This window comes from Nostoc sp. (assembly GCF_036917675.1).
Classification (GTDB): Bacteria; Cyanobacteriota; Cyanobacteriia; order Cyanobacteriales; family Nostocaceae; genus Nostoc.
In genome coordinates this window covers 1-57,671 of record NZ_JBALCT010000048.1, presented here as the reverse complement: position 1 = coordinate 57,671, position 57,671 = coordinate 1, and the positions used below count along the sequence as shown (strand labels likewise).

General features: G+C 41.6%; 47 protein-coding genes and 5 pseudogenes (1 of these 52 running past the window's edge). 33 read left to right on the top strand and 19 right to left on the bottom strand.

All coding sequences use genetic code 11. The annotated features are described in order from the left end of the window. Positions 1 to 248, top strand: the end of a protein-coding gene (locus V7K31_RS16960) for an ATP-binding protein (RefSeq protein ID WP_335095521.1). 2,620 nt of this gene lie to the left of the window's left edge; only the last 248 of its 2,868 coding nucleotides appear in the window; its start codon lies beyond the left edge, outside the window; its stop codon occupies positions 246 to 248. A 12-nt stretch (positions 249 to 260) separates the two neighbouring features. On the opposite strand, the pseudogene V7K31_RS16955 reads toward V7K31_RS16960, so the two are convergent. Together V7K31_RS16955 and V7K31_RS16950 are read right to left on the bottom strand one after the other, a co-directional pair. After that, positions 261 to 398 (bottom strand): annotated as a pseudogene (locus tag V7K31_RS16955) (hydrogenase maturation protease); the annotation flags it as partial. Further along, positions 347 to 661, bottom strand: a complete 315-nt coding sequence (locus V7K31_RS16950) for an XdhC family protein (protein WP_335095519.1) — start codon at positions 659 to 661, stop codon at positions 347 to 349. The gene V7K31_RS16950 and the pseudogene V7K31_RS16955, both read right to left, overlap by 52 nt. 82 nt (positions 662 to 743) lie before the next feature. Between V7K31_RS16950 and V7K31_RS16945 the strand changes: the two genes are divergently transcribed. The 3 genes from V7K31_RS16945 (at position 744) to V7K31_RS16935 (ending at position 4,597) form a co-directional block, all read left to right on the top strand. After that, entirely contained in the window at positions 744 to 1,868 is a 1,125-nt protein-coding gene (locus V7K31_RS16945; RefSeq protein WP_335095518.1) for an AAA family ATPase, read from the top strand. Beyond that, the gene (locus tag V7K31_RS16940; RefSeq protein WP_335095517.1) at positions 1,865 to 2,356 is read left to right on the top strand and encodes a hypothetical protein; all 492 of its coding nucleotides are present in this window, start codon (positions 1,865 to 1,867) and stop codon (positions 2,354 to 2,356) included. Before V7K31_RS16945 ends, V7K31_RS16940 begins: the two co-directional genes overlap by 4 nt. Before the next feature lie 138 nt (positions 2,357 to 2,494). Beyond that, positions 2,495 to 4,597, top strand: coding sequence for a hydantoinase/oxoprolinase family protein (locus tag V7K31_RS16935; protein ID WP_335095515.1), 2,103 nt, complete (start codon positions 2,495 to 2,497; stop codon positions 4,595 to 4,597). Between the two features lie 75 nt (positions 4,598 to 4,672). Here V7K31_RS16935 and V7K31_RS16930 read toward each other — a convergent pair whose 3' ends face one another. Both V7K31_RS16930 and V7K31_RS16925 read right to left on the bottom strand, forming a co-directional pair. Beyond that, entirely contained in the window at positions 4,673 to 5,020 is a 348-nt protein-coding gene (locus V7K31_RS16930) for a hypothetical protein (RefSeq protein ID WP_335095514.1), read from the bottom strand. 63 nt (positions 5,021 to 5,083) lie between these two features. Further along, positions 5,084 to 6,568, bottom strand: a complete 1,485-nt coding sequence (locus V7K31_RS16925) for a CIA30 family protein (RefSeq protein ID WP_335095513.1) — start codon at positions 6,566 to 6,568, stop codon at positions 5,084 to 5,086. A 135-nt stretch (positions 6,569 to 6,703) separates the two neighbouring features. Between V7K31_RS16925 and V7K31_RS16920 the strand changes: the two genes are divergently transcribed. Beyond that, complete coding sequence (locus V7K31_RS16920; protein WP_335095512.1) at positions 6,704 to 7,213, top strand: HugZ family pyridoxamine 5'-phosphate oxidase; 510 nt, start codon at positions 6,704 to 6,706, stop codon at positions 7,211 to 7,213. Between the two features lie 152 nt (positions 7,214 to 7,365). Beyond that, positions 7,366 to 8,274 carry an alpha/beta fold hydrolase gene (locus V7K31_RS16915; RefSeq protein WP_335095511.1) on the top strand — a complete coding sequence of 303 codons (909 nt, stop codon included), beginning with the start codon at positions 7,366 to 7,368 and terminating at the stop codon, positions 8,272 to 8,274. A 46-nt stretch (positions 8,275 to 8,320) separates the two neighbouring features. Here V7K31_RS16915 and V7K31_RS16910 read toward each other — a convergent pair whose 3' ends face one another. Beyond that, a complete protein-coding gene (locus tag V7K31_RS16910; protein WP_335095510.1) occupies positions 8,321 to 8,443 on the bottom strand; it encodes a hypothetical protein in 123 nt (40 codons plus the stop codon). Between the two features lie 84 nt (positions 8,444 to 8,527). Between V7K31_RS16910 and V7K31_RS16905 the strand changes: the two genes are divergently transcribed. The 5 genes from V7K31_RS16905 (at position 8,528) to V7K31_RS16885 (ending at position 13,400) form a co-directional block, all read left to right on the top strand. Beyond that, entirely contained in the window at positions 8,528 to 8,854 is a 327-nt protein-coding gene (locus V7K31_RS16905) for a hypothetical protein (RefSeq protein ID WP_335095509.1), read from the top strand. Positions 8,855 to 9,020: 166 nt separating this feature from the next. Further along, complete coding sequence (efeU, locus tag V7K31_RS16900; protein ID WP_335095508.1) at positions 9,021 to 9,854, top strand: iron uptake transporter permease EfeU; 834 nt, start codon at positions 9,021 to 9,023, stop codon at positions 9,852 to 9,854. A 31-nt stretch (positions 9,855 to 9,885) separates the two neighbouring features. After that, positions 9,886 to 11,076: an iron uptake system protein EfeO gene (efeO, locus tag V7K31_RS16895; RefSeq protein WP_335095507.1), complete on the top strand. Its 1,191-nt coding sequence runs from the start codon at positions 9,886 to 9,888 to the stop codon at positions 11,074 to 11,076. Between the two features lie 32 nt (positions 11,077 to 11,108). Continuing rightward, positions 11,109 to 12,368 (top strand): iron uptake transporter deferrochelatase/peroxidase subunit, encoded by a 1,260-nt coding sequence (gene efeB, locus V7K31_RS16890; protein WP_335095506.1) that lies wholly within the window; start codon positions 11,109 to 11,111, stop codon positions 12,366 to 12,368. A 357-nt stretch (positions 12,369 to 12,725) separates the two neighbouring features. Further along, the gene (locus V7K31_RS16885) at positions 12,726 to 13,400 is read left to right on the top strand and encodes a VOC family protein (RefSeq protein WP_335095505.1); all 675 of its coding nucleotides are present in this window, start codon (positions 12,726 to 12,728) and stop codon (positions 13,398 to 13,400) included. Positions 13,401 to 13,562: 162 nt separating this feature from the next. On the opposite strand, the gene V7K31_RS16880 is transcribed toward V7K31_RS16885, so the two are convergent. Together V7K31_RS16880 and V7K31_RS16875 are read right to left on the bottom strand one after the other, a co-directional pair. Further along, positions 13,563 to 14,495: a glycosyltransferase family 2 protein gene (locus V7K31_RS16880; protein ID WP_335095504.1), complete on the bottom strand. Its 933-nt coding sequence runs from the start codon at positions 14,493 to 14,495 to the stop codon at positions 13,563 to 13,565. A gap of 301 nt (positions 14,496 to 14,796) precedes the next feature. Further along, entirely contained in the window at positions 14,797 to 15,021 is a 225-nt protein-coding gene (locus tag V7K31_RS16875) for a Uma2 family endonuclease (RefSeq protein WP_335095503.1), read from the bottom strand. Positions 15,022 to 15,336: 315 nt separating this feature from the next. On the opposite strand from V7K31_RS16875, the gene V7K31_RS16870 reads away from it, so the two are divergent. Then, on the top strand, positions 15,337 to 16,119 hold the full coding sequence (locus tag V7K31_RS16870; protein WP_335095502.1) for a methyltransferase domain-containing protein: 783 nt from the start codon (positions 15,337 to 15,339) through the stop codon (positions 16,117 to 16,119). A gap of 62 nt (positions 16,120 to 16,181) precedes the next feature. Next, positions 16,182 to 16,733, top strand: coding sequence for a hypothetical protein (locus V7K31_RS16865; RefSeq protein ID WP_335095501.1), 552 nt, complete (start codon positions 16,182 to 16,184; stop codon positions 16,731 to 16,733). A 109-nt stretch (positions 16,734 to 16,842) separates the two neighbouring features. Here V7K31_RS16865 and V7K31_RS16860 read toward each other — a convergent pair whose 3' ends face one another. After that, positions 16,843 to 18,021, bottom strand: coding sequence for an extracellular solute-binding protein (locus V7K31_RS16860; protein ID WP_335095500.1), 1,179 nt, complete (start codon positions 18,019 to 18,021; stop codon positions 16,843 to 16,845). A gap of 344 nt (positions 18,022 to 18,365) precedes the next feature. On the opposite strand from V7K31_RS16860, the gene V7K31_RS16855 reads away from it, so the two are divergent. Beyond that, positions 18,366 to 18,737, top strand: coding sequence for a hypothetical protein (locus tag V7K31_RS16855; RefSeq protein WP_335095499.1), 372 nt, complete (start codon positions 18,366 to 18,368; stop codon positions 18,735 to 18,737). Between the two features lie 344 nt (positions 18,738 to 19,081). Beyond that, on the top strand, positions 19,082 to 21,052 hold the full coding sequence (locus tag V7K31_RS16850; RefSeq protein WP_335095498.1) for a hypothetical protein: 1,971 nt from the start codon (positions 19,082 to 19,084) through the stop codon (positions 21,050 to 21,052). 134 nt (positions 21,053 to 21,186) lie between these two features. Here V7K31_RS16850 and V7K31_RS16845 read toward each other — a convergent pair whose 3' ends face one another. The 4 genes from V7K31_RS16845 to V7K31_RS16830 form a co-directional block, all read right to left on the bottom strand. Further along, a complete protein-coding gene (locus V7K31_RS16845; protein ID WP_335095497.1) occupies positions 21,187 to 21,774 on the bottom strand; it encodes a PEP-CTERM sorting domain-containing protein in 588 nt (195 codons plus the stop codon). Between the two features lie 112 nt (positions 21,775 to 21,886). Next, positions 21,887 to 22,201 carry an HNH endonuclease gene (locus V7K31_RS16840; RefSeq protein ID WP_335095496.1) on the bottom strand — a complete coding sequence of 105 codons (315 nt, stop codon included), beginning with the start codon at positions 22,199 to 22,201 and terminating at the stop codon, positions 21,887 to 21,889. A gap of 143 nt (positions 22,202 to 22,344) precedes the next feature. Then, positions 22,345 to 22,773 (bottom strand): (2Fe-2S) ferredoxin domain-containing protein, encoded by a 429-nt coding sequence (locus V7K31_RS16835; RefSeq protein ID WP_335095495.1) that lies wholly within the window; start codon positions 22,771 to 22,773, stop codon positions 22,345 to 22,347. 143 nt (positions 22,774 to 22,916) lie between these two features. After that, the gene (locus V7K31_RS16830; RefSeq protein ID WP_335095494.1) at positions 22,917 to 24,566 is read right to left on the bottom strand and encodes a mechanosensitive ion channel family protein; all 1,650 of its coding nucleotides are present in this window, start codon (positions 24,564 to 24,566) and stop codon (positions 22,917 to 22,919) included. A 390-nt stretch (positions 24,567 to 24,956) separates the two neighbouring features. On the opposite strand from V7K31_RS16830, the gene ahcY reads away from it, so the two are divergent. After that, positions 24,957 to 26,234: an adenosylhomocysteinase gene (ahcY, locus tag V7K31_RS16825; protein ID WP_335095493.1), complete on the top strand. Its 1,278-nt coding sequence runs from the start codon at positions 24,957 to 24,959 to the stop codon at positions 26,232 to 26,234. A 145-nt stretch (positions 26,235 to 26,379) separates the two neighbouring features. After that, positions 26,380 to 26,634 (top strand): annotated as a pseudogene (locus tag V7K31_RS16820) (GxxExxY protein); the annotation flags it as partial. Positions 26,635 to 26,855: 221 nt separating this feature from the next. Here the strand turns inward: V7K31_RS16820 and V7K31_RS16815 are convergent. Both V7K31_RS16815 and V7K31_RS16810 read right to left on the bottom strand, forming a co-directional pair. Then, complete coding sequence (locus tag V7K31_RS16815) at positions 26,856 to 27,278, bottom strand: HNH endonuclease (protein ID WP_335095492.1); 423 nt, start codon at positions 27,276 to 27,278, stop codon at positions 26,856 to 26,858. A gap of 13 nt (positions 27,279 to 27,291) precedes the next feature. Next, the gene (locus V7K31_RS16810; RefSeq protein WP_335095491.1) at positions 27,292 to 27,600 is read right to left on the bottom strand and encodes a hypothetical protein; all 309 of its coding nucleotides are present in this window, start codon (positions 27,598 to 27,600) and stop codon (positions 27,292 to 27,294) included. A gap of 98 nt (positions 27,601 to 27,698) precedes the next feature. Here V7K31_RS16810 and V7K31_RS16805 point away from each other — a divergent pair, with 98 nt between their 5' ends. The 4 genes from V7K31_RS16805 (at position 27,699) to V7K31_RS16790 (ending at position 32,666) form a co-directional block, all read left to right on the top strand. Continuing rightward, on the top strand, positions 27,699 to 27,938 hold the full coding sequence (locus tag V7K31_RS16805; RefSeq protein WP_335095490.1) for a type II toxin-antitoxin system Phd/YefM family antitoxin: 240 nt from the start codon (positions 27,699 to 27,701) through the stop codon (positions 27,936 to 27,938). A 289-nt stretch (positions 27,939 to 28,227) separates the two neighbouring features. Next, entirely contained in the window at positions 28,228 to 29,748 is a 1,521-nt protein-coding gene (locus V7K31_RS16800; RefSeq protein WP_335095488.1) for a YcjF family protein, read from the top strand. 92 nt (positions 29,749 to 29,840) lie between these two features. After that, a complete protein-coding gene (locus V7K31_RS16795) occupies positions 29,841 to 30,464 on the top strand; it encodes a Uma2 family endonuclease (protein WP_335095486.1) in 624 nt (207 codons plus the stop codon). Positions 30,465 to 30,866: 402 nt separating this feature from the next. Beyond that, the gene (locus V7K31_RS16790; RefSeq protein ID WP_335095484.1) at positions 30,867 to 32,666 is read left to right on the top strand and encodes a serine/threonine-protein kinase; all 1,800 of its coding nucleotides are present in this window, start codon (positions 30,867 to 30,869) and stop codon (positions 32,664 to 32,666) included. Positions 32,667 to 33,034: 368 nt separating this feature from the next. Here the strand turns inward: V7K31_RS16790 and V7K31_RS16785 are convergent, their stop codons facing one another. Continuing rightward, entirely contained in the window at positions 33,035 to 35,167 is a 2,133-nt protein-coding gene (locus V7K31_RS16785) for a tetratricopeptide repeat protein (RefSeq protein WP_335095482.1), read from the bottom strand. Between the two features lie 156 nt (positions 35,168 to 35,323). Here V7K31_RS16785 and V7K31_RS16780 point away from each other — a divergent pair, with 156 nt between their 5' ends. Both V7K31_RS16780 and V7K31_RS16775 read left to right on the top strand, forming a co-directional pair. Next, complete coding sequence (locus V7K31_RS16780) at positions 35,324 to 36,025, top strand: rhomboid family intramembrane serine protease (RefSeq protein WP_335095481.1); 702 nt, start codon at positions 35,324 to 35,326, stop codon at positions 36,023 to 36,025. A gap of 158 nt (positions 36,026 to 36,183) precedes the next feature. Beyond that, positions 36,184 to 38,838 (top strand): hybrid sensor histidine kinase/response regulator, encoded by a 2,655-nt coding sequence (locus V7K31_RS16775; RefSeq protein ID WP_335095479.1) that lies wholly within the window; start codon positions 36,184 to 36,186, stop codon positions 38,836 to 38,838. A gap of 83 nt (positions 38,839 to 38,921) precedes the next feature. On the opposite strand, the gene V7K31_RS16770 is transcribed toward V7K31_RS16775, so the two are convergent. After that, positions 38,922 to 39,086 (bottom strand): hypothetical protein, encoded by a 165-nt coding sequence (locus tag V7K31_RS16770; RefSeq protein ID WP_335095478.1) that lies wholly within the window; start codon positions 39,084 to 39,086, stop codon positions 38,922 to 38,924. A gap of 238 nt (positions 39,087 to 39,324) precedes the next feature. Here V7K31_RS16770 and V7K31_RS16765 point away from each other — a divergent pair, with 238 nt between their 5' ends. The 4 genes from V7K31_RS16765 to tmk all read left to right on the top strand — a co-directional run bounded on the left by V7K31_RS16765 (position 39,325) and on the right by tmk (position 45,298). Beyond that, a complete protein-coding gene (locus tag V7K31_RS16765; protein ID WP_335095476.1) occupies positions 39,325 to 41,757 on the top strand; it encodes a hybrid sensor histidine kinase/response regulator in 2,433 nt (810 codons plus the stop codon). Beyond that, positions 41,754 to 43,049 carry a sensor histidine kinase gene (locus V7K31_RS16760; RefSeq protein WP_335095474.1) on the top strand — a complete coding sequence of 432 codons (1,296 nt, stop codon included), beginning with the start codon at positions 41,754 to 41,756 and terminating at the stop codon, positions 43,047 to 43,049. Before V7K31_RS16765 ends, V7K31_RS16760 begins: the two co-directional genes overlap by 4 nt. A gap of 175 nt (positions 43,050 to 43,224) precedes the next feature. Beyond that, positions 43,225 to 44,559, top strand: coding sequence for a GTPase family protein (locus V7K31_RS16755; protein WP_335095473.1), 1,335 nt, complete (start codon positions 43,225 to 43,227; stop codon positions 44,557 to 44,559). A 58-nt stretch (positions 44,560 to 44,617) separates the two neighbouring features. Further along, entirely contained in the window at positions 44,618 to 45,298 is a 681-nt protein-coding gene (gene tmk, locus V7K31_RS16750; protein WP_335095472.1) for a dTMP kinase, read from the top strand. Between the two features lie 15 nt (positions 45,299 to 45,313). Here tmk and V7K31_RS16745 read toward each other — a convergent pair whose 3' ends face one another. Then, complete coding sequence (locus tag V7K31_RS16745; protein WP_442941300.1) at positions 45,314 to 45,754, bottom strand: GxxExxY protein; 441 nt, start codon at positions 45,752 to 45,754, stop codon at positions 45,314 to 45,316. Positions 45,755 to 45,816: 62 nt separating this feature from the next. Between V7K31_RS16745 and V7K31_RS16740 the strand changes: the two genes are divergently transcribed. Further along, positions 45,817 to 48,801, top strand: a complete 2,985-nt coding sequence (locus V7K31_RS16740) for a valine--tRNA ligase (RefSeq protein ID WP_335095468.1) — start codon at positions 45,817 to 45,819, stop codon at positions 48,799 to 48,801. A 164-nt stretch (positions 48,802 to 48,965) separates the two neighbouring features. Then, positions 48,966 to 49,400, top strand: coding sequence for a hypothetical protein (locus V7K31_RS16735; protein WP_335095467.1), 435 nt, complete (start codon positions 48,966 to 48,968; stop codon positions 49,398 to 49,400). 481 nt (positions 49,401 to 49,881) lie between these two features. Here V7K31_RS16735 and V7K31_RS16730 read toward each other — a convergent pair whose 3' ends face one another. Next, positions 49,882 to 51,894, bottom strand: a complete 2,013-nt coding sequence (locus V7K31_RS16730; RefSeq protein ID WP_335095465.1) for an ABC1 kinase family protein — start codon at positions 51,892 to 51,894, stop codon at positions 49,882 to 49,884. Positions 51,895 to 52,139: 245 nt separating this feature from the next. Between V7K31_RS16730 and recN the strand changes: the two genes are divergently transcribed. The 3 genes and pseudogenes from recN to V7K31_RS16715 form a co-directional block, all read left to right on the top strand. Then, complete coding sequence (recN, locus tag V7K31_RS16725; RefSeq protein WP_335095592.1) at positions 52,140 to 53,888, top strand: DNA repair protein RecN; 1,749 nt, start codon at positions 52,140 to 52,142, stop codon at positions 53,886 to 53,888. Between the two features lie 941 nt (positions 53,889 to 54,829). Next, positions 54,830 to 55,375 carry a hypothetical protein gene (locus V7K31_RS16720; RefSeq protein WP_335095464.1) on the top strand — a complete coding sequence of 182 codons (546 nt, stop codon included), beginning with the start codon at positions 54,830 to 54,832 and terminating at the stop codon, positions 55,373 to 55,375. Between the two features lie 426 nt (positions 55,376 to 55,801). Beyond that, positions 55,802 to 56,044: pseudogene (locus V7K31_RS16715) on the top strand (hypothetical protein); the annotation flags it as partial. Between the two features lie 96 nt (positions 56,045 to 56,140). Here V7K31_RS16715 and V7K31_RS16710 read toward each other — a convergent pair. After that, positions 56,141 to 56,708 (bottom strand): annotated as a pseudogene (locus V7K31_RS16710) (IS5 family transposase); the annotation flags it as partial. A gap of 331 nt (positions 56,709 to 57,039) precedes the next feature. On the opposite strand from V7K31_RS16710, the pseudogene V7K31_RS16705 reads away from it, so the two are divergent. Next, a pseudogene (locus tag V7K31_RS16705) lies at positions 57,040 to 57,579 on the top strand (AAA-like domain-containing protein); the annotation flags it as partial. Positions 57,580 to 57,671 lie beyond the last annotated feature (92 nt).

Below are 57,671 nucleotides of genomic sequence, written 5' to 3'. Positions count from 1 at the left end.
TCACCAGCGAAAAGCAAGTAGTTATTCGCATTGCTGATAATGGTTTAGGCATTCCAGAAAAGGTACAACAACAGTTGTTTGAACCATTCTTTACTACTAAACCAGTTGGGAAAGGTACGGGGTTAGGTTTATCTATTAGTTATCAGATTATCACTCAAAAACATCAGGGAAAATTACAATGTATTTCTGCTCCTGGACAAGGTACAGAATTTGTAATTGTAATTCCGCTAAACCAGCAGAATACGTAAATTGTCAACATCATCTAACGTAGTTAAATTTTTAACCAACCCTGGGGTGAGTTGGTGGACAGCAATAGATTTCACATTTGATAGATGCAACGCTTTAGCTATTCGTTGCCCAATGCCATCATCACTACGCAACTCATTACCATAAACAATTGCGGCGCTCGGACTTCTGGTGTTTGGCTAACGATGGGAAGTCCTACAGGTGCATAGAGGCGAGATAGCCAGCTTTCACTTTTGCCTGCTTGTCGCAATTGCTCGAAGATGGTAGCAATCTTGGCGCGACTTCCCATCACGCCGATGAAAGCAAAAGGGAGCGATACAACTCCCATTTCTTGAGGATAGCGTTTGTTATGAAAGTAAATGTAATCTAATATGTAGCTAATCCCTCTCTCGATCAGCAAAGCACCCAAATTCACAAGACGTTCCTGGCAATGCTTATTCACTACTTAGGGAGATCAAAAGGTTCTTTCACTTTCCACTCCTCGGAATCGTTTTCCTATGCTCCAAAGACTGTATATAAACAACTTCAGATGTCTAGAAAACTTTGAACTGAACATAAAGGGGATGCCATCTGCTCTCTTTATTGGAAAAAATGGTGCAGGTAAATCAACTATTGCCTCTGGATTAAAGGTACTTCAAAATATTAGTCGAGGCATCAATAGAATGCGCGAACTTGACTCTCTTAAGCTTATTGGCCCGAAAGATTTTACTCGGAGAAGATATGATGTACCGATCCGCATTGAAATAGAAGTATTACTTAAGGAGAAATTATATAAATATGTCCTGGCGTTTGACTTGCCAGAAAAATTTAAAGAACTGCGAGTTTTTGAAGAGCAACTGTTAGTTTCAGGAGAACCAATTTACTCTCGAAAAGAAGCTCAAGTCACTCTTCACACTAGCTCACAAAATCGTGAAGCTCAGTTTCTGGTAGATTGGCATCTTGTTGCCCTTCCAGTCATTCAGGAGCAATCAGAAACAGATCCGCTTCGTATTTTCAAGACTTGGCTTGCTCGCATGATCATTTTAGCCCCGATCCCAAGCTTGATGACTGGAGACTCCAACGGCGAAACTTTGGAGCCAAAGCCAGACGGTTCAAACTTTGGGGAGTGGATTTCTGGGTTACTCAGTCGCTATCCTGCCGCCTACACAGAGGTTGATAAATATCTCGGAGAAGTTATGCCTGACATTCAGGATTTTTTGAATGAACCAATCGGCAAAGACTCTAAAAGCATGATCGTTCGGTTTGAAGCAAATAATGCGACTCTGAGTGTTGACTTTGAAAGCTTATCTGACGGTGAGAAATGCTTTTTTCTTTGTGCTGTCGTCTTAGCTGCCAACAAGTTCTATGGACCACTTTTTTGCTTCTGGGATGAGCCTGACAACTATCTCTCCTTGTCAGAAGCTGGAGATTTTGTCACATCACTGCGACGCTCATTTAAGAATAGTGGTCAAATTTTCATGACTTCGCATAATGAGGAAGGAATCCGAAAGTTTTCAAATGAAAATACCTTTGTACTTGATCGAAAAAGCCACTTAGAGCCAACTTTAGTCAGATTGCTCAGTGATATGTCTGTTCAAGGTGATCTTGTAGATGCCTTGATTCGTGGCGATATAGAAATATGAGCAGCAATAAGGATAAACCGCACATTCTTGTGTTGCCCGAAGATGATGCTAATCGCCAGATTGCGAACGGATTTATTCTTGATATAAGTCTCAATAGCCACGCTATTCAAGTCCTACCAGCGGCTCGTGGTTGGAAAGACGTTGTGGAGAAATTCACGAATTCTTATGCCTCTACAATGCGACAATATCCACACAGAATGATTGCTTTGCTGATTGATTTTGATGGGAATGAAGATAGATTGAGTTATGTAAAGGATAAGATTCCAGATGAATTAGAAAATAGAGTATTTGTTCTTGGAGTGTTATCTGAACCAGAGAGGTTAAGAAAAGATATTAAGAGGAATTTTGAAAAGATCGGAGAAGCTCTTGCAAAAGATTGCTCCGATAACACGAATAACTTATGGGGACACGATCTTCTCAAACACAATCAAACTGAGTTAGCTCGGATGATTTTATCTGTCAAACCGTTTCTGTTTAATTTGAAATGATGTTAGTGAATGGCAGATACCTAACTTTCTGCTGCAACAGATGGAACTGAAATCTCGATAGTGATGTAAAGGGGATCTGCCGCCGTTGAGCTTCACCCTTACACGATAGGCTACGATCGCAATACAGGACACAGAGTAATGTTGAAAGTTTTTGCTGATAGGGGTGGTACATTCACAGATATTGTTGCTGTTACTGATAATCAGGACATTATAAACAAACTATCAAGATATCCTGAACGTTTTTTAATTGTGACTCTGCCTAATCAGCAATGGATTATAGTCTACAAACTACTTTCAGAAAATCCCGAACAATATCAAGATGCAGCCATCCAAGGTATACGGGATATCATGGGTATTTCCAGGAACGAACCGATTCCTACTGAAGCGATAGAAGTGGTAAAAATGGGGACAACAGTAGCAACAAATGCGCTGTTAGAACGCAAAGGCGATCGCGTCGTTCTTCTGATTACCAAAGGCTTTAAAGATGCGCTGCGAATTGGCTACCAAAACCGTCCTAACATCTTTGCCCGTCATATCGTTTTACCAACTATGCTTTATGAACAAGTAATTGAGATTGATGAACGTTATGATGCTCATGGAAATGAATTAATCCCGATAAATATTGAACAAGTTAAAAACGACTTGCAAGCAGTTTACAACACAGGAATTCAGAGTTGTGCTATTGTTTTTATGCACAGCGATCGCTATCCTTACCACGAACAACAAATAGCCAAAATTGCCCAAGAAATCGGCTTTACGCAGATATCTGTATCTCATCAAGTTAGTCCGTTAATGAAATTAGTTAGTCGAGGGGATACAACAGTAGTCGATGCTTATTTAACTCCGATTCTACGTCGCTATGTCAATCAAGTAGCGAGTCAGTTACCTGGAGTCAAATTAATGTTCATGAAATCTGACGGGGGTTTAGTTGCAGCCCAACAATTTCAAGGCAAAGATAGTATTTTGAGTGGCCCGGCTGGCGGTATTGTCGGCGCAGTTCAAACTAGTAAAAGGGCAGGTTTTGAGTTAGTTATTACCTTTGATATGGGAGGGACAAGTACAGATGTCGCCCACTTTAAAGGAGAGTATGAACGACAACTAGATTCGGAAATTGCTGGGGCGCGGATGCGAGTTCCTGTATTAGCAATTAATACCATTGCTGCTGGAGGCGGTTCAATTCTCTTTTTTGATGGTTCTAGTTATCGTGTCGGCCCTAAATCTGCTGGTTCAAATCCTGGCCCTGCTTGTTACCGACGCGGGGGGCCATTAACGGTTACTGATGCCAATGTGATGTTAGGCAAAATCCACCCCCAATATTTTCCCTCAATTTTTGGAATGGATGGCAATTTACCTTTAAATAAAGATACTGTCATTCAGCAATTTACACAATTAGCCGCAGACATTCAAACTGCTACATTAAATGATTCTACTCCCGAACAAGTAGCGGCTGGATTTATGGCGATCGCAGTGGAAAATATGGCGAACGCAATTAAAAAAATTAGCCTGCAACGGGGTTATGATGTCAGCCAATATGTGCTTTGTTGTTTTGGTGGCGCAGGTGGGCAAGTTGCTTGTTTAATTGCTGACACCTTGGGAATGAAAAAGATATTTCTACATCCTTATGCTGGTGTTCTTTCTGCTTATGGAATGGGATTAGCTGATGTCCGGGCAATTAGAGAAGGGGGAGTAGAACGGCCTCTGACTCAAGCATTAATTCCTAAATTACACCAGTTAATGGAATATTTAGAAACTCAAGCTAGAAGTGAAATAGATCAAGTGCTTAGTCAAGTAGAAATAGTCCAAAAAGTTAACTTAAAATATCAGGGAACTAACTCTACATTGACCGTTGATTTAACTGATGAAGTAGCAGTGATGCGGCAAGACTTTGAGGCTGAACATAAATCCCGTTATGGTTTCATTCAATTAGAGAAAAGCTTAATTGTTGAATCCGCCTCAGTAGAAGTTATTCAGAAGATGGAGACTCCGGAAGAACCTTTAATTATTCGTACTCGCCCTTTAGATAAACCTCCTACATCTATTGAGATTGTAAGAATGTTTAGTAATAATAGATGGCATAATACTCCTGTTTATCGGCGAGAAGATTTACAACCAGAAGATAGTATTAATGGGCCTGCGATCGTTGTCGAAAAAATTAGCACAATTGTAGTGGAACCTAACTGGGAAGCAAGATTAACTGAACGTAATCATTTAATTTTGCAACGTCTGGTATCTAAGGGTTGACCAGAGTTGTTTTGCTACCGCAAAAAAGTAGATGGTAGATTAAGATGCTGAAAAATAGACAGGTAATTTAAATATTCAGCGAGTTTCTAATTTAGAAACCCGCTCCTCTAATTTGTTAACTTGTTGCTTCAATTCAATCACCAAAGTTGCCAGCCGATCAAACATCGGATCTTGCTGTGATAAATTACCTCTCGAACCAGTTAACTGTCGTGGGGTAAGTGTTCTTCTTGGGGATGGAGACTGGCGGCCTTTACCCAGTTGAGACTCTATCTGGTTTAACCGCGACTCGACACGATTAAAGTCCGCTTCCAGGTTGTTGATGCGGGACTCCACTTGCTGCGATGAAGCAGTGTTTGCAAATAACCCACCCCAGATAATTGTTGCTAAAATCCCAGCAAGTATTAGCACTTGGATTTTTTTCATAGCAGTCTATTTAGACAGTATGTGTTGGTATGGCTACAGAGTATAAGTCTGTAGACACTTCACTTATTTATCCTGTTCTAAGTGAGAAAATAGCTTCTGCCAATCGATAGAGTTAAGAGTATTATCTCCCTGTTTTACCTCAAAGGTGACATTAGAAGCGATCGCTAATTTTAGGGCTTGCACGCAAAGTTCTGCCACATCCTCACGGCTGATTTTGCCCTTAATATTATCGCCTTGCTCGAATATTAATTCCTTACCCCCTGCTTCCTCAGTTAAAGCACAAGGTCTAATAATCGTATAAGGAATTCCGCTTTCTCTCAAACTATCTTCTCCCTTCAACTTCCAAGTTAAAATTCCTCCCAATTGGTCATTTAATTTCACTGCTGGCGGTTCTTCATCTAAATTAATGCCGGGGCGTCCGGGACGAGTCACACCTGCTGAACTGACGAGGATAAATTGTGGTAAATTTGTCCCGCCGTAAGCTTTAATTGATTCCAACTCCAAAGCAAAACCACCAGGGGAAAATTTGGGATTCAAAGCCCCATCATATTCAAATTTACTCAACATCAGTTGGAATGAACAAACTCTATTCTGTTCAATTGGCGGCGCATCTTTGACAAGTTTTGCCCGAAAGACGGGAACCAAATCTGCAAAGGGAATGTGAACATCTATCCAAGTATTAGCTACGGTATCGAAAGAATAGCTGTAGCCAACGCCATCCCATTTTGTATCTGTCCGTAGGAAGATTTTATAACGCTGGCCGTCACCTTTGACGCGCAATTTCACACCTTCATAACCAGATAAGTTGAAGGGTGGATCAAAATTCTTGGTTCTGATAGAAGCAAATCCGCCAGAGTTAGCGGTGGAGACATTACCAGCAAATAAAGCTGTATTTTCCCCTAATTGGATATTACTGGCACTCACGCCACCCATGACGACATCATCCAGCGCTCCCCAGTTATCCTTTAATTCTGCTGATGGCTTTGTGAAATCAAATATCGGTTTTTCCTTGGCTTGGGGTAAATATTTTGCGGCGGCTTGGACTAAGTTTTTAACACCTTGATATTCGACATTTTCTGGAGTATCGCCAACAATTTTTGGCTGGTATAATTTAACACCTTGATAATATTTGGCTCTATCTGCTGTGTCTCCCTCAACTGGTTGCACGCGCACTGCTGTGCAACAAACTACAGCTTGGATATCAGCCATAACTAAAGGAGTTAAAGTTTCTGGTTGAGTGATATCCGCAACCACTAAGTCTATATCATTACCAATAATTGACCGCGCTTTGTCAATGTCTCGAACTAGGGCGCGAACTTTATAACCCTGTTCGAGCGATCGCCTGACCACTCGTTTACCTACACCACCTGTTGCACCTGCTACTAATATTACACCCACGTTTCTTCCTCCATTGGGTCTATCTTGATTATCCTTAGGACGACCTTGGATTAACTGCTGTAGACAGTTAAGAAAAGGAATTACCTCAAAATAAGTCAGGGTTTCGATAAACCTGCCTAAGTCCCATTGAGAACGATTTTTGTCAGTCATATTTGCGTCCTCATAACTTTCTCCAGTCTAGCCCAATGTCTGTTTCTGGAAATCCTCCGGTACTCATAACTTGGATAATGCTGAATCACGTTAGGATACTTAATTAGGTGTTGGTAATCAAACGGTAATTTACTTATGAGTCAACTTGAGAACATTCAAGCTGAGTACGAAAAGTTTCCTGAAGAATTTGAGAGTGTAATCATTAGCACCGTGAGCGCACAAGCAATACCCAATGCTAGTTATGCTCCCTTTGTAATGGATGATTCCAAGAATATCTACATTTACGTCAGTGGTCTTTCGACTCATACGAAAAATATTTATGCCAATCCTCATGTTAGTGTCTTGTTTATCGAGGATGAAGCTAAGAGTAATCTAATTTTTGCCCGTCGTCGTCTGAGTTTTGATTGTACGGCAACTTTGATCGAGCGTGAAACTGATGAGTGGAATCAAATTGTTGAGCAATTTCAAGAGCGGTTTGGTGAAATTATCGAGGTTTTGCGCGGCTTGTCTGACTTTCGGATTTTCCAGCTAACTCCGAGTGAAGGTCGTTTTGTAGTTGGTTTTGGGGGAGCCTATCACATCAGTGGTGATAACCTTAATCAACTTGTTCAGATCACAGGAGATGCCGATAAAAAGGAAGGATGAATTATGAATTAGTTTGACTGTATGTAAATTAAATATGGAACAGCTTAGGAGACAAAAAGTTTACTTACTCCCAGATTTATCGGTAAGCTTTACTTTATACTTCGTAATTTTGCCTTCGGGTAAAGTGCCATTAAACTAAACTCTTTAATTTTATGCTTCAGTTTCAACCTCCTGGCTTTGGACATAAAATCATCCATACATCGTTGGGGGCAATGGTTTACTATACCCAAACGAATGCACCTTGGGCGAACGCCCAAGGCGTTGGCGGAGCGATCGCTGATACTGAAGATATACGCCCATTATTGTTTCTGCATAACTTTGGTGGTGGGGCGTCTGCATACGAATGGTCTAAAGTTTACCCGGCTTTTGCCTCTAATTACCAAATTTTAGCCCCCGATCTCATCGGCTGGGGAGAATCGGCTCATCCAGTCCGGGATTATAAAATTAGGGATTATCTCAGCACGATCGCAGAGTTTATCATCCAAACTTGTCGCCAGCCGGTGACGGTGGTAGCCTCGTCTCTAACAGCCGCTTTTGCTATCCGCCTAGCTATTGTTCAACCCAATTTATTCAAAGCACTATTTTTGGTGTCCCCCTCTGGATTTGATGATTTTGGAGAGGGTGCTGGACGCAGACTTCCGCTTTCGGCGATCAATACGCCTCTGTTGGACAATTTTATTTATATGCTTGGTGCTGAAAATGAAATTGCAGTCCGAAATTTTTTACAAAGTTTTCTGTTTGCGAAGTCACAACGACTATCCCAAGAGATGGTGGAGGCTTATTTAACCTCTGCACAACAGCCTAATGCCAAATTTGCCGCTTTAGCATTTTTGCGGGGCGATCTTTACTTTGATCTGAGTTTATATATTCAACAACTGACAATTCCCACGGTCATTTTTTGGGGAGAAAAGGCACAATTTACCAACATCAAACTAGGACGACGATTGGCAAATTTAAATCCCAGCGCAATTCAAGATTTTTATGCGATCGCAGATGCCGGAATTTTACCTCATTTGGAAATACCAGAAGTTTTTATTGGTCTATTGCAACAGTATCTTTAGAAGAGACGCGATTAATCGCGTCTGTACAGGAGTTAACTTTCACCTGTTACCTAGAAACCAACTGTGCGTTTAATGCTTTAGTGATGCGATCGCCAGAAGCTTCTAAGTGGGTTAGGGTGTAAATATCAAGGTTTTCACCCTCCGGGTTCGTAGTCGCTTCTGGTGACATACTCCTGCACTGATTGCAAGCAATACAGTGTAGGCGTATCTCTTCCAATCCGGCTACTGCTGTGCGTAGGCGTTGAGCTTTGTTTTGAGTCCACGAAATGCCCTACCGCAGACTATAAATTTCTTACCTTGTAAGAAAGCCAATTTCACTGTCCTGGATGAGATGCTGGCTTATTCGGGCTATCGGACAAACCCGGAGGTAATTCGCATTAATCAAGATGTGCCTACTTACTTCTATGCTGTGCAACGGAGTCGCTTACCAATAATCGCAATGCTACTGGACAGAGGCTTATCAGACACGAATAGGGGTGAAGCTAACCAAAATAACGCTACCAGAAATATGCATATAAACTCTCATATTTTGCTCGTTTCCTCCATGTCACAACAGCCTGAAACAACCAAATTTCGTTAATACACAGGATAGTTATTTTGTACAGTCCGTAAGTCCTAAATTCAACCGAAAATTTATTCTTCCAGGACTTTAGAGATTTTTTCACTCGCACTTATATACAAATGTTCTCAAGTAAGTTATTATTCTGATGATGATTTGATAGTAATTATAACTAATAAGGTTATCCATGCTTTTTCCCTTCTTGATCATGTTCCGAGAGGGCGTTGAAGCTGCACTTGTCGTGGGGATAATTGCCAGTTATCTTAAGCAAACTGGACGTACCCATTTGATGAAGTCAGTTTGGATTGGCATCGCACTAGCGACTTTTATTTGTCTAGCTGCTGGGATTATTTTGCAAATAACCAGTCAGGAGTTTCCGCAAAAAGAACAGGAGCTATTTGAAGCGGTAATTTCCATCGTCGCAGTTGGGGTTCTCACGTGGATGGTTTTCTGGATGCGCCGTGCGGCTCGTTCGATTAAAGGTGAGTTACAGTCTCAAATTGAAACTGCCATTCAGTCGGGGGATAAATGGGGTACAGCATTAGTGGGGATGGCATTCTTTGCAGTACTGCGGGAAGGTCTGGAAACAGTAGTGTTTTTGCTGGCCACGTTTCAGCAAAATTTGGGAATTCAAGCTCCCGTGGGGGCATTGTTTGGATATGCAGCCGCACTAGCCGTCGGTGTAGGCATCTATCAGGGTGGTATCCGCATCAACTTGAAGCGATTTTTTAAATGGACAGGAGCCTTCATTATCGTGGTTGCTGCTGGACTCTTAGCAAGTGGGGTGAGAGCTTTCCATGAAGCCGGAGTGTGGAATTCACTACAAACAGTGGTATTCGATGCTAGTGGTGTACTTCCCAAGAACGGGTTCCTCGGTTCACTTTTGACAGGATTTTTTGGCTATAACGATACCCCGACTGTCAGCGAGGCGATCGCCTATTTTGGCTATCTAATTCCTACCATGTCGCTGTTCTTCTTGGGGGATAACGCCAGACAGAAAAGTACAGCAAGGCATTCCTAGCTACTTCAATAATTTTTAGGAAAATACAAGAATGAAAAATGTTTTAAAGTACTCAACAATTATCTGTCTAATTGCCTTGACAGTAGCTGCCTGTGAATCCAACAAATCAAGCGATACTTCCGCGAATAATTCTCCAGAAGCTAAGGTAGCGAGCGATACCTCTACTAAAAATTCTACCGAAACTGCTTTGGCTGTGACAGATAAAGGTTGCGAACCAAATCAGCTGACACTAGCATCTGGGGAAAACAACTTTGTGCTTACCAACAAAAGCAGCCAACCTTTGGAGTGGGAGATTTTGTCTGGGGTGAAAGTCGTTGAGGAAAAGGAAAATATTGCTCCTGGCTTCGTTCAAAAACTCAAAACCAATCTAGAACCGGGTGAATATGACATGGCTTGCGGTTTACGCAGCAATCCCAAAGGGAAAATCACAGTCAAGGCAGCAGCTGGAAATTCTCAAGCCAAAGGGACTGTAGACCAAGGTCAATTAGTCGGTGCGATCGCAGAATACAAAGTCTACGTCACTAAAGAAACTAACCAACTGGTGGCAGACAACAAGACCTTCACAGATGCCGTGATTGCTGGCGACCTTGCCAAGGCTCAGAAACTCTATGCCTCCACTCATGTTCACTGGGAACGCGCCGAACCGATAGCTGAACTTTTCTCCGACCTCGATAAAACGATGGATTCCCGTGCTGATGACTTTGCCAAAAAAGAGGCTGATCCACAATTCACTGGATACCATCGCATTGAGAAAGCTTTATTCCAGGACAAAACTACAAAAGGCATGAAACCTTTTGCCGAAAAGCTACAGAAAGATGGACTAGAGCTACAAAAGCGCATTGCCACCTTGACCATTGAACCGAAAAATATGGTTGGCGGTGCTGCTGGCTTGATTGAAGAAGTGGCTGCTACCAAAATTTCTGGGGAAGAAGACCGTTACAGCCATACTGACCTCTGGGACTTCAGCGCTAATGTAGATGGTTCCCAAAAGATTGTGGAGTTATTGCGCCCCGTCATCCAAAAAGCCAACCCAGATTTATTAGGGCGTGTAGATGCAAATTTCACCAAAGTTAACCAAAAACTTGCTAAATACAAAACCCCTGATGGTGGTTTTGCTACCTACGATAAGGTGAGTGAAGCAGATAAAAAAGACATGAAAACAGCGATCGCTGCCCTTTCTGAAGATTTATCTCAGCTGCGCGGGACTCTGGGCGTTAACTAATTGATCAAGAATTCCTAGAGGGGTAGTAAATTATGTCTATTACAAAGCAACCAAGTTTACGCATTACTCCCCGCATCAGCCGTCGTGACTTGTTAATCGGCATGGCAGCAGCAGGTGGAGTAGCAGCTTTGACGACTTTGGGTTATCGGACTCTTCTCTTAACAACTCTTGACCCATCTGAAGAGGTTGTGCCGTTCTTTGGGCTTCACCAAGCAGGTATTCTTACCCCTACTCCTGCTTCGGGGTTGATGGTCGCATTTGATACAACTGCTACAAATAAAGCAGATTTAGTGCGATTGTTCAAAACTTTAACTGAGCGCATCCAGTTTCTCATGGCAGGGGGAACACCCAAGCCACGGGACCCCAAATTTCCACCCAGTGATTCGGGGATTATGGGACCTGCGATCGCTCCCAATAACCTGACAATCACTATAGCTGTGGGTAACTCACTGTTCGATAACCGCTTTGGACTCGGCAACTTGAAACCCAAGCGGTTAGATACTATGGCCAATTTTCACAATGACCAGCTTGACCCAGATTTATGTCATGGGGATATACTGTTACAATTCTGTGCGAATACTGAGGAATCAAATCTCCACGCTTTACGCGACATCATTAAGAACTTGCCTGATTTGATAACTTTGCGTTGGCAAATAGCCGGGTTTCTGCCGCCAAATACCCATAAAAAACAAGGCAAATCGACGGTGCGTAACCTGCTTGGTTTTAAAGATGGCACAGCAAATCTAAATGCAAGTGACGAAAAGTTGATGAACCGAATTGTCTGGGTACAGCCAAACAGTGGTGAACCCGCTTGGACAGTAGGAGGAAGCTATCAAGTGGTGCGGGTAATCCGCAACTTAGTCGAACGTTGGGATCGCACACCACTACAGGAGCAAGAGACAATTATTGGACGAAACAAGGAAATTGGCGCACCTTTGGGGATGAAGCACGAGAAAGATATTCCTAATTATGATCAAGACCCTAAAGGTAAACAAATTCCTTTAGATGCTCATATCCGCCTTGCTAATCCTCGCAAATCAGAGTCGAGTTTGATTCTGCGGCGTGGTTTCAATTATTCACGCGGGTTTGACAAATCTGGACAGTTAGATATGGGTTTATTGTTTGTCTGTTTTCAAGCTGATTTAGAAAAGGGATTTGTGACAGTGCAAAATCGCCTGAAAGGAGAACCTTTGGAGGAGTACATTCGCCCCATTGGTGGGGGATATTTCTTCGCTTTACCTGGTGTCAAGGCTGAAGGAGGTTATCTCGGCCAGTCATTACTAGAAGCTTAACTTTTAATTTTTTGGCGATGATTAACAGCTTGTAATAATAGAGATTCTGGAAAAGCGATCGTTTATCTTGCAGATTTACCACCAGTAAACTGCGCTAGTTCTTCCCGCCTAGTAGTTACCGCGATCGCACTTGACATTAGCTCAAAGCAATCTTAGCTATGATGGTAGATATAAGCTCTGTTTCTGAGCCTCAATGTTAAATACGAAGGAACATGGATTAAATAAAATGCAAAACGTCATCCTTTCTCACGATCCCTCTCCAATATATCGCAGAGGGATTGAGGGTGAGGTCAGCCAGGGACATAAATTGTATGTTATTTAATTCTTATTCCTAAATCATTTTTATAGGTGAGTATTATGAGCAATAACCTTCGAGCAGACGCTGCAAAAGATTTTAACTTAGCCGAGACTTCGATGAATAAGGAGTCGCCTTTTGTGGAAACTGACGGATTGCTCTTATATAAACAAGAGTGTAAGACTCCCGAATTCTTAAACTCATCCTTTTGCATACATCTATTTGGTGAACTAGTTGTCGTAGATCACTATGTACTGTTGTTTCCTGATCCAGAAACTCTCACAGACTACACAAAGACTCTGATCAACTATAATGCCAAAATCACGGAAGGGCCAGGAAAATGGCCTGATGATTTTTGTCCAGAGCAAAACCTATTGCCCGAAGATGCTAGCATGTACTTTCTCTCTGCCTTAATGCCGTCAGGCATGGTTTTGGTACTGCTTGCGCCTAATACGCCACATGAACAGATCGCTAGCTTATTTGAGGAGCAAGGTTTTAATACTGTCCATCACGTTGCCATTCTTGTTAATGATATCTATGCAGCAGCAGAGGTATGGCAGAAAAAGGGCTTTATTCCTCTGTCTATGACTCCTCAAGAAGATGGTTCCTTGTGCCAATGGTTTTTCCGCAACTGGGCAGGCCAGATTATAGAGCTAATCTGCCGCCGATGGATGGGGAAAGAGACTTTTACCTGCGAGAATATTGCTGGTTTACGCCTTTCAGAATTGGCAGCGTGAACTTGTCAGTATAATTCGTAATTCGTAATTCGTAATTATTTGGTCAGCTATGCTCCCTGCGACGGTGGTTAGCAGCTTGTAGTAATAGAGATTCGGCAAAAGCGATCGCATGACTCTCCCGGTACAAAACACCGGGAGTAGCCTAACACGCAACTTGGGTTATTATGCAGGCCATTTAGTGCTGTAAGCTTTAGTAAATGACTCGGTAATTTCCTTTGTTTTAGCTCGGAATGGAATATCTATCACAATATAAAATAACCATTTTGCAGCTAGATAAAATTGTCGCTCTTTGATAAATATAAATAGACGATTCGGTGTTTGTAGAACTTGATGATAAGGATGATCATCAAAAATTTTATTCAGATATACTTTTGTCACTAGTCGTTTTAGCATCAATAGAAACCCAAGAATTAACAAGGCATAGTACTGGAAAATAGATCCATATTTCAACTTCTCATAAAGGTAATTCAAATCTCCACCTAGTCCTCTCCAGGTTCTGTTTTCAGCAGGAGCATGGAAATGATTTGCTTTGATTGTTTCAGCCTTAATAATTTTGAAACCATGCTTTTGTATTCGTCGTGCTAACTCGTGTTCGTCGCAAGCACTGCTTCTAAAATATCGAAGATTTGTATCGAAGCGAAAACGATTAAAAATTTCTCGTCGTAATGACCAGAGGCTACCAGTGCCAAACGTTGGTGTTTCTTTTGCAGAACCACCTTGTTCGTAAATACATCCCCAAATAGTCATCACATCTGGATCTTCTGTGTAGATTTTGATTAATTCATTCAAGCAATCAGGAAATGGACTTACATCGTCGTCCATCAGGACAATAATCTCACCTTTGGTGTGAGCAACACCAAGATTTCTAGAAAAGCAAGCTCCTTTGTTCTGATTATTCCGTAGAACAAGAAGGTTTTTTATATTCTCGTCACCAGTCTTGAGAAAGCTTTGTGTATCGTCTGTTGAGGCATCATCAACTATTACTACCTCATAGTTTGGATAGTTGAGTTTAGCGATCGCTGGAAAACTGTAGCTACGTAAGCTTGAGGCTCTATTATATGTTGCAATTACAATAGATATAAGTGGCTGTTCCATATACTTTAATCTGTATATATTTTCTAATTTATTTAATTGAAGATTCTAAAAATTTAGATGAGAAAATCCCTAAAAGACTATAATAATTTTAAAAAATCTATACTTGTTACCGTATAATTACTGGAATCGTAAAAAATAAAAAAATTCCCATCTTTAGCTGAGTCTTTATTTACAGATAGCTAATTTTGGTGGACAATGTACACATAAGATTTGGAAACAGTATCCTTTTTTCATCACCTCCAGGTGAATTAAAACACTAGCGTGGAGATAGCGCAGACGCGCACTCGTGGGGAGAAGCAAGCTACGCGGAGCGTCTCGTAGAGAAGCGGCTTGTCGTTATTGGTTCTGCTGAAAGATTATTTTGATTTATCACAATCACATCAGGCGAATAACCTAATTCTCTGTTAGTAACTTTGACCAGTGCTTGTTTAGGTATGAGGTATGGGAGTTTTAATGGTTTGAACTCTAAAATTATTTCACCCGCTAAAAAACCATTAATCTCTTCATGATCTCCTACTGGTTGCATTTAAACAATTACCCCATCGTGTAGTTCATAGCGATCGCTATCTGGTTTCCAATTGAGGAATTCTTCAAAAGAGATTGTTTTTGGTAAGGCTTGAAACATCACACTTACTCCTGATGATGATTTAGAGTTTAGCCAATTACTTGGTATTACTCACTTGACCCTCAGTTCCCCGACTTATTTGAGAAGTCGGGGTTCTTTTCTCTCACGAATGATTTAGGATTGCTATAGATTCTCGACTTCTTAAATAACTTGAGAATCTAACGACTACAATAAAAAGGTTTTGTTATATTAAATTAAAAACCACCATAGTTATTTATGAATAATATTTCTACAAGCAATAATTGGGATACTGCCCTTTACGAAGATAAGCACGCCTTTGTTTGGCAGTATGGTGAGGACTTACTAAAATTTCTCAACCCTCAGCCAGGAGAATTGATTTTGGATCTTGGTTGTGGTACCGGACAACTCACAGAAAAAATTGCCCAAGCTGGGGCTGAAGTAATGGGAGTTGATCATGCATCCACGATGATCGAAAAGGCCAGAGAAAACTATCCCCATATCCGCTTTGATGTTGCTGATGCTAGAAACTTTCGAGTAGGCAAGCCACTAGATGCTGTGTTTTCCAACGCTGTATTACATTGGGTGAAAGAAGCAGATAGTGCGATCGCGATCGCTTCCATACACCAATCACTAAAACCAGGTGGGCGTTTTGTGGCAGAATTTGGTGGTAAGGGAAATGTGCAAGCGATCGTCAAAGCCTTATACAGCGCTTTAGAGTCCATTGGTATCCCTCAAGCACAAGTAGAGAATCCTTGGTATTACCCCAGTATTGGTGAATACGCCACCCTGTTAGAAGAGCAAGGCTTTGATGTCATCCATAGCACCTTGTTTGCTCGTCCAACTCCTTTAGCAGAAGGAGAAGCAGCTATGGAAAACTGGATTAAAATGTTCGCCAGCACTTTCTTAGCCAGACTTTCACCTGAGCAACAAATACAAATAATTCGCGCCGTGGAGCAGCAACTGAAAGCGACGCTGTATCAACAGGGAACTTGGACAGCAGACTATCGAAGAATTCGCATCGTTGCCATTAAACTTTAAATTGTGCGAATTTTGACTTCTGCATTAATTACAAATTACGAATTACGAATTACGAATAAGTTATGCATATACTCAAATTGTGCGTTCGCCCTTGGCGTTGGCACAGCCAACGCCAGACATCATTTTCATTACTATTAACCATTAGCCTCACCACTTTAGCCGTCCCGCCCTCACTAGCACAACCCCCCCCAATACCGTCGCCTTCTAGTGCGCCCCTGGAACTAGACTTATTAACCAAGCCAAAAGACTATGTAATCACAGCTAACACTATAAACCCAGAACGATTAACCGTTCCCAGTTTATGGTGGGCACAACAAAACTCTGAGAAAAAGCTATTGGATAATTGGATAGCATATCCAGCTTCTGACAAAGAACCTGCACGAGTAGACTTAATCGTGAATCAGCAAATTTGGAGCTTACTAGAGTATGTAGAGCGCTACGACTTCGTTAATCGCTTGGGTAGCGCTGCACGGAACTTTGGTTACAACGTCCGGGTATTTAATTATCAAAAAGAAGCCTTGGCAACCTATACTTGCAACTTTAATACAAGTCCAGCTTTATGCAATATCCAAACGACTATTAAGAACAAGATCGGGTTACTACGTTCACTTTAGTAAATAGTTAGGAATTAGGAGTACAGACGCGATTAATCGCGTCTGTACATGAGTTAGGAGTTAGGAATTATAAGAATTCTTTCCTCAATGCCCAATGCCCAATGCCCAATTAAACCTTAATTTTGGCGAATAAAGACTCGTATTGTTTTATTGTTGATGGTGGTAAGGGAAGCAAAAATTCACTTTTATCGAAAACTTCGCGTAGGCGTAGCCCGTCGTAGACATCGCTCTGCAAAATACTCCATAATGGTTCTTGGATATCAGAAGCGACAATATTTGTAGAAATTGGGGAATTAGTTTTGGTCAGCACTGAAATTTGTTTAGCTGTGCTTGGTTGCCAACAAAAATCAATCCATTGATCTGATAAAGTACCCTTAGTAACACCTGCGGGACGTACCCACAAGTCTGCCCAGATTGCTGTTCCTGACTGGGGGATAACTGCGGCAAGTTGTGGATAACGTCCCAGAGCTGGCAGTACATCGCTTGACCAACCAACGGCTAGCCAAGTGTCTCCCATAATTAGAGGTTCCAAGTAGTTATTGGAACTGTAGAACTTCACCTGTTGATTTAATGTCTGTAATTCCTTTTCCAAGTCTGGTACTTGGTCAAGATTCTCTGTATTGTAAGATTTTCCTAGCTTCTTTAAGACCAAACCAATAACTTCTCGTGGTTGATTGAGTAGGGAAATCTGCTGCTGCATTCCATCTCGCCACAAATCACTCCAATCTTTGGGTATCCATCCCAACTTTCGCAACTTGTCACGATTATAAACAATCACCGTGCTACCCCAACGGTAAGGCGCACCCCACACCTTCCCTTGAGTATCCAAGTTACCTTGGTCGTTGCGCGTTACCAGTTGTTTCCATCTTTCATCTAAAGCAGACCACTGCTTTAATTGTTTTCCCTGTACCTCTTGGAGTGGTTGAATTAATTTCTGCTCAATAGCTGCTTTTAACCAGTAATCTCCCAATGTCACTAGGTCTACGTCAGCCGCTTTTTGACCTTGCCTAAAGGGTATAAAGCGATTCCATCCCTGCTCATCAGTGGCTTTTGGTTTCTGCTGCCAATTTTGTAATTGCTGAAATAAATCCTGTATCTGCTCAACTGGAGCAAACTTTAACTGCACCTGTTGCTGCAAACTTTTGTGGAACTGATTAACTACTTGACCAGGTATAGAACCTTTTAATAACTGTACTTTTAGTTGCGTCTGGTTGTTTCCACCACAGCCAAAAAGCAGTTGTGAAAGTGCCAGTGTACTTGTACTTAGCAAAAAAGACCGTCGATCCATTGATTTTGGATTTGAGATTTTTGATTATACCTAATATTAAGCAGAGATTCACTAGCTGAAAAAGTGGAGTTGGAAAATTATCGGTATTTTTCTTGGCAATACGGTTAAATTTGAATATTTGACTCAAATTAGCAAGTTTTTCGGGAAATCACTACCTAAAGATTAACTTTTCTCCATAAATTGCCTTAGTGGTAGTTATGGTCAAGCTTTACTTATATTTATAATTAATAATTTAAATGTCACATTTCCACCAAAAATTATCAATACTTAAATAATCCCTAAGTATAATTAAGGTTGCGAGTAAATTGAATAACATAGAGAAAATTTGCGGATAAAGGTTTTAAATGCAGCTATTACAGCAACAGATCCTGACTTTAAGCGAAAAACTGGATGCCCTGTGCCAAGTAATTGAGCAGCTTGATGGTAAAGTCACTCAAGCTTTTTCAGAGTGTTCTTTAGCGAATACACAAGCAAAGGATAATTATCAGGGAAATGGCGCAGCTGGGGGCTACCAGTTCAAAGGACGTAACAGTTTAAATCCAGAAATGGCACACAAGGATGTATTGACAGATGGCATTTATCTAGACATGCATCGTCAAAGTGGAGATAACATAACACCAGAAATTCAAATACAACGACTGACAGCGCAATTAACAGCAGCATACAATCGGATTGCTGCTTTAGAAGAACAATTACTTAGAGAGAGAATTCATTAAATTTGACCTGAGTTCAACGAGTTAAAAAAATGGCTGAAGGTAGGGAAGGAAGGCAAGCCTTTAGGTTCAATGTCGAGCGATCGCTTTATCTCCATATATGTAAGTATAAGTAACTAATCTAGCCATCAAATTGATAAAAAACTTAAACACACTATTGCATATATTTACGTAAGAGTGTGATATATCTACGTATGGCTTTTAGTCAATACCTCACGATGAAACAAAAAAACAACAACCCTAAGACTCGTGTCTTTCGGGTATTGTATAGTTCAAAAACCAAGATTTTTTTATTAATCTGCGTTTTTATCATTAGTGTTTTTGGCATCTTGTTATCAAATTGGTTGATGACAAGCCAGAAAGCTTTCGCAAAAATTGACTTTTTGCAACCTGCTCCTACTCAACCGTTAGGCTATTACGACTATTTCGGCAAACTGCTGAGTCCACAAGAAGCATCACAACTAGTTGTAAATAAGGGACTCAATCCTAATGACCCTATTTCCTATCAACGGGTAGGGGCAGTTAAAATTACTAAAGAATTAATCGCCCAAGGTGAAGATATATTCCTCAACCGCAAGATTGGCGATACATTTGGTTTGCAAGGAGTATTCGGTTTTGGACTTGGCATTGCTAAAATTTTCCCAGAATTACAGACAGCAATAGTTAAGTTGCAAGGTCAGCCGACAACGAACTTACAAATTATTCTTGAGAAGGATATAGCGTTAGGTAGTCGAACTTTTCCCAAAGGAACTGTCGTCAATACAGGCTTAAAAATGGAAAAGGGAGGGACTCTTCCGATTGGGCTGGGAATCACATCTAAGATTGATATTAGCTGTGCTGTGTGCCATGTATCTCTTTCAAATAAGGGTGAACGTCTTTTAGGAGTACCTAATGGCGAAATTGCCACGCCCCTGCTGGTTGCTTTAGCACCAAATTCTTCTGCGGGGTTTTCGCGGTTAAAATTTAATCCCCTAAGCCCACAATACCGAGGCAATGGGAAAATTATTCTAGACAGTAAAGGTAATAAAGTAGAATTACCTGATCCTGAAAAGTTTGAAAAAGCTTTCGACGATGCAGTATTGGATGTGCCTTTTGGTAATTTTGAGAGTTCTTCAGATAGTATCAACGATACTACTCAAATTCCCAGTATGTTCACATTTAAGAATCATCCTTATTTCCTTGATGGACAGTTTGCTGTGGGGCCGTTTGCAGGACTCAGCGCTGTCAGCAACGGTGTTCATTCTTCAGAAGTAAATCTGTTTGCAGCCGCTCAACTCAGTGCAGAAACCCTTGGTATTGATCCAGAAGTTTATATTGGTACATTACTGCAAAATGCTGCCGTTAAGAGCCTACGTTTACCAGAAGGACCTCCGGTAAAACCCTCTCAGTGGTTGCGGGGAGCGATCGCACCGAATCCTATACAAGCAGAATTAGAAGACCAAATTCCTGCCCCAGGCACAGGAACTTACCCAAATCTACGACCCAGTTTGTTTACTTACAACGGTTTGGTTTTCAGCCCAAATACTGGAAAGCCCGGAGATATTGCTAGCGGCACTTTCTTATTTGCTGAAAACGCCATGTCTGCTTTCCAAAATAGCTTAGTACCACCTGCAAACCAGACTTCGGAAAACTGGCAAGCTTTGAATAGCTATTCTGTCAAGCGTGGCGCAAAAATATTTGAGAAAGCCAATTGTGCAACTTGCCATATTCCACCATTCTTCACTGACAACAAAATTCATCCAATTGATGAAATTCATACTAATCCCGCCCGCGCCCAGTCTCGCTTGGGGCTGAATAAATTGTTAGTACCACCCAAGCTGTACACTTTTAACACTCCAGTTCCCATACCTGCTAACGCTGAAGTACTCGATCTACCAACGCAGGGTGTTTCCGATACTCCCACAACTCTACCCAAAGGTATATTGCCCAAAGGCGGTTATAAAACTACTTCCTTGCGTGGTCTTTATTTAAGCGCACCATATTTACACGATGGTGGTGCAGCAGTACGAGCAGGAAGTCTGAAATTTGATTCAAATGGTGGTTTCACGGTTCTTAACAAGAGTGGCTTAGGTCTTTCTGGCACTCTCAGCGAAAGTATACCCGCCGATGCAGCTAGCAGCTTGCGTGCCTTGGTTGATCGTGATCTTCGTACCTTAGTTGTGAAAGCCAACAAAGCTAACCCTAGTTTAGTGCGTAGTAACCTTGATGGCACAGGTCATGATTTCTACGTAGATAGACAGGCTGGGTTTAATTCCAACCAGCAAGCAGACCTGATTAATTTCTTGCTGGCACTTGATGACAATCCTGGAAGTTTCTAATAAAAGCTACGGTTGATATCTTATGTTAATACCAAGTCGTCTAGTGATAGATCATGAAGGCGACTTGGTATTACTGTAAGAGTAAGATGGCAAGCGGATTCTAACGCAATCTAGATCGGAGATGCACTATGAACTTACAGATAAATGCCTTTATGAGGCTTCTTGTGAAAAGCTACTGCTTGCTTTCGCTTTGTCCACCAGCCAAAACCAAGAGCAAGCAATGAGCCACTTACTGTGTAGGGTTCGGGAACAGGACGTGGTATAACACTAAAGCTGCCATAATCTACATTGCTTGAAAGTTCTGAATAACCTTCATTCAAACTACTGTAGAAGAGGTTAACGTTCCCATTTCCGTCTTCTCCGCTTCCAGAAACCAGGTAAGAAAAACCGTTCTGGGTTAACAGGGGCGTACTTGCATTTAAGAAATTATCATTGATTCCGTATGTACCTGGTGAGAGCAACCCGGTGATTGTCTCGGTAATTCCTTGAGCTTTCCTTGTGCCACTGATTCCTGTGATTGTGTAATTGTTGTTTATGGGATCTAGATCGGTAGTAGTGAGGATGCCGCTAGCGGAAATCGCTGTATTATTTGCCTCATAACTGGGAAAAGAGTACTGAAAATCAAATAACTGTACTGCTTGTGCCGCAGAAGATGCACCGACAGCAGTGATACCTATAACAGCACTAGCGGTAGCAATACCAAGCTTTTTGACTAATTTCATCAGATAATTCTCCTAAAAAACAAGAAATTGACGTTCTGGTAGGGTCGAGAAAGGTTATTACTAACCTCTCCCTCCCATCCGAAACCGTGCTTGCGATTTTCACCGCACACGGCTACTCCGGTGTCCCCTTGTCATGTGGAGACTTCCTTTTCTTCCGACTTGATTTTGGTTTATTCCCTTGACGCAAACGTTCAAGTTCATATTCTTGAATTTTTATCAAGTCAGTTTTGGATTTAACATCGTGGCAGTGCCGATGCAATAGTTGTAGGTTTTTGTAATCATCCTTGCCTCCTGTGGCTCTGGGGATAATATAGTCTATTTCCATTACATCTTCATTTCTAAAAAGTAACCCGCAATGTGGGCATTTTCCCTTTTGTTGCTTTAACAACTTAGCCGTGCGACTTGGCATTTCAGGGTTTGCCCCCATTCTTGTACTCCAGTAAACTAGGTCGCCATCGTAGGGGCTTTTATCGTCTTGGCTCTTGCGTACTTAACGTGCTAAATTAATAGGATAATGCAAGAATTTAGGGAATAAAATATCCTAATCTTAGTGTTAGCAAACTTTTGAAGTTAGCCTTGATTCTGTTTGATATATGAGTAGAGAAGTTCGCGATCGCTCTGGGGATTTACAATTAAGCATGGACTATTACCGCCACTTCTATTACTTACAAGAACCACAGTAACGCCCATCCGTGGACAAACCCCTAAACAACTGGTGCTAACAACTCGAAATTCACCCCATAATCCCTCAAATTTCAGACGAGATTTCAACCAATTCTCTAAGTCTTCGGAAGCCGTTGAGCCTGATCGCTCGTTTGCACATTGTGAACACACAAGCAGCAAACCAGACTCCCATCGGGGAGAAACACTGGGAATAGATGTGTCTAATGGGCGAGAACTCAGGGGTGAACATTGGGGCGATGTCTGCTGAGAATTGGCTGAAAAGCTCTTGAGGATACGTCGGAGCAATGTCTTAATCCACCGGATCAGTTTCTTCATGGACGACCCTAGCTATTTCTCTGACAGAATAATATAAGTTTCTCCTTTAGTCTGTTCTATTTGGTCATCTAGTTCCAACAAAAATTAGATTGAGGAAGCAAAACCAAGTATAGCGAAGAGGACATGAACCTGAGAGAGCATTTCTAATTAGCTTTGCCATTACCCTGAAAATTTAAGGAGTGATCATCATTGACCCAAATTGCTTGTTGAGGCACAGAAATAGAAATTCCGGCTTGATCTAATGCAATTTTCAGGCGGCGGCGAAACTCCCGTGCGACATCCCATTGTTTGAGAGGCTGTGTTTTAATCCAGACCCGAATAATCAAACCGCGATCGCCAAATTGATCTATTCCCAAAACTTGCGGTGGTTCCAAAATTTGAGACTGCCATTGCATTTCTTGATTCATCTGGAAACCAATACTTTCAATCAACTTCAAAGCCTTTTCTGTATCGGCTTGGTAGGCGATGGGAATCGTTAAATCGGCTCGTGACCAACGACTAGAAAGATTGGCAACAACTTTAATTTCACTATTGGGAATCGTGATCAAGCGCCCTTCCGAATCCCGAAGTTGGGTCATCCGCAGATTTAGATTTTCTACTAAGCCTCCCACGTTTCCCACACTAATCACATCGCCTAAAGCATACTGGTCTTCTAGAATGATCAAAAAACCGTTAATCGCATCTTTAATTAAGTTTTGCGAGGCCAGAGACACCGCAACACCAACTAAACTGGCACCCGCTAGCAAGGGAACAATATCTATCCCCAATGACACCAGCGCTAGCAAGAAACCTACTCCTATGCAGATAATAGTAGCGATGCTTTTAGTCACGCCAGAAAATGTGGAAACTCGGAGTTGCAGCCTTTCAGAACTTTCTGGAGTCAATAAAGCACCACTGCTGATCAGAGTGGTAGTGAAGCGGTCAATTAGGGCGTAGGTAAAACGAATCGCCACATAGGTTCCCAGCAACACGACACCTAATCGCAAAGGAAATTGGGCGGCTGTGAGAATTCCTACCTGAAATGGTCGTGTATAGGGAAATAGACCTAAAATAAAGAAGCTTCCACCTCCCCAAATTCCGGCTTGAGTTAGCTGAAACAATCGTCTTTTGACTTCTTGGAGATGCTGCGTTTGCCGTTGATTCAGTTGTGTTGTAATTGGTTGAGCTGCTGCTACTGCTGATGAGATTGGGGAGTTTAGGGGACTTATGGGGGGTTGAGAGGCAACTAAATCCTTTTTGTCACGCCGCTCCCAGCTATATACCCCGCAACTCATGACAATCATTGCTAGGCCGATACCCGCAGCAATTTTACCTTGGTCGATTAGAAATTGAGTTTGTCTTTCTTGCTTTGCTTGTTGCAAGTCTTCTTGTAACTTTTGGGTGATTTGATTTGCCGATGTTGACATATCTACCTGTCGCAGTCCAGCATCTTCAGAAGTGATGGTCATCAGATATTGGCCGTTGACATAAATTACTGGTAGTTCGTTTACTTTCCGAACTTCTACCTTGACTGCTGTTTTTCCTGGTGCCTGAAAGTAATTTTGACCAATTTTGTGCAACTTATTTTGAATGTCTTCTGAACGCTCAGGAAAGTTGGTTTTTGATGCCGTTATCTGAAATAACGGACGACCATCTAAATAAATCCAGCCTGAAACAACTCGATTATTTGAATCATTACTCACACTGGTAGGAGCTTGCAGCTGCGGTAAAAAAGGAATCTGGGCTGTGGCTTTGGGCACAGATACAACGGCTATGGCCATTGAACTAGCGATCGCCAAAAATTGAAAGCGCACTCAAACACCTCCTTGAGTAAAATTTACTATTGACTACTTGTATAACTATCCTCCGCAATTGATTTTGGTAAATGTACCTATCTAAAGTTGAAGTTTTTCCTTTAGATGATAAAATTTTGATGTTTTTTTGGCTATCCTCTATCTTTAGACAGATGACAATGTACTTAGATCAAAAATTAAGGCTGATAAAAGTCTTACTCTTAGCAAAGATAAAACAAAAAGAAAGAACCTGGAGATGAAGTTGACATTATGCTGATCAAACGTCAAGCTAGTTTTGAGGACTATTGACTAGTAGTTTGCTAATTACCAGCAAAAATTGCCAGTAGTAGAATAACCTAGTAGAGTGCGTAAATTTTACGTAACTTTTTTAATTTTTTGAGGAAACTTTTGATGACCGCAACTTCTCCCCGATTAAAGCACGAGGTTAAAGACCTCGGCCTAGCTGCCTTGGGAAGACAGCGTATTGAATGGGCTGGACGCGAAATGCCAGTTTTGCGGCAAATCCGCGATCGCTTTGCTATCGAAAAACCCTTCGCTGGTTTACGCCTTGTCGCTTGCGCCCACATTACAACAGAAACAGCACATTTGGCGATCGCTCTGAAAGCCGGTGGTGCAGATGCGCTTTTAATTGCTAGCAATCCCTTGTCAACTCAAGATGACGTAGCTGCTAGCCTCGTCGTCGATCATGAAATTCCCGTCTTTGCTCAAAAAGGCGAAGATAACGCAACTTACAGCCGCCACGTCCAAATCGCCCTAGATCACCGCCCCAACATCATCATTGATGACGGTAGCGATGTGGTTGCGACATTAATCCAAGAGCGCCAACACCAAATTGCCGATTTGATTGGCACCACAGAAGAAACCACAACCGGAATTGTGCGCCTCCGCGCCATGTTCAGAGATGGCGTTCTCACCTTCCCCGCAGTGAACGTCAACGATGCTGATACCAAGCACTTCTTTGATAACCGCTATGGTACTGGACAATCGACCCTAGATGGCATTATCCGCGCCACAAATATTCTGCTGGCTGGTAAAAACATAGTTGTAGTTGGTTACGGCTGGTGTGGTAAAGGTACAGCCCTCCGCGCCCGTGGTATGGGTGGTAATGTGATTGTTACCGAAATTGACCCGATCAAGGCAATTGAAGCCGTGATGGATGGTTTCCGCGTCTTACCAATGGCAGAAGCTGCTAAAGTTGGCGACTTGTTTGTTACAGTTACTGGTAACAAGCACGTAATTCGCGCTGAACATTTCGATGTCATGAAAGACGGTGCGATCGTTTGTAATTCCGGTCACTTTGATATTGAACTTGACTTGAAATACTTGGCTTCTCAAGCTAAAGAAATCAAGGAAGTGCGTCCTTTCACCGAAGAGTACAAACTGCAAAGTGGTAAATCAGTTATCGTTCTCGGACAAGGACGTTTGATTAACCTAGCTGCGGCTGAAGGACACCCCAGTGCAGTAATGGATATGAGCTTTGCCAACCAAGCTTTAGCTGTTGAATACCTCGTGAAGAATAAAGGTAAGTTAGAACCTGGTTTGCACTCAATTCCCATTGATGTGGATCAAGAAATTGCTCGTTTGAAATTGGAAGCTATTGGAATTAAGATTGATAGCCTAACACCAGATCAAATTGAGTACATCAATTCTTGGACTACTGGAACTTGATGATTGATTAATTGATTTTTTAGGGGATAGGCTTTTAGGCTTATCCCTTTTTTTATTCGTTTTGTGTTATGGATTTATTTAACGAACCACGAAGGCGCGAAGAGCGCATTCGCGCAGCGTCTCGAAGAGAAGGAAGAAAAGAAATTCACAAAAATCTTTAATAGTAGATTTAATTGTATCCAACAAAAAAGAGCAAGTAATCATTGAGTTAAAAGGAAGCAAACAAGGATATCGTAGTGGTCTTTTACAACTAGAACACTATATGCGTGAAAGCAACATTCCGTGGGGGATTCTCTATATCAACCTTTATAAAAGTGGTGAGTTAGATATAACCCAGCATTTTTTACCAGAAATTAATGGTCGAATTCTAGCTTTAACACCTAGTGAATGGATAAGATAACATCATGCTGTATAAAATAGCTTCTTCAAGTGTTCGCTGAATTTATCAAAAATCAATACTGATACTAACACTCAGGGAATACAATTCGCGTCTACACAGACAAAAGTTGGATGGTGCACGGGTTCAAAAATCTTGTTTTTAGTCCACGCAAGTTGACTTCGTTTGTATAGCCGCGATTTTTCATCGCCAGGACTTTCCAAAAACCAAAAAAATCCTCATCATTAATCATTAGGAGGATGCCAATTTAAACTAATCCAAATTGCTCTAGCTTGTACAATATCTTCATTATTTAATCTTAAAGCTAAAACCGTTGCCCTTCCACTAGCAGTTATCCCAATAATATGAGTACCACCATTTGCCCACTGAAAATGATCTAACCATCTTCGTTGACGAGGATTATACAAAAATACAGACTCATTAGTTACAGGATCATTAGCAGTTATTTTTGCTCCTTTAAATTCATTACAGCGATAACAAGAAGCACATAAATTCTCTCGTTCATCACTTCCCCCTAATGAAGTGGGCAAAATGTGATCTATTACTAATGGCATACCTATTAAACGGCTAGATGTGCAGCAATATTCACATCTATATCCAGCTTCATTAATGACTTGTTGACGAATAGATTTAGGGATAGATGACACTACTATTACTTTACTAATTGCTCAAAATCTGGAAGGAATAGCCTTTCCACTGTAAAAGTGCATAAGCATAGGCTTTTTTCAACATTAAATAGTCAGCACTCACTCGGAGCGATCGCAACAATAATCTATCTGATTCACTTAATTGATGATTTTGATTTTTTTCTAAAAGTTCTAAATGTAGTTCTTGTTGATTTTCTGGAACTTGACTTTGACCAATAGTTAATAAATCCTCAATAGTTAATTTTTGCATAGCGATTAACTCTCCTTGTAATTCCAGGGGTGCATAATCAACAGCAGGAGGAGCATTTGTTTGGTTAGTCATAATTTTTGAAAGAATTACTTAATTTTTAGTATAGCTTATTATTTATTGTTGATAAATCTTAACTTGATCTACTAGAAATATTTATACATACAAATGTGATGTTAACCGTAACAATTGATGAAATCCAGCAAAAGCTAACTAGCTATCTTCACCAAGTAGCAGCAGGAGAAAGTATTATTATCATGCAAGCAGGTAAACCTATTGCAGAAATTAAACCAGTTTCACCCACTTCTCAACAAATCAGACCTTATGGCTTATGTGCTGGGGAGTTCATTGTTCCAGATAATTTTGATAGTCCCTTACCTGAAGAGATTTTGAATAGTTTTGAGGGTAAATGAAACTACTATTAGATACCCATATTTTCTGATGGTTTATTAGTGGTGATCAAAAATTACCAATTCATTACTCACTCTCAGCGATCGCAACAATAATCTATCTGATTCACTTACTTGATTTTTATCTAAAAGGCGATCGCTCCAACTCAGTTTTATAATTATGATGGACTCAAAGGCTTAAGTTTCAACCTCAGAAGTTCAAAAGCTCCTTCCTAGCACTCTGGTAAAAAATACTGAAACTATTAAGATTAGAAGCATCTACCTACTGAATACCCACTAATCTTTCCCAACCATGCCTCTGTCACGCATAGTAACGCTGATTGTTGGTCTGATCGTCATTTTGGGGCTAGCCCTATGGTTAATTGATTCCCTATCGCGCCTCTATTGGCAATTGTCCTATTCGCCGTTGCTAGGCAATTTGCTGCTGTTGCTGCTGATTGTCCTCATCGGAGCGTTGGTTGCCGCTTTCGTTTATTATGTATTGGTGATTCAATCTGGGGAAAAGCGAGCGCGCCGCAATCCGAAGCGAGTCACTGCGGCACAAATTCCTGCTGCTAAATCTGACGCTGCTTCTACAACTCTGTTGGCTGTGCGCCAACAGGTAGGGCAAATTCAAGATGAAGTAGCACGTCAGGCTTTATTAAGTAAATCGCGGGAGATTGAAGCGAACCTAGCGCGGCGTGAGATTCAAGTAGTGGTATTTGGTACCGGGAGTGCTGGCAAAACTTCCCTAGTTAATGCGATTATGGGACGCATGGTTGGTCAAGTGGATGCACCGATGGGTACAACCCAAGTAGGAGAAACTTATTGTCTGCGATTGAAGGGATTAGAACGCAAGATTTTAATTACAGATACGCCAGGGATTTTAGAAGCAGGGGTGGCGGGAACGGAACGGGAACAAATGGCGCGAGAACTGGCAACAGAAGCAGATTTACTGTTGTTTGTGGTGGATAATGACTTACGACGCTCAGAATATGAGCCACTGCGGGGGTTAGCAGAAATTGGTAAGCGATCGCTTTTGGTGCTTAACAAAACTGATTTATATACAGATGAAGATAAAGAAGCCATCCTCGCTAGATTGCGTCAACGGGTACGGGGATTTATTGCTACTAATGATGTGGTGGCGATCGCTGCTAATCCCCAATCTGCACAACTCGAAACTGGCGAAACTTTCCAGCCGGAACCGGATATTATCCCTTTGCTGCGGCGCACCGCTACTGTTTTACGGGCTGAGGGCGAAGATTTGGTGGCGGATAACATTCTTTTGCAATCTCTGCGATTGGGAGACGAGGCGCGAAAACTCATCGATGGCCAGCGTCGCCGTCAAGCTGACAAAATCGTAGAACGGTTTCAGTGGATTGGTGCTGGTGTAGTATCAGTCACACCTATACCAGTTGTAGATTTATTGGCGACAGCTGCTGTTAATGCTCAAATGGTTGTGGAAATTGGTAGAGTGTACGGCTGTGAATTGAATATGGAACGGGGACGAGAATTAGCCCTTTCTTTAGCGAAAACCATCGCTAGTTTGGGCATTGTTAAGGGAGCAATTGAATTATTATCTACAGCTTTGCAACTCAATGTTGCCACCTTTATTATTGGTAGAGCAATTCAAGGCGTAACGGCAGCTTATTTAACACGAATTGCTGGTAAAAGTTTTATTGAATATTTTCGTCATGACCAAGATTGGGGTGATGGTGGGATGACGGAAGTTGTGCAGCGACAGTTTCAAATTAATCGCAGAGATGAATTTATCAAGGCTTTTATTCAAGAAGCGATCGCGCGGGTAGTGAAGCCGTTGACAGATAAATCTTAGGTGGTTGAACACGATGAAGAAGTCAATAGTTAAGATGTTTATGAAGAGGTAATAAGTTTAAAATAAGATAACTAACAATTCAGAGTTTTTATATGGCTCAAGCCCTACCAAAACTAGTAAATTTTGATGAATTTATCGAATGGTATCCAGAGAATTCTGAGGTACGTTACGAACTACATGATGGGATAATTGTTGAAATGCCAAAACCTACAGGTGAACATTCTGATATAGCTGGTTTCCTCATAGATGAATTGAATGCAGCTATTAAACAGTTAGGTAAACGTGGCTTTTGGAACATCCCTAAAGAATGTGTTGTGAAACCTAATAGTGATAAATCTGGCTATGAACCAGACATCATTGTTTTAAATCGTGAAAATCTTGTTCAAGAAACTCGCTGGAAAACTGAGTCAGTCATAGAATACAGTAGCACTGTTAAATTAATTGTTGAAGTTGCCAGTCAGAATTGGCGGGATGACTACTACAAAAAATACAGTGACTATGAGGAAATGGGCATAGCCGAATATTGGATTGTTGATCATATGGCACGAGCAAGTAAAAAACTTCTTGGCAATCCCAAACTACCAACTATTTCAGTTTATCAACTAATTGAAGGAGAATATCAGCTCACTCAATTTAGGGGGAATGACCGCATTATATCACCAACATTTCCTGATTTGAATTTGACTGCTGAGGAGGTTTTTCAAGCTGCTTTGTAATCAAAAAGCTGGCATACTTGCCAAGAAAGCATTTGACAAGGCTTTTATTCAAGAAGCGATCGCGCGGGTAGTAAAGCCGTTGACAGATAAATCTGAAGTGGTTGAGGAAGATACGGAAGCTCGTTGATACAAAACCTCTTGCAAAAGTCTCTAACACTCCACCCCCTCACCGCAAGCGGGGAGGGGAGCGTTTGCTTTACTCAAATGCGGGGTGGGGTTCTTAATTGTTGATTTATGCAAGAAGTCTTTAATAAAAAATTATATTTTTTTACGCAAAAATACTTAAAAAATTAAACTTGCATTCAAGGTATCAAAATTCTTCTTCAATTATTTTTAAATCTTTCCGGAAACTGGAGGAAATGCCAGTAAATCTAGATAAAAGACTTACTGAGTAACCAGCTCATGACCTACCACATAATCGGTAAATTACTACAAGGGCGTTACCAAATTGTCCAAACCCTTAGTGCAGGGGTGTTTGGACAAACATACATTGCCGTGGACTTAGATTATCCACAGAATCCGCAATGCGTTGTTAAGCAGATTAAAGTTAGTAGTTCCGAACCGGGCTACTTGGAGATGCTGAGGTTATTGTTTCAAACTGAAACCGAAACCCTCAAGCTTCTGGGAAGCCATCAGCAAATTCCTGAATTCATCGCCTGCTTTGAAGAAAACGAGCAATTTTATTTAGTGCAAGAGTGTATTGAAGGACATGCGCTGACTGCGGAATTGCCAATCAATCAACAGTGGGGGTGTCTGTGGACTGAAAGCGAAGTTGTAGAATTCCTGATCGATGTCTTAGGTATTCTAGAATTTCTTCACTCTCAAGGCGTTATCCATTGCGATATCAAACCGGAAAACTTGATTAGACGTAATAGCGATGCCTCCGGCAAGGGCAAAGCCCTACACAAGTTAGTTTTGATTGACTTTGGTTCAATCCAGTCTATCAATTTTGGCATAGGTGCAGAATTGCCCATTTATAGAATTCCCGTCACTTCATTGGGATATATACCGCCAGAGCAATTTATTGGACAAACACAGCCCAACAGTGATATTTATGCTTTGGGTATGATTGCCATTCAGGCTTTAACAGGGTTAGAACCATTACAATTAAAAGCTGATCCTTATGCTAATGATAATGAAATTTTTTGGCGTTCTCAAAACACGCCAGTTAACGATTATCTCGCTGCTGTTCTCAGCCAAATGATCCGCTACGATTACCAAAACCGCTTTCAGTCTGCGGGTGAAGTACTGCGGGTACTCAAACAAATAATATGGGAAACTCAGCCACCACAAATATTAGAAGCAGATTCTCAATTTTCCCTAGAGGCGGCGATTGAAAATGACAATTCTCAGAATCATACATCTGGGAAATTATCGCCATTATTAACAGGAATGAAAGTAGGACTGGCGGCTAATTCTTTGTTGATGGGATTTGGTGTATATTCTTTAGTTAATAGTTCACCTGCATACTCAGAAACAGATACTTTATATAAAGCAACACAAGAATATCAATCAGGAGATTTGCAAGAGGCGATCGCACTCGCTAAATCAATTCCCTCCCACAGCAATGTTTATCCAGAAGCGCAAGCTACAATCGAAGAATGGCAACAGCAATGGCAAGTAGCTGCACAGCAATATCAAATAGCTGAAACAGCTTTTCATGAGAGCAGATGGTCAGATGTTGTTCATGCTGCTTCTAAAGTTCCAAATATTTTATATTGGCAATCTAAAACACGTAAACTAGTTCAGCAAGCATCGGTCAAGATTGAAGAACAGACGCAAGATTTATTAGCAAAAGCTTACGAAAAAGCCAGGGAAAAAGATTTTTCTACTGCATTACAATATCTGCGTCTAATTCCTCAAGAAAGTCATGCAGGTACTTTAGTTCAAGAAAAGTTGGCTGAGTACAGTCGAAAGCGGCAGATCAGAGCAGCCTACTTTTTACAAAAAGCCTATAAACAAGCATCTATTGGTGATTATGATCGGGCTGTCAAATTTCTCCGAAATATTCCCAACGATACTTTAGTTTATGCTCAAGCTCAAGTCAAATTGAATGAGTATACTCAAAAACAACGCGTGCGGACTGACAATCAAAAGGTAGCTTCTGCAAAAAGAACAAATTCATTCGTCCCTAAAAACTCAGTTACTAGGGTTGAATATCTTCAGGCAGCAAATTACCTGCAAGAAGTTAATATTCGCTAGTTACAGCAATTTTTAAATGCGTAGAATACAGTCATTGTCGGGGCACAATATATTGTGCCCCGACGCGTGTTCTCAATTAACTAGACAAGGGGATTAAGCCCCTTGTTAAAGCTATGACTTTTCACGGGATCTAGAAAACCGCTCTCCTTACAGCAGAGAAGCTTTAAATTCTCCCCCTTCCCTAGTACTACGGTGTACAGACAACTCCCTCTCCTTACTAAGGAGAGGGACAGATTTTACGTAGTAAAACCAGGGTGAGGTATCTCAGGGGCTATGAGACTTAACCGTAAATTACGTCACCAAAGACTTGTGTGTACACCGTAGCTTCTCTAGTAGAAAGTTAGGTTTTTGATTACTGAATCGATGTTCTAGGGTGTCGTCTGCGGTGGATTAGTAGGATTAGGGACTCGGATGATTGGCACGATGATTACAGGCTTTGATTTTTCACCTTGCAGTTGAATTTGAGCTTGATTGCGGCCGTCAATTGCTTGTTGGTAATTAGGCTTGTATTTTATTGCTTGATCGTAAGAAGCGATCGCATCTTGATAGCGTTTCAAATTTAATAGCGCATTACCTCTGCTATACCAGCTTTCGGAATGGTCTGGTTTATAACGAACTGCCTTATTATAATAAGCGATCGCATCTTCGTATTTCTGCAATATATATTCTGAATTCCCCATATTATACCATACTTGATAGTCATTTGGCTTAATTCTTGCGGCTTTATTATAAGATTTTATTGCTTCTTCATAGCGTTTGGTTTGATGCAACGACCAGCCCAAATTATACCATGCTTGATAGTTGCCAGGATTGTATTTAATTACTTGATTAAAAGATTCAATTGCTTCGGGATAACGTTGTAAATTTAGCAGTACATTACCTCTCGACAACCAAGCTTGATAATAATTTGGCTGGTATTCCACTGCTTTATCATAAGCCGTAAACGCATCTTTGTAGCGTTGCAAATTCACTAAAGTATTACCAAAATTATACCAAGCTTGCTCGTAGTCTGGTTTTAAATCAACAACTTTTTGGTAGGCTGCGATCGCTTCTTCATATCGCTTAGAATTCTGCAAAGCTAATCCTTTTTTGTACCAAGCTTCGTAATTATCTGGTTTGAGTTCAATCGCTTTTTCATAAGATTTAATTGCTTGGTCATATTGATTTAAATTACTGAAAGCTTCACCTTTAGCGTTCCAGACTTCTGAGTTGTCATTATTTAATTGTAAGGCTTTGTCAAAAGAGGCGATCGCTTCTTGATATCGCTGTAAATTTCCTAATACAAAGCCTCGTCCAATCCAAGCTTCTAAATAATCTGGCTGAATTTGAATTGCTCTATCATATGCTGCTAGTGCATCTTTATATTTTTTTAATTTATCCAGCGTTTTGCCTTGACCATTCCATCCTTGAGAATAATCTGGTCTAATATTAACTGCTTCTTCATATACTGCTAGCGCATCTTGATAGCGTTGTAAATCAAAAAGCGTATTTCCTTGTTTAGATAATTCTATGGCATTATTGGAATTAATGTGATTCAAAATAAATAGTGATGCTACTCCACTGACCCCAATTAAAAATATTGCTAATAAAATTTTACCCAAAATACCTTTTTTAGGTTGAGGTTTGTTGATATTCTTTGGTAGAGAAATTGGAGTTAACGCTATTGTTGCAACAGGTGGTAGTGTTAACTCTTTCAGCGCTTGTAATGCCACCGTTGCCGAAGGATAGCGTTGTCGAAAGTCGTAGCACACCATTTTATCTAAGAATTGAGCGAATTCTGGCGTTACCGTAGCTTGATTGTGCCAGATAATTTCATTAGTATCGGCATCTTTTACTATTTCCTCTGGTGATAATCCAGTCAGAGCTTGAATAGCAATTATTCCCACAGCATAGATATCACTACTTAATTTTGGCGTACCATGAGCTTGTTCTCCAGGAATATATCCAGGCGTACCTATAGCTACTGTTGCTATAGTTTGACCTTGGGGAGTAATCACTTGAGTAGTAATTTGTTTAACTGCACCAAAATCAATTAAGATTAATTTGCCATCTGGTTGACGTCTGAGGATATTTCGGGGATTGACATCACGGTGAATTACATTCTGTTGATGGACAAATTCTAAGATTGTCAAAAGTTCTTGTAAAAGTGAAATTACTTGGTCTTGACTTAGGGTTTTACCTGGTGTTAATTCTTGACTCAGGTCGTGACCTTCAATCAATTCCTGTACGAGATAAAATTCGGCATTCTCCTCAAAATAAGCTAAAAGTTGGGGAATGCGATCGTGAGTTCCTAATTTATATAGAACTTGTGCTTCTGTATCAAATAAACGCCTAGCTGTCTCCAAAGTTACAGGATCACTTGCCTGGGGTTTGAGTTTCTTAACGACACATGGAGGTGAACCGGGTAATTGAGTATCACTTGCCACAAAAGTTTCACCAAAACCCCCACCTCCCAAGTTACTAATAATTTGGTATCTTCCTACAAGTGTGTTTCCTAGCATCTTGTTTGCCTAGTTAAGTGCGATGCGATCTGATTTCAATCTTGCCACACATTAATGAGAAATGAGGGAGTGGGGAGTGGGGAGTAGGGAGTGGGGAGTGGGAGGAGAATAACTAATAACTAATGACCAATGACCAATGACTAATGACCAATTTATATGATTCCTATTAGTGATAATATTCGTTGTCGGAATAAGCCAATTATTAATTACTGGCTGATTGGCATTAATGTTGCTGTATTTTTATGGGAACTTAAACTAGAATTTAGTGATGAATTGGGCTATTTTGTCAATAGTTGGGGTGTGATTCCAGCCCAGATTAGTGGGGCAATTACAAATGCTCTCTTCTTCAACAACTCTGCGGCTTGGATAATTGTAATTTGGCGAACATTTTCACTAGTTTTTGCGATATTTATACACGGGAGTTTTAGTCAAATATTAGGAAATATACTATTTTTGTGGGTTTTTGGGAAGACTGTAGAAAATATTCTCGGACATAGACGCTATCTCAGATTTTATCTGGCTGCTGGCGCGATCGCTTCTTTAGTCCAAATTCTGGTTGAGCCGAGTTTGACAGTCCCATTGATTGGGGGCAATGGCGCGATCGCAGCTATTTTAGGAGCATACGTTATGAAGTTTCCTAAAGCTAAAATTGACACTATCTTGCCACTAGTCATTGTGTATATTCCTATCGAAATTCCAGCTTTTTTCTATATATTTTGGTGGTTTGTACAACAGTTATTTTATGGTATTGGTAGTTTAAATATTCCCCCCGTTGGCGTAAATCAATCGGGTGTTGTCTTTTGGGGGCAGGTTGTAGGATTATTTATTGGTGCAGCTTTCATGCGATTTAAGAGATAAAGTAAAATTCAAGAGTCAGAATATAATCAGCTTTGAATTTTGAATTGTTTATGTACCTTTTGATGGATTGCATTTGTTAGCTAAAAAAACCATACTTCTAAGAATAGGGAATACCTACTCTTCAAATCGGTATTATTGAGTTGTAACCGGTGTACAAGATGCCAAATGTTGATAGAATTAACTATAAAATCACTGATGAGTTAGCAGTTATGCGGCAGCGTGTAGCTGAGTTAGAGCAATCAGAGATATCTTATCAACAAAGGCAAGCAGCCCTTGAGGAGCAATTAACAGAACTCAAACAAAAGCTGCTAGTAGAAGGAGAAAATACTCATACTCAAGTTGTCGAGTATGATATTGAATTTCATCACGAACACGGGAGATCCACAGCTTTAAATCTGCCAAGAGATGCGGCAGTGACTTTAGAGCAACTCCAACAAGAAATTGCACGGCGACAGCAGGTAGAAGTCTCTCTGAGGGAGAATGAAGAAAGGCTGAGGCTAGCTCTAGAGGTTTCCCAGATGGGCTTGTGGGATTGGAATATTATTACCAATCAAGTCATCTGGTCTGAAAATCATCAAGTCCTTTTTGGTGTGCTTCCAGGTAGTTTTGATAGCCCTTATGAGACATTTCAGAAGTGCGTTTATCCTCAAGACAAGCAATCTGTAATGCAAGCGATCGCTCAGGCTTTAGCACAAAAAACTGACTACAATGATGAATTTCGGATAGTTCGAGCAGACCAAAGTGTACATTGGATTTCTGCTAAGGGAAAATTTATCTATGACGACCAAGGACAAGCGGTGCGAATGATTGGCGTTTGTATGGAAACTACTGTGTGCAAGCAGGCAGTAGAAAGTACTCGCGAACTAACGACCCAAGTCCAAGAACAGGCAAATGTTTTAAATGCTATCCTCACTGCATCAGTTGATCACATTTATATCTTTAATCGCACAGGTTGCTATCAGTATGTTAGTCGTGATGGAGCTACTTTACTAGGCTTAAAGCCCCAGGATCTTGTCGGCAAGACTTTGCAAGAAGTGGATTTACCCGCAGACCTTGTAGAACAGTTAGATAATCAACGACAAGCTGTGATGAAAACTGGGCAGCCAATCAAGGATGAGTGTAAATATATTACCGCCGATGGGTTGCATTATTATGAATACATCCTCACACCATTACGGAATTCTAACCAAACTATTGAAGGCGTAATTACTGTTTCTCGTGATATTACCGAACACAAACGGGCAGAAAAGATATTACGTGCAAGTGAAGCGCGATTTCGGCGTTTGTTTGAATCTAACCTAATCGGGGTGGCTTTTTGGAATGTGGATGGCTTTATTATTGATGCCAATGATGCCTTTCTTCAACTAGCTGGCTACAGTCGTGATGAATTTGCGCTTTTAGATAGATTTAATTGGCGAGAGCTTACTCCTGTCCAATATAAGCATTTAGACGATCGCGCCATTTTGGAGGTGCAAACCACTGGAGTTTCTAGAATTTATGAGAAAGAGTACATCCACCGGAACGGCAAGCGAGTACCAATTGTTTTGGGGATGGCCTTGCTGAATGACTCCCAGGATAATGGTGTTGCTTTTGTACTAGATATTACCGATCGCAAATTGGCTGAAAAAGAATGCAATCGCCTCCTCCAATGCGAAAGGACAGCACGCCAACAAGCAGAAATCGCCAATAAAATCAAAGATGAATTTCTGGCGGTTCTCTCCCATGAACTGCGAACCCCACTCAACCCCATTCTGGGATGGTCGAAAATGCTGCGGACTCGCAAGTTTGATGAAAAAACTACTAACCACGCTTTGGAAACCATTGAACGCAACGCCAAGTTACAAACCCAGCTAATTGAAGATTTGTTGGATGTGTCTCGCATTCTCCAAGGAAAATTAAACTTGAATATCTGTCCAGTGAACTTGGTAATGGTAGTTGAAGCAGCACTAGAGACAGTAAAACTAGCAGCACAAGCCAAGTCAATTCAAATTCAGACCATATTTGATCCCACTTTGGGACAAGTGATGGGCGATCCAAGTCGGCTTCAACAAGTTGTGTGGAATCTACTTGCCAATGCAGTAAAATTTACACCAACAGGAGGACGGGTAGAAATTCGACTCATGGAAGCTGGTAAACAGGCTCAAATTCAGGTTAGCGATACAGGTAAGGGAATTCCGTCAGACTTTTTGCCTTATGTGTTCGATTACTTTCGGCAAGCTGATGGTACAACTACGCGGACATTTGGTGGATTAGGTTTAGGATTAGCGATCGTGCGTAAGGTTGTAGATATGCATGGGGGAAATGTTCAAGCCGAAAGTCCTGGAGAAGAATTGGGTGCAACCTTCACTATTGAGCTACCGCTTTTGGCCAAAAGTGAACAGGTTCAGCGTGAAGAGAATGAGTCTTCACCTTCTGAGCCTGAATCCTCGCTCTTTTCAGACACTCAAGTTTTGGTGGTGGATGATGAACCCGATATCCGCGACTTAATTACCTTTATTTTGCAAGACTACGGTGTAAAAGTAACCGCCGTAGCATCAGCACAGGAAGCATTACAAGCGCTGTCTGAGTCGATACCAGATGTTTTAATTAGCGATATTGGAATGCCAAAGACAGACGGTTATATGCTGATGCGTGAAGTCCGATCGCGATCGCCTCAACAAGGAGGATTGATACCTGCGATCGCTCTGACGGCTTATGCAGGGGAAATGAATCAGCAGCAAGCATTAGCAGCAGGATTTCAAATGCATATTTCCAAACCAGTAGATCCAGATGTATTGGTAAAGGCGATCGTTGATTTGATTAAACCAAACTGATATGTAGCGATACACTTTGACCTCACTTCCATTAAAGGAGAGAGGCTTTGAATCTTACTCCCCTACTAAGAATTTATATTTCTTCATATACATTTAAAACCTCGTTTCCAGCCTCTGGCTGGAAATGCACCTCCTGGCGGCTCTGCCACCAGCAAGGGAGGCGGAGCCTCTAGAACGGCATTCCCAGTCTCCGACTGGGAACGAGACAATGGCTCCCCTACTAAGAATTTATATTTCTTCATATACATTGAATTTTTCTCGCCGACTTACTTAAACGTCCGTCGGCTGTCCATAACTTTAGTTTTGTCGTTAGCCCAAAATTTGTACTATCGGTATATTACAAAACGAAGTACGAAATGTGGGATAAATATATTGATTATTTTGCTATGGGTAACAATCAAGGCTGCGATTATCAATAATTTTTTGGGCAATCTAAATATAGTCCCTTTTTCTACTTAGCGAACCAATTGTTTAAGGAAGGAATATTTGATCAGAGCCAACTCCAGCCCATCTGATGCCAAAATGCATTCCTCGCACAGTTTGCTGATCCGATTTCTTGTCGGCGGCACTACTCTTATTGTGAGTATTTCTGCTTATTTTAGCTATGAAGCTGCTCGGAAAATAACCCTAGAAGAGTTGAGAGGAAGAGCTTTTTTAGAAGTACAAAGAGGGGTTGATGAAATTGAGGAGTGGTTGCATGTTCGCAAAGTGGAGGTGCAAACCCTTGCTCAGACTTCAACTATACGCTCCTTAGACTGGTCTGTAGCAGAACCCTATTTAAAGTCAGAAGTTGGCCGGATCAATGAATTTTTCGTTTTCCAAATAGCTACCCCGGATGGTTCCTATTTTAATACTATGGTTGGTCGGTCAAATAAGAATATTAAGGATCGAGACTACTTTCAAAAAGCACTAGCCGGAAAAAGCAACATTTCCGATCCTTTCATCAGCCGTTCCACAGGTATTCCTTTAATTGCGATCGCCACCCCAATTTGGTCAAATTCTTCTCAGAGTCGTTCACCAATTGGTGTCTTCAACGGCAACGTTAAAGTCGATCACATTGTTGAAGTTGTCAACTCGCTGCGCTACGGCAAAAACAGCTATGCATTTGCTTTGAATTCTCAAGGAAAAGCGATCGTGCATCCTAACTCAAGTTTCATGTCAACGCTAGAAAAACCTGCACCCAGCCTGCTGAAAATTCCAGATCGCAATTTAAATGCGATCGCACAGCAGATGGTAAATAAACAACAGGGAATTCAGTTGATGGAAATTGACGGCACCAAAAAGTATGTTGCCTATGTGCCGTTGCGAGAAGCTAATTGGTCTGTAGCTTTGGTGATTCCCCGCCAAAATATTGAATCTCGACTGCAATTCCTCGATTTTATCGCCCTAATTCTGGGCGGACTAACAGTGATGATGATCACTGTCTTGTGGAGGGTGCAAGCGTTTGAACAGGTTCAACTTAAAAAGTCCAAAGCGGCGGCTGATACCGCAAACCATGCTAAAAGCGAATTTTTAGCCAACATGAGCCATGAACTGCGAACGCCCTTGAATGGTATTTTAGGTTGCGCTCAAATTTTGCTGCGTTCCCAAGATTTGCCTAAGCAACAGCAATATCATGTAAACCTCATTGAACAGTGTGGCTCTCATCTGCTGACTTTAATCAATGACATTTTGGATCTTTCTAAAATTGAAGCGCGAAAATTGGAACTGCATCCTCATGATGTGCATTTCCCGTCTTTTTTACAGGGAATCGCGGAAATTTGCCAGATTCGGGCAGAACAAAAGGGCATTTTGTTTGTCTATGAACCCGCGATCGACTTGCCGACTGGGGTTCATGTCGATGTCAAAAGGTTACGTCAAGTTCTCTTGAATCTGGTGGGGAACGCGATCAAATTTACGGATGAGGGTAAAGTTACTTTCAAGGTTGAGGTAATCGAGCAACTTCCTGGTGATGGGAAGACGGTGAAATATCGCATTCGCTTGAGTGTAGAAGATACCGGAATTGGGATAAATCCAAGCGAGTTGGGCAAGATTTTTTTGCCATTTGAACAAGTAGGTGAGAAAAAGCGTCAGACCGAAGGGACGGGGTTGGGTTTAGCTATTACTCAGCAGTTGGTACAGATGATGGATAGCGATATCCATCTTAAGAGTCAGATCGGTCAGGGTAGTACTTTCTGGTTTGAGATTGCGATCGCCGAAGCCAGCCAATGGGTGCAGTCTGCGATGGCTGCATCAAAGAGACAAATCATTGGCTTTGAAGGTAGCCCGCGCACTATCCTGATGGTAGACGATCGCTGGGAGAATCGCACAGTAATTACAAACTTACTGCAACCACTGGGTTTTAATGTGGTTGAAGCTATCAACGGTAAAGAAGGATTAGAAAAAGCGATCGCTCTTAAACCAGACCTGATGATTACAGATTTGTTCATGCCAGAAATGGATGGGTTTGAATTGATTCAACACCTGCGTTATACCCCAGATATCGCAGATGTCAAGATTATCGTCTCTTCCGCTAGTGTCTTTGAAACTGACCAACATCGCAGTCTGGAAGCAGGAGGTGACACCTTTTTAAACAAACCTGTACAAGTAGATGAATTACTGCATCAATTAAAGTTCAACTTAGGTTTGGCATGGATTTACCAGCAGTCTCAGTCTGAGGAACAAAGAATCAACTCTTCGACGACAACAAGTGATAGCCCATCAGATAAATTGATTTCTCCTTCCCCCGATGTATTGCGAGAACTGCTGACCTTAGCCAGTAAAGGTAACTTCAATGCCATCCTCAAATTGGCCGATAAACTAGAGGAAACAGACATAAACCTCACTCCCTTTGCTAACCAATTGCGGCAACTAGCGAGGCAGTTTGACGAAGATTTAATCCTCCAATTCTTGACTCAATATGAGGTAAAAACACCATGAGCGCGACAATACGCAACCAAAATAATTCCCGGAATTGCGATCCGGCTAGAGAAATTATTTTAGTCGTTGACGATCACCTTGCCAACTTAGAAGTTTTATCGAGCTTTTTGGATCAGTCTAACTTTGAAGTTTGGGCGACTCGTAGTGGTGAAAAAGCCATTCAAAAATTAGACACAGATCATTTACCTGATTTAATTTTGCTTGATGTGATGATGCCGGGTATGGATGGGTTTGAAACTTGTAAACACCTAAAAAGCGATCCTCGTATCCAAGATATTCCAATCATTTTTATGACTGCTCTTTCAGATACTGCTGATAAAGTTAAAGGATTGCAATTGGGAGCCGTAGATTACATTACCAAACCTTTTCAGTATGAAGAGGTCTTCGTGCGAATAGAGCAACAACTGAAGCTGAGAAATTTGACGAAAAGTTTGATTGCCAAAAACGCCGAATTACAACAGGCTCAAACCCAACTAATCCAAGCAGAAAAGGTAGCAGCGTTAGGCCATCTGACCGCAGGAATTGCCCATGAGGTGAATAATCCGATAAATTTTATAGCTGGTAATTTAAATTTTGTAGAAGAGTATGTTCAGGAGATTGTTGATTTACTCAAGCTATATCAAAAGTATCTGCCCGACCCACCTGTTGAAATTCAAAATGCTATTAAAACAAAAGATATCAGCTTTTTATTAAATGATCTATCTAAAATTATTCAATCCATGCAAGTTGGTACAGATCGCGTTATAGAAATTGTGTCATCGTTGAATAACTTCTCTCGTCACAGAGAAGAAGGCAATAAACTGGCTAACCTGCATGAAGGTCTAGAAAGCACGCTACTCATTCTCGGTCATCGACTCAAAGCAAATGCTCATCGTCCGACAATCCAACTAATCAAAGAATATGGAGAATTGCCACCTATTGAGTGCTATCCAAGCGAAATAAATCAGGTATTTATGAATATAATTTGCAATGCGATCGATGCAATTGAAGAAAACCAAAAAAATCAAGACTTTGAGGAAATTTCCCAATATCCTGGTGTGATTCGGATTCAAACTGAGTCAATTGGAGAACGAGTTATTCTCCGAATTGCCGACAATGGCTCAGGAATCAGCGAAGCAGACCGGACAAAAATATTCGATGCTTTCTACACCACAAAAACCATCGGTAAAGGAACAGGACTAGGTTTATCAATTGCTTACCAAATTGTAGTTAACAATCATCGCGGCAAGTTAAGTTTCCATTCAACAGAAAGGGACGGCACCGAGTTTGTGATTGAATTACCTATCCGATAAATTGGAAATTTCATTTGATTTAGAATCAACTTTGACTTGTCCTAACACTATCAGTGTTTCGTGGTAAAATACAGGATGAAAAACTCCAGCCTAGCAACATCAGTTTAGAATCCTTCGGTTTCCAACCGAGGGGATGTCAATAAATTAAAGACAGCTATCTACCGTTTGGATGGAAATGACTGAGCAACGTGATGCTGACTCACCGTCAACTGATTCTCAGCAATTGAGTGAACCGACCGATGGAGCAACTACCAAGTCGGTCGATAATTCCTGGAAAAACCGCATTGGTGGTGTCTGGAACAACGCAACAACACGTCTAACGCAACTCTTACCCGTAGAACAACTGGCACAGACGGTTGTTGAATGGTTTAGTGTGAGCGAGGCTCAGGTTGCAGAGATTTTAGAGAAAATCCGAGCCGAACTACCAACTACAGAAGCGCTGCTCATTGGTAAACCCCAAGCCGGAAAAAGTTCTATTGTCCGGGGATTGACGGGAGTTTCTGCCGAAATTGTCGGTCAGGGATTTCGTCCCCACACGCAACACACCCAGCGCTATGCCTATCCTTCCAATGACCTGCCGTTACTGATCTTTACTGATACGGTAGGACTGGGTGATGTTAAACAAGATACTCAAGTAATCATTCAGGAGTTAGTTGGCGATTTACAACAGGAAACTCGTTCCGCCAGAATCCTGCTTTTGACCGTCAAAATTAATGATTTTGCAACTGAAACGCTACGACAAATTGCTCAACAGTTGCGCCAGCGATATCCAGACATTCCCTGTCTGTTGGTAGTTACCTGCTTGCATGAGGTTTATCCTGCCGATACCATCGATCATCCCACCTATCCGCCAGATGATCAGGAAGTCAACCGCGCATTTGCCGCAATGCAGCAAGCCTTCGTCGGAATAACTAACCACTCTGTACTAATTGACTTTACCTTAGAAGAAGATGGCTACACTCCGGTATTTTATGGCTTAGAAGCACTGCGAGATTCCTTGGCAGAACTACTCCCACAAGCAGAAGCGCAGGCGATTTATCAGCTATTAGATCGAGAAGAAGCTGGGAAGCAAATTGGCAACCTTTACCGAGATGCTGCCCGCCGTTATATTTTGCCATTTGCGATTATGTCTGCCACCCTCGCGGCTGTACCTCTGCCATTTGCCACAATGCCCGTACTCACTGCATTGCAAGTATCAATGGTGGGTTTGTTGGGTAAATTATATGGGCAGACAATTACTCCATCTCAGGCGGGAGGCGTTGTGAGTGCGATCGCAGGTGGTTTTTTAGCACAGGCAATTGCACGGGAGTTAATTAAATTTATACCAGGTTTTGGTAGTGCGATCGCAGCTTCTTGGGCAGCCGCCTATACATGGGCACTAGGGGAAGCAGCCTGTGTTTACTTTGGTGATTTAATGGGAGGTAAGAAACCCGATCCCCAGAAAATTCAATTGGTGATGCAACAAGCATTTCAAGTGGCGCAAAAACGGTTTAAGGGAATTAAACGTTAAAACTCAAGAATCTCGTACAGAATTAATTCTGACTCCTGAATTCTTCTGATAAAAAAGCATGAGTGGCAAATTAATTGTATTTGAAGGGGTAGAAGGCTGTGGTAAAACCAGCCAAATGCAGCTTTGTTCTGAGTGGTTGGAAAGTCTGAGTCTTTCTGTAGTTGTAACTCGTGAACCAGGAGGAACAGAGTTAGGCTTACATCTTCGCCGCTTGCTACTAGAAAAGGCAGAGGATAAACCAGTTGCAGAAGTGACAGAACTTTTGTTGTATGCTGCTGACCGATCGCAACACGTTGAACAAGAACTCAAACCAAATCTTGCAGCAGGGAAATATATTTTATGCGATCGCTACACCGACTCTACCATTGCCTACCAAGGATATGGTCGGGGTCTTAACATGAGTTTAATCAATCAGCTTAACTATATTGCTACTGCTGGCTTAGAAAGTGACCTAACTATTTGGCTAGATGTCGATGTCGAGGTGGGACTCTCCCGTAAACTAGAAAGCAAAGTAGGACTAGACCGGATTGAACAGGAGACAATCGCTTTTCATCGGCGCGTTCAACAAGGATATGCACATTTAGCAACATCCTATCCCTCACGAATTGTTCGGGTAGATGGCAGCTTAAGTAAAGAAGCTGTACAAGAGGTAATTCAAGGAATTTTGTGCGTACATCTGCACTTGGAGAACGAACCGCGAAGGCGCGAAGTACGCGAAGGAAGAGTTAAGAAGAGTTAAGAAGAGAAGGAAGAGTTAAGAAGAGAGGATAATGCGTTTGATGCCCTGTTTAAGGATGGGGACATTAAAGTTGATGAGAATGGCAAGGGGGTGTTTGGTCATTCTGAGGTAGGAGATTACTTGAGCTTCGTGGATGGGAGCTAGGTTTTGAACGGCTTTTAATTCAACAACTACAATATTGCCAACGAGAAAATCTAATTGTCCCTCGCCAACGGGATGCCCTTTATATTCCACTGCTACTGGATGCTTAGACTTATGAGGTATCCCACGCATTAGAAATTCCAGTTTCAGCGCCTTGTGATACACCTCCTCCAAAAACCCTGGACCCAATATCCTATGTACCTCAATCGCTGCACCAATCACAGCATACGCTAGCTGCTCCGGCTCATCACCGAGCTGCCTCATCCTTCTTTCCTCTTCCTTCGCGTACTTCGCGCCTTCGTGGTTCGTTTCCATCAATCCCTCTCCAACCCTGTGGCAAAATTTATTAGAGTCCTTCCATTCTTAGTTTGCCCCGCATGACCGCAACCATTCCCAATCTTCCCAGTCTCTACGACCCCTTTTCCACTGAAGCCAAGTGGCAAAAATTCTGGGAAGACAACCAAGTTTACAAAGCTGACCCCAACAAAGGTGGCGAACCCTACTGCATCGTCATTCCTCCCCCGAATGTCACTGGCAGCTTACACATGGGTCACGCTTTTGAAAGTGCGTTGATTGATACCCTCGTGCGCTACCACCGAATGCAGGGGCGCAATACCCTGTGGCTACCCGGAACTGACCACGCCAGCATTGCTGTCCATACTATGCTGGAAAGGCAACTCAAGACAGAGGGTAAGACTCGCTACGAGTTGGGGCGCGAGAAGTTCCTAGAACGCGCTTGGCAATGGAAAGCGGAGTCTGAGGGAACGATTCTGAATCAGCTACGGCGCTTGGGTGTCTCGGTGGACTGGTCACGGGAAAGGTTTACCCTGGATGAGGGTTTATCTAAAGCTGTTGTGGAGGCGTTTACTCGTCTTTACGAAGAAGGGTTAATTTATCGTGGTGAATATTTAGTTAACTGGTGTCCAGCTTCTCAGTCGGCTGTGTCTGACGTGGAAGTGGAAAATCAAGAGGTTAATGGGAATCTCTGGTACTTCCGCTATCCTCTTACGGATCGTTCCGGTTTTGTAGAGGTGGCGACAACTCGACCAGAAACGATGCTGGGCGATACGGCTGTAGCAGTTAATCCTAATGACGATCGCTACAAACATCTCATCGGCAAAACTTTAACTCTGCCCATTCTACAACGAGAAATTCCGATCATTGGCGATGAATTTGTTGATCCCACTTTCGGCACAGGTTGCGTAAAGGTGACTCCCGCCCATGACCCCAACGATTTTGACATGGGTAAGCGTCACAATCTGCCGTTAATCAACATTATGAACAAAGACGGCACTCTCAACGGCAATGCTGGGGAATTTCAAGGACAAGACCGCTTTGTTGCTAGAAAGAATGTGGTTTCTCGCCTACAAGCAGATGGCTTTTTGGTGAAGATAGAAGATTATAAGCATACCGTTCCCTACAGCGATCGCGGTAAAGTACCTATTGAACCCCTTCTTTCAACTCAGTGGTTCGTCAAAATTCGCCCCCTCGCTGACAAAACTCTCGAATTCCTCGACCAGCAAACTTCTCCAGAGTTTGTCCCCCAACGCTGGACTAAGGTCTATCGTGATTGGCTAGTAAAACTCACTGATTGGTGTATCTCTCGCCAATTATGGTGGGGACACCGAATTCCTGCTTGGTACGCTGTCAGTGAAACGGATGGGCAAATTACTGATAACACGCCGTTTATAGTGGCAAAATCGGAAACTGAAGCTTGGCAGAAAGCTAAAGCGCAATTTGGTGAAAATGTCAATTTAGAACAAGACCCAGATGTGTTAGATACTTGGTTTTCTTCTGGACTTTGGCCGTTTTCGACTTTAGGCTGGCCGGAACAAACTCAGGATTTAGCAACTTACTACCCGACTACCACTTTGGTAACAGGCTTTGATATCATCTTTTTCTGGGTAGCCAGAATGACCATGATGGCTGGGCATTTGACGGGACAAATGCCTTTCCAAACGGTTTACATCCACGGCTTGGTGCTGGATGAAAAAGGTCAGAAGATGTCTAAGAGCAAAGGTAATGGGATTGACCCGTTGTTATTAATTGACAAATATGGTACTGATGCCCTACGGTATACCCTAATTAGGGAAGTGGCTGGTGCGGGTCAAAATATCAGATTGGAATACGATCGCAAAAAGGATGAATCAGCATCGGTGGAGGCGTCTCGCAACTTTACTAATAAGTTGTGGAATGCTGCCCGGTTTGTGATGATGAATTTGGATGGACAAACGCCGCAACAATTGGGGAACCCAGTAGCTATAGAATTGAGCGATCGCTGGATTCTCTCGCGGTATCATCAAGTTGTTAAACAAACCACCAATTACATCGATAATTACGGTTTGGGGGAAGCAGCAAAAGGACTCTACGAATTCATTTGGGGTGATTTCTGCGATCAGTATATTGAACTGGTTAAATCTCGCCTTCAGCCAGATGCAGACCCGGTATCGCGGCGGGTAGCACAGCAAACCCTCGCCTACGTGCTGGAAGGAATTTTGAAATTACTTCATCCCTTCATGCCGCATATTACCGAGGAAATTTGGCAGACTCTCACGCAACAACCAGCAGATTCACCGCAAACTTTACCATTACAAATCTATCCCCAGGTGGATGCAAACTTGATTGATTCAGCATTAGAAGAACAGTTTGAATTGCTGATTGGCACTATCCGCACAATTCGGAATTTGCGGGCTGAGGCGGATATTAAACCAGGGGTAAAAGTAACAGCGAATTTGCAAACCCAAAGCGAGAAGGAGCGGGAAATTCTTACTGCTGGACAAGATTACATTAAAGATTTGGCGAAAGTTGAGACTTTAACCATTACTGACAAGCAAGAAAACCAAACTGTTGCAGCTAAAAAACCTCAAAGGGGTTTGAAGACAATTGGTTTAATTATTGTGGCGATTGTCTTTGGTAAATTGGGTTTAGCTGTGGGAAATGCCATTGATGACACTCCCATTGTCGGAACTTTCTTTGAAATAGTTGGTTTTGGTTACACAGCTTGGTTTGTTAGCCAAAATTTACTAACTGCTGAAGCCAGACTTAGGTTATGGAGCCGATTTTTTCCGCAGAGAGAATTAGAAGAACCACAAGAATCAGAAAATGCGATCGCTGGTGTGATTGGTACAATACAGGTGCTAATTCCTCTGAGCGGCGTAGTGGATATTGAAGTTGTGCGTGCGAAACTAGAGAAAAGCTTGAGCAAAGCTGAAGCGGAAGTTCAATCCCTGAGTACCAGATTAAACAATCCTAGTTTTGTGGATAGAGCTAGAGCAGACGTAGTACAGGGAGCACGGGACGCCTTAGCAGAAGCACAGAAACAAGCAGAAATTTTGCGCGATCGCCTTCAGTCCTTGCCGTAGGCATCGCCTGCGTGGCTTAGGATAACTGTAATGGGTAATGGGAGTGTCAATAATTCCCAATTACCCATTACCAATTAACAAGATCCAAATATCAATTCTGGCACTTATTTTTTTATTAATTTTTTTATTAATTTTGAATTTTGAATTGGAGCGAAGCGACCCTCATGCGATATCTAGCCCAGGTGCGTAAAAACGATTTTTTAGACCAGCACCAGTTACGCTTGTTGGCGCGTCAAGAAGCTGATAACTTGTGGGCGATAATTCCCGAAGAGGCTTTTATTCTGTTGGGAAAGGGAAAAATTATGAGTGAGAACTTGCTTATTCTAGTGGAACTTTCCTCTACAGGCGACATTGAAAGAATAGAAGACGCCACCAACTGGGTACTCCATCTTGTACAAAGCTACCTCACTATCGGCATTACCCCGGAATTTTTGCAGCAGGAAGCCGAACGAGCAGAACATTGGCGACAATCGCTGACGTTGCAAAACCAAGACTTAGCGCGACGTTCCTTAGAATTGGAAGCTCGTCGTGAACAAATTCAAGCCTTAGAAGAAAGCCTCAAACGTGAGAAAAATGTTGATCCGCAAGAGGAAAGTTAAAATAATTCGTAATTCGTAAAGACGCTCTCTACGAGATGCTATTGCTAGCTTGCTTCTGGGCAAGGAGTACGCGCAATAAGGTTCGGTTAAGGTTATTTGATGAAAATAATAGATCCCAAAGACGCGATAAATCGCCGTCAGGACAAAGGACTGATTATTGTAAAGACGGCGATTTATCGCGTCTCTTGTCTTAACCGAACAGTATTGGGAGTACGCGGACTCGCTCTAAGCGAAGATAAATTAAAAAACATCTAATTTGCATAACCGAATTAAACATAACTCTTGTGGAGTAGGCATCTTGCCCGCCCAGTATATGCAATTTTTATTTGTGGAACAGCTTATGCCGTTGGCGAAGCCTCTCGAACGCGAAGAGCGTCTCCCCTTCTCCCAAAGGGAGAGGCTAGCGCCAAGGGACAAGAGAAGGCTTTACGCAGATTGAATAATTTATGAGTTAAAAACTTTCTTTAACTCATAACTTTTATTAGGATGCCAATAATTGCCGAATCAATCTGGCGACAGCTTTTTGCGTGAAGCGGTTGGCAACTTGTTGACCCAAACGTTGGACATCGGAATTTACCAATAACTGGGCAATTTGGGGTACAAGTTCCACTGGGTCAAAGCCTTTTGTTTCTCGGAGAATACTTAATATATGTTTGATATGCTCCAAGGTTTGTTGTTGCTCAACTGTCGCCGCAGCAGTTTTATTAACTGCTGTCAATCCTACCCGTTCTCGCAACAGGGAGGTAAAGTTATGCAAAACATTTTTACCTAAAGCATCAAGTCCGTTAACAGATTCATCTACTAACTTGTCACGAATGAAAGCACCGCGTTCAGATGACAGAAATTCTATCCCCTGATTCAGCACTAAATTAAAGTCGTAATCTTGACTATTACGCGCATTTCGTAACAAGTTTTCTAATCGATTCCAGCGAAATCTGCCATCTTTAAATAGCAAATCTTGTAATGATGCTCTTAATTGCGGTGCTGGATCAGTTAACAGGCGTTTAGAAACGTAAGGATAAGCTTCACTGAGAACTTTAAAGGTGGGATCTATAAATATTGCAATCCCTTCGAGCGTCACCAGGGAGCGAATAATTAAGGCGTAGTAGGGCGGTACGCGGAAAGGATATTCATACATCAAAGCCGATAGTTCATCGGTGATGCTTTTAATATTAAGATCGGCAACACTGGCTCCTTCAGCATCAGCAAAGACTCTCGCAAAAGCTGGGATAATTGGTGTTAAATCGGTTTCTGGTGATAAGAAATCTAACTTAACGTAGTCTTTTGCTAATCCTTCAAAGTCGCGGTTAACGACGTGGACGATCGCTTCAATTAAACCATAACGCTGTGCTGGCTGAATCTCACTCATCATCCCAAAGTCGAGATAAGCCAATTTGCCATCTGGTGTTGCTAATAAATTACCAGGGTGCGGATCAGCGTGGAAAAAACCGTGTTCTAGCAATTGGCGCAGGGAACACTGTACACCCACTTCAATTAAGTAACGAGCATCTATACCTTGGGCTTTAATTTCTTCTGTCTGGGTTAATTTGATGCCGTTAATCCACTCCATCGTCAAGACGCGACGATTGGTGTATTCCCAGTAAATTTTCGGTACATATATGTCTTTTATATGACCGTATAACTCGAAAAATCGTTCAGCATTTTCGCCCTCATGGATGTAGTCCATCTCTTCAAAAATGCGATCGCCTAATTCATCGAGAATCCCAACTAAGTCACTTCTTACCCGTTTGACCTTTTTCTGCACCCAAGCAGCGAGGTTACGCAAGATATACAAGTCAATGGTGATCCCCTCTCTTAAGTCGGGGCGTTGGATTTTAACGGCGACTTCTTCACCAGTTTTTAGCTTACCTTTATAAACTTGCCCCAATGAAGCCGCAGCAATTGGCTGGGCGGAGAGTTCGGCGTAAACCTCTTCTGGAGGTGCGCCTAGTTCTTCTTTAATAAACTGGTAAGCAATTTCGTTGGGAAAAGGCGGTAATTGGTCTTGTAGCTTAGTTAATTCTTCTAAATATACGGGAGGAACCAGATCCGGTCTGGTGGACAAAGCTTGGCCAATTTTGATGTAAGCAGGCCCCAGTTGGGTCAGCAATACTCGTAGCTGAGTAGCTCGGCGGCGATCATTTTTGACGACAATTCCCCGTTTACTATCCGACCACAACCCAAAAGCAAAGGATAGAGTCGGCGTCAACACGGCGAAAATCCGTCGGACAATTTGCACTTTTCTGTTTTGGTAATGCGCCGCTATGCTCACGGGATCGTAAAGCATCTCAGGTTGGGCAGTTGTCCTCACCTTTTGGGCGGCTAAGAGGCTTGGCGATGTCTGCGACGGGCGTAGCTGCGGCACAACCAAGTCTTGTGTACCATTTTTTTCTGGCACTATATCAATAACGTCCAGTTCACCTCGGCCATTTGTGCCGTTGCGACTGTCCTCCTGAATCGATCGGGAACTAGGGGGAAGTGTCTTAACAATCATGAAGAAGGCCATCGGTCAGAATGATCACGTTAAGTATTGTAACAATATGTTGAGGAATTGGGAATGGGGCATTGGGCATTGGTTATTTCCCCTGCTCTCCCTATTCCCCACTACTAATAGGTCTGCTAGACTTAAATGGGTATACTAGTTCAATAGTAGTACTATTGCTAGTTGCTGAAAAATCATATTAATTGTCCTTTAAGTTAGAAGTATCCGGCATCTGCCCTCATGGAGAATTTGGCTTGATGTTGCTTTGCCTGCGAATTGAAAACTTTGCCCTAATTGACCAACTGGAATTGGAATTTGGCGCGGGACTAAATGTGTTGACAGGTGAAACCGGCGCTGGAAAATCGATTATTTTGGATGCCATTGATGCTGCTTTGGGCGGTAAAGTTTCTAGTCGAGTCATTCGCACAGGAACAAGTCGGGCGATGGTAGAAGCGACTTTCACCTCAAACGCTCCCCTAGCTGCTTGGTTGAGCGAACAAGAAATAGATTTGCTTGATGAAAACTCCGTAGTTATTAGCCGAGAAATCACAGCCACTACTAGTAATATCCGCAGCCGATCGCGGGTGAATGGGGTGTTGGTAAATCGGCAGATTATGGGAGGAATGCGCGATCGCTTGGTGGAAATTACAGCCCAAGGTCAAACGGTGCAAGTGGGACAATCTGCCCAAGTCCGCGACTGGTTAGATTTATATGGCGGCGACTCTCTAATGCAGCAACGCCATAAGGTGGCCACAAGTTTTAGTACTTACCAACAGGCGCATCTAGCACTAGAAAAACGCCGGACATCAGAACGGGAAAGGTTGCAACAATTCGACTTGCTCACCTATCAAGTGCAAGAATTAGGAGCAGCCAATCTGTGCGAACCTAATGAATTGGAACAGTTGGGACAAGAACGGGAACGCCTGAATCATGTCGTCGATTTGCAACAAATGAGTTACAAGGTTTATCAGGCTTTGTATCAAAACGATAATGAAACTCCCGCCGCCGCAGATTTATTGGGAGACAGTGAGGTGACATTAAATGACATGGTGGAATATGATACGCAACTGCAACCCCTATTGGAATTGGTGCGGGACGCGCAAGCGGGGGTAATGGAAGTGGGAAGGCAGATTAATGCTTATGGGGATGGATTGGAAGCCGATCCGCAGAGGTTGGAAGAGGTGGAAGAACGGATTCAGGAATTAAAGCAAATTTGTCGTAAGTATGGGCCGACACTAAAAGAAGCGATCGCTTATTACCAACGTATCCAAGGGGAATTAGCCCAACTTAACGACACCGAACAATCTATTGAAAACCTAGAACAGCAAGAAAAGGCGTATTTTGAAAAACTCACCCAAGCAACTAATCAGTTAACTCAACTGCGGAGTAAAGCGGCTGCTAATTTAGAATCACGTTTGATATCTCAACTCAAGCCCCTAGCAATGGAAAAGGTAAAGTTTCAGGTTGAGATCGTGCCTACTTTTCCAACTGCCACCGGAGCAGATAAAATTACCTTTATGTTTAGTTCCAATCCTGGAGAACCACTGCAACCTTTAACGGAAATTGCCTCTGGCGGGGAAATGAGCCGCTTTTTACTGGCGCTGAAAGCTTGTTTTTCTCAGGTTGATGTGGCTGGGACAATGGTATTTGATGAAATTGATGTCGGGGTTTCGGGAAGGGTAGCCCAAGCGATCGCCGAAAAATTACACCAGCTAAGTCAACGCAACCAAGTATTGTGTGTTACCCACCAGCCTTTAGTTGCGGCCATGGCCGATCGGCATTTTCGCGTAGATAAGCAAACTATCAATCAAGGTAAGGGTAAAAAAGCCAACAATGACAACACCGAGCAGCGTACCGTTGTCAGAGTTACTACCTTGGATAATTTAACTACTCGCCGGGAAGAACTAGCGCAGTTAGCTGGTGGTAAATCTGCAAGTGATGCGATCGCTTTTGCCGAATCTCTGTTATTACAAGCTGCTAACCATCGTCGTGGGGAGCAGACTTGACAAGTTTAACAAGAAAGAATTCAGCAGTCAGAATTAAGTATGTGTACACAGTAGCCTTTTTAAGGGGAGCCAGTCGCTCAGAGGGGGTTTCCCCCATGAGCGATTGGCGTGGGTTAGGGGGATCTAAAAGTGCCTAAATTCACAGCAAAACACTTTTCAAACAACTTCTAAATATGTGGGTTTAAGTCCTCCACTAATTGATTATTAATTCTGTATTCTTCTTTAAGCTTAATTTGGAAAGGCATAATATCATTTTACACAAATCCTGATAAGTTGTCGGACAAAGTGGATATTTCAATGTTTTCAAGGAATTCACATTCTGATTAGATAAGGAGTTAAGCGAATTATTAACTTGACAGAAGAACGTTGTCGAATTTTGGAATTCCTTCCTGGTTATTGCCACAAATATTATTTCTTAGGCTAAAAATATCTGATTAATGATTGGACATACTTATGTTCTAATAATTACATGAAATTGAAATTAAAGATTTTTGGATAGCTAGCTTTTTCAAAAAAATATTAAAGCTGGGTATTTTTTCCTACATAATTTATTTTTCTTGATGGTTACTTAGATGTCTAAATTAGAATTTGGATTAACTTGATAAAGTTTGGTTTAGTAATTCAGTAGATGCTGTTTTAATAGTTCAGTAAATATTAGGTTATCATATACGCCAAATGAGCCTAGATTTAGATTAATACTTTCTAATTAGCTGTAGCGCCGAAGTACAGCACTGAATAGTTTTACCTCCTTGAAAAATTGAATTTAGGCATCTACTATCCATTTGTGAATCCTCAAACAAAGAACATTTATATAAACCTTTTAGAGAAAGTGATTGCACTGCATTTAAGAGAAGATTAATGTTATTGCCTTGGTGAGATGAAGCAAAAAGATTTCTGAAAAATCTGTATTTGACAACAAATTATCATTCTTTTTCAAGATAATGACATTAAGCCATGTGCCTAGAGGATTGACGGTGCATGAAGATGTTGTTCTTGAGAGGGTAGCTAGTATGACACCTGATAAATCAAACAATAGTAGTGGAATTGAAGTCGATGGAATTTACTTTGAAACGTTAGTGTCAGAGCGGAAGTATAATCTTCCAATTTTTGGGGAAGAAACACCCATTAAATTTGGAGTAAGAATTACTAATAACTCATCAACTCCTTATCGATTTGAAATACCGCAGTTTGTACCAGAAATATTAAATCCACATGGAAAGCCTATGGAACCAAGTTTTGGTAGGAATGTAACCAGATTTGTAGAAGAGTCAGATATTCCTTTAATTATGCCCGGGGAAAGTTTGGAGTATTGGATGGATGCAAAATTCAAGTGGTATAGCAAAAATTGTATTCAGCTTACAGGTTATGCATTGTACGGAGGAATTTTGAGTTTTTATAACTTGAAGCCAACTAAATATCAGATTCCGATGAAATATGTCAATGATTTCCCCGCGCGAAAAGTTCGTTTATCCACAGGCTCCACATAATACGGCGATTTTTGGACTGGTAAAATTGCCACAAATTTTGTCAATTTCCGCCTGAGATAATTCTAAAAAGCAATATTGTGTCTCTAATTTAAGGTAATTTATTCTGATTTAATTAATTAGAATAGTCATTTTGTAAAAGTGTTTTTAAGGAAGCAGTAAAATATGACAATTAAGCAATTAATAGCATTTATCATAGTAGCGCCATGTTCATCATTATTGACATTACGTCCTGTATATGGGTTTAACATAATTTATACACAGCCTCCTGCAAGTCTTTCATACTCGAATCTAGCTTATTACGAAACGAATGTAGGTAATCAAGGAATACTGACAAGAGATAACCTTGTAAAACTTGCACCCCCAAACACTGAATCTGAATTCTGGCGAGTTTTGACATCATCCTTTTCTAGTGGGTGGGATTTCCGCCGCAATGTTCGCACTCTCTACCAAATTAGACAAGGAGAATGGGATTCGGAAAACTACTTGGGACACGCTGTTACGACTTATGTAAATCTTTACGACTTTGCTCAAGATCAAGAAGTCAAGTCACTTGCTAAATCTGCACTCGATTGGTTTTTTACTTCCGGTGCGCTGAAGTATTGGCGGGGTGGATTTGGTGGGCCAAGTAAGCGCGATTATAGTCAGGGGAATTGTGTTTGGTGTTCCCTGGTTTACCTCACCCTCAATCCCTCTCCTTATCAAGGAGAGGGATCGTGAGACAGGATGAAGTTTTGCATTTTATTTAATCCACGTTCCTAACATCATTAGTAATTCTGGATGCTCCTCTAACAATTCCATCAAAACGTAAGCGGCAAGTACTCTTTCTGGGGCGTTTGCAACACTTGCCAATTACTCTCAACAAAAGTCCCTGGCTATCAACCAAAGTCTGCCGCTTTCTCCCTTTGACCTTTTTACCGCAATCATTGCCGTACACATCCCCCTTTTTTCCGTCGTTTTTACCGACTGACTATCAGCAGCGATGCCTACGGCGAGCTTTGCTAACGTACTTGGTTGTGTTGATCTACCTAATTTTTCCCGAACTTGGTCACGCACTCTGTGGTTTAATTCTTCCCAGATTCTTCTGCGCTGCCATTTCCGGTAGTAACTGTATACCGTTGAGCTTGGTGGAAAATCTCCTGGCAGCATATCCCATTGACACGCCGTTTTCAAGTGATAGTAGATTGCATTGCATACTGCTCGCATATCAGTTGTGCGTTCGCGGAGCGTCTCCCAAGAGGAGAGGATGTCCGCCTAACTTGGCTGGTGGAATTAGAGGAGCAAGGATTTTCCACTCCATATCATTTAAGTCCGTGGGATAAGACTTCCGTGTCATGAGCAACTATGTAAATACACTACATAGGAGGTATCCTATCGTTGTAATCACTCTTTTTTGCTCACCTTTAGATTTACTTTATAAATAGCCTCTAAGTAAAAGTGGGAAAAGTGGGAAAAGTGGGAAAAGTAGGGAAAGCAGATAATTTACATAAACTGTTTACTATCAAGTTGTTATGGTGTAATGTAACTTGTTAAAGCTCCAATGGATTCCATAAGAAAAACAAATACAACTGTATCAAAGATTGCTAACCTCAGTTTTAGTTGCAGTGTAAAAATGTAAAAATTATTACTTACTAGTACTTTATTTTCAATAATAACTCTGTTTTATGATGTATAAAATAAAACAAAATAAAACTAAGCGGAGACGAGGAGTTGTACTCACTTCTATTGGAATTAAACGGTTACAAGAAGCAATTCTTTCAGTGGAGATCGTAGAAAATAAAGGCGAACATTTGAGTTTAGAACAACTGAGCGATCGCATTAATATTTCCTCTAGAACTTTGAGTAAATTATGGTCTTTAAGCGCAAATGTAGACCAAAAAACTGTAAAACTCTGCTTTAGCGCTTTTAATCTGGAATTACATAGCGAAGACTACACAGTCGCCAATGAAGCAAATGAGACAGAAACATCTGAGTTATTGTCTGTAGGTTCATATACAGAAGAAGATTCATCTCAACTTTCCCAATTCACCTCATTTGTTGAAGAACATCACGAACAAACCCAACAGATAGAAAATCTTCGGTCATACCCGGATGGCGCCGTACCTCTAGATTCTTACTTTTACATCGAACGTCCCCCACTAGAGAGAAAAGTTTATCAAGAAGTAACTCAAAGTGGCTGTGTGATTCGGATTAGGGGCCCGAAACAGGGTAAGCGCATTTAATTTTGTAGTCAAAAATACAGATTATTTGACTAATATATAAATATGCAAATCGGATTTGAGTATTAAATACGTTAAGT

What these genes read in the sequence shown, in the direction of transcription:
- V7K31_RS16800 (WP_335095488.1), top strand. Translation starts at nt 28,228, where the DNA reads ATGCCTCTGTCACGCATAGTAACGCTGATTGTTGGTCTGATCGTCATT.
- V7K31_RS16835 (WP_335095495.1), bottom strand. Translation starts at nt 22,773, where the DNA reads ATGAAGAAACTGATCCGGTGGATTAAGACATTGCTCCGACGTATCCTC.
- V7K31_RS16780 (WP_335095481.1), top strand. Translation starts at nt 35,324, where the DNA reads ATGATTCCTATTAGTGATAATATTCGTTGTCGGAATAAGCCAATTATT.
- V7K31_RS16795 (WP_335095486.1), top strand. Translation starts at nt 29,841, where the DNA reads ATGGCTCAAGCCCTACCAAAACTAGTAAATTTTGATGAATTTATCGAA.
- V7K31_RS16850 (WP_335095498.1), top strand. Translation starts at nt 19,082, where the DNA reads ATGACAAGCCAGAAAGCTTTCGCAAAAATTGACTTTTTGCAACCTGCT.
- V7K31_RS16840 (WP_335095496.1), bottom strand. Translation starts at nt 22,201, where the DNA reads ATGGGGGCAAACCCTGAAATGCCAAGTCGCACGGCTAAGTTGTTAAAG.
- V7K31_RS16880 (WP_335095504.1), bottom strand. Translation starts at nt 14,495, where the DNA reads ATGGAACAGCCACTTATATCTATTGTAATTGCAACATATAATAGAGCC.
- V7K31_RS16755 (WP_335095473.1), top strand. Translation starts at nt 43,225, where the DNA reads ATGACTGAGCAACGTGATGCTGACTCACCGTCAACTGATTCTCAGCAA.
- V7K31_RS16940 (WP_335095517.1), top strand. Translation starts at nt 1,865, where the DNA reads ATGAGCAGCAATAAGGATAAACCGCACATTCTTGTGTTGCCCGAAGAT.
- recN (WP_335095592.1), top strand. Translation starts at nt 52,140, where the DNA reads ATGTTGCTTTGCCTGCGAATTGAAAACTTTGCCCTAATTGACCAACTG.
- V7K31_RS16915 (WP_335095511.1), top strand. Translation starts at nt 7,366, where the DNA reads ATGCTTCAGTTTCAACCTCCTGGCTTTGGACATAAAATCATCCATACA.
- V7K31_RS16805 (WP_335095490.1), top strand. Translation starts at nt 27,699, where the DNA reads ATGTTAACCGTAACAATTGATGAAATCCAGCAAAAGCTAACTAGCTAT.
- V7K31_RS16720 (WP_335095464.1), top strand. Translation starts at nt 54,830, where the DNA reads ATGACATTAAGCCATGTGCCTAGAGGATTGACGGTGCATGAAGATGTT.
- V7K31_RS16810 (WP_335095491.1), bottom strand. Translation starts at nt 27,600, where the DNA reads ATGACTAACCAAACAAATGCTCCTCCTGCTGTTGATTATGCACCCCTG.
- V7K31_RS16760 (WP_335095474.1), top strand. Translation starts at nt 41,754, where the DNA reads ATGAGCGCGACAATACGCAACCAAAATAATTCCCGGAATTGCGATCCG.
- V7K31_RS16730 (WP_335095465.1), bottom strand. Translation starts at nt 51,894, where the DNA reads ATGATTGTTAAGACACTTCCCCCTAGTTCCCGATCGATTCAGGAGGAC.
- efeB (WP_335095506.1), top strand. Translation starts at nt 11,109, where the DNA reads ATGTCTATTACAAAGCAACCAAGTTTACGCATTACTCCCCGCATCAGC.
- V7K31_RS16785 (WP_335095482.1), bottom strand. Translation starts at nt 35,167, where the DNA reads ATGCTAGGAAACACACTTGTAGGAAGATACCAAATTATTAGTAACTTG.
- V7K31_RS16865 (WP_335095501.1), top strand. Translation starts at nt 16,182, where the DNA reads ATGCATATACTCAAATTGTGCGTTCGCCCTTGGCGTTGGCACAGCCAA.
- V7K31_RS16735 (WP_335095467.1), top strand. Translation starts at nt 48,966, where the DNA reads ATGCGATATCTAGCCCAGGTGCGTAAAAACGATTTTTTAGACCAGCAC.
- V7K31_RS16740 (WP_335095468.1), top strand. Translation starts at nt 45,817, where the DNA reads ATGACCGCAACCATTCCCAATCTTCCCAGTCTCTACGACCCCTTTTCC.
- V7K31_RS16745 (WP_442941300.1), bottom strand. Translation starts at nt 45,754, where the DNA reads ATGGAAACGAACCACGAAGGCGCGAAGTACGCGAAGGAAGAGGAAAGA.
- V7K31_RS16870 (WP_335095502.1), top strand. Translation starts at nt 15,337, where the DNA reads ATGAATAATATTTCTACAAGCAATAATTGGGATACTGCCCTTTACGAA.
- V7K31_RS16910 (WP_335095510.1), bottom strand. Translation starts at nt 8,443, where the DNA reads ATGTCACCAGAAGCGACTACGAACCCGGAGGGTGAAAACCTTGATATT.
- V7K31_RS16860 (WP_335095500.1), bottom strand. Translation starts at nt 18,021, where the DNA reads ATGGATCGACGGTCTTTTTTGCTAAGTACAAGTACACTGGCACTTTCA.
- V7K31_RS16875 (WP_335095503.1), bottom strand. Translation starts at nt 15,021, where the DNA reads ATGCAACCAGTAGGAGATCATGAAGAGATTAATGGTTTTTTAGCGGGT.
- V7K31_RS16770 (WP_335095478.1), bottom strand. Translation starts at nt 39,086, where the DNA reads ATGTATATGAAGAAATATAAATTCTTAGTAGGGGAGCCATTGTCTCGT.
- V7K31_RS16775 (WP_335095479.1), top strand. Translation starts at nt 36,184, where the DNA reads ATGCCAAATGTTGATAGAATTAACTATAAAATCACTGATGAGTTAGCA.
- efeU (WP_335095508.1), top strand. Translation starts at nt 9,021, where the DNA reads ATGCTTTTTCCCTTCTTGATCATGTTCCGAGAGGGCGTTGAAGCTGCA.
- ahcY (WP_335095493.1), top strand. Translation starts at nt 24,957, where the DNA reads ATGACCGCAACTTCTCCCCGATTAAAGCACGAGGTTAAAGACCTCGGC.
- V7K31_RS16945 (WP_335095518.1), top strand. Translation starts at nt 744, where the DNA reads ATGCTCCAAAGACTGTATATAAACAACTTCAGATGTCTAGAAAACTTT.
- tmk (WP_335095472.1), top strand. Translation starts at nt 44,618, where the DNA reads ATGAGTGGCAAATTAATTGTATTTGAAGGGGTAGAAGGCTGTGGTAAA.
- efeO (WP_335095507.1), top strand. Translation starts at nt 9,886, where the DNA reads ATGAAAAATGTTTTAAAGTACTCAACAATTATCTGTCTAATTGCCTTG.
- V7K31_RS16925 (WP_335095513.1), bottom strand. Translation starts at nt 6,568, where the DNA reads ATGACTGACAAAAATCGTTCTCAATGGGACTTAGGCAGGTTTATCGAA.
- V7K31_RS16885 (WP_335095505.1), top strand. Translation starts at nt 12,726, where the DNA reads ATGAGCAATAACCTTCGAGCAGACGCTGCAAAAGATTTTAACTTAGCC.
- V7K31_RS16845 (WP_335095497.1), bottom strand. Translation starts at nt 21,774, where the DNA reads ATGAAATTAGTCAAAAAGCTTGGTATTGCTACCGCTAGTGCTGTTATA.
- V7K31_RS16920 (WP_335095512.1), top strand. Translation starts at nt 6,704, where the DNA reads ATGAGTCAACTTGAGAACATTCAAGCTGAGTACGAAAAGTTTCCTGAA.
- V7K31_RS16855 (WP_335095499.1), top strand. Translation starts at nt 18,366, where the DNA reads ATGCAGCTATTACAGCAACAGATCCTGACTTTAAGCGAAAAACTGGAT.
- V7K31_RS16935 (WP_335095515.1), top strand. Translation starts at nt 2,495, where the DNA reads ATGTTGAAAGTTTTTGCTGATAGGGGTGGTACATTCACAGATATTGTT.
- V7K31_RS16790 (WP_335095484.1), top strand. Translation starts at nt 30,867, where the DNA reads ATGACCTACCACATAATCGGTAAATTACTACAAGGGCGTTACCAAATT.
- V7K31_RS16930 (WP_335095514.1), bottom strand. Translation starts at nt 5,020, where the DNA reads ATGAAAAAAATCCAAGTGCTAATACTTGCTGGGATTTTAGCAACAATT.